Annotated in this window: 47 protein-coding genes and 1 pseudogene (1 of these 48 running past the window's edge); 23 read left to right on the top strand and 25 right to left on the bottom strand. The window is 71.2% G+C overall.

What is annotated here, in order from left to right; translation table 11 throughout:
* Nucleotides 1-140 precede the first annotated feature (140 nt).
* Both AB0M02_RS39910 and AB0M02_RS39905 read right to left on the bottom strand, forming a co-directional pair.
* A complete protein-coding gene (locus AB0M02_RS39910; protein ID WP_364237089.1) occupies nucleotides 141-1,394 on the bottom strand; it encodes a DUF1343 domain-containing protein in 1,254 nt (417 codons plus the stop codon).
* Nucleotides 1,391-3,121: a glycoside hydrolase family 3 N-terminal domain-containing protein gene (locus tag AB0M02_RS39905; protein ID WP_364237087.1), complete on the bottom strand. Its 1,731-nt coding sequence runs from the start codon at nucleotides 3,119-3,121 to the stop codon at nucleotides 1,391-1,393. The genes AB0M02_RS39910 and AB0M02_RS39905 overlap by 4 nt, the downstream gene beginning before the upstream one ends.
* Nucleotides 3,122-3,230: 109 nt before the next feature.
* On the opposite strand from AB0M02_RS39905, the gene AB0M02_RS39900 reads away from it, so the two are divergent.
* The 6 genes from AB0M02_RS39900 (at nucleotide 3,231) to AB0M02_RS39875 (ending at nucleotide 8,942) form a co-directional block, all read left to right on the top strand.
* Nucleotides 3,231-4,982: a serine hydrolase gene (locus AB0M02_RS39900; RefSeq protein WP_364237085.1), complete on the top strand. Its 1,752-nt coding sequence runs from the start codon at nucleotides 3,231-3,233 to the stop codon at nucleotides 4,980-4,982.
* 24 nt (nucleotides 4,983-5,006) lie between these two features.
* Complete coding sequence (gene ngcE, locus AB0M02_RS39895; protein ID WP_364237082.1) at nucleotides 5,007-6,395, top strand: N-acetylglucosamine/diacetylchitobiose ABC transporter substrate-binding protein; 1,389 nt, start codon at nucleotides 5,007-5,009, stop codon at nucleotides 6,393-6,395.
* 1 nt (nucleotide 6,396) lies between these two features.
* On the top strand, nucleotides 6,397-7,305 hold the full coding sequence (locus AB0M02_RS39890; RefSeq protein WP_364237079.1) for a sugar ABC transporter permease: 909 nt from the start codon (nucleotides 6,397-6,399) through the stop codon (nucleotides 7,303-7,305).
* On the top strand, nucleotides 7,305-8,192 hold the full coding sequence (locus AB0M02_RS39885) for a carbohydrate ABC transporter permease (protein ID WP_364237076.1): 888 nt from the start codon (nucleotides 7,305-7,307) through the stop codon (nucleotides 8,190-8,192). Before AB0M02_RS39890 ends, AB0M02_RS39885 begins: the two co-directional genes overlap by 1 nt.
* Nucleotides 8,193-8,239: 47 nt before the next feature.
* Nucleotides 8,240-8,527, top strand: a complete 288-nt coding sequence (locus AB0M02_RS39880) for a hypothetical protein (RefSeq protein ID WP_364237074.1) — start codon at nucleotides 8,240-8,242, stop codon at nucleotides 8,525-8,527.
* Between the two features lie 244 nt (nucleotides 8,528-8,771).
* On the top strand, nucleotides 8,772-8,942 hold the full coding sequence (locus AB0M02_RS39875) for a hypothetical protein (RefSeq protein ID WP_364237073.1): 171 nt from the start codon (nucleotides 8,772-8,774) through the stop codon (nucleotides 8,940-8,942).
* Between the two features lie 303 nt (nucleotides 8,943-9,245).
* Here the strand turns inward: AB0M02_RS39875 and AB0M02_RS39870 are convergent, their stop codons facing one another.
* Nucleotides 9,246-10,037, bottom strand: a complete 792-nt coding sequence (locus AB0M02_RS39870) for an SDR family oxidoreductase (RefSeq protein WP_364237070.1) — start codon at nucleotides 10,035-10,037, stop codon at nucleotides 9,246-9,248.
* A 123-nt stretch (nucleotides 10,038-10,160) separates the two neighbouring features.
* Here AB0M02_RS39870 and AB0M02_RS39865 point away from each other — a divergent pair, with 123 nt between their 5' ends.
* The 6 genes from AB0M02_RS39865 to AB0M02_RS39840 all read left to right on the top strand — a co-directional run bounded on the left by AB0M02_RS39865 (nucleotide 10,161) and on the right by AB0M02_RS39840 (nucleotide 16,128).
* On the top strand, nucleotides 10,161-11,009 hold the full coding sequence (locus AB0M02_RS39865; protein WP_364237068.1) for a helix-turn-helix transcriptional regulator: 849 nt from the start codon (nucleotides 10,161-10,163) through the stop codon (nucleotides 11,007-11,009).
* 272 nt (nucleotides 11,010-11,281) lie between these two features.
* On the top strand, nucleotides 11,282-12,451 hold the full coding sequence (locus tag AB0M02_RS39860) for an aldose epimerase family protein (RefSeq protein WP_364237066.1): 1,170 nt from the start codon (nucleotides 11,282-11,284) through the stop codon (nucleotides 12,449-12,451).
* Entirely contained in the window at nucleotides 12,452-13,582 is a 1,131-nt protein-coding gene (locus tag AB0M02_RS39855) for a sugar ABC transporter substrate-binding protein (RefSeq protein WP_364237064.1), read from the top strand.
* Nucleotides 13,575-14,573: an ABC transporter permease gene (locus AB0M02_RS39850; RefSeq protein WP_364237061.1), complete on the top strand. Its 999-nt coding sequence runs from the start codon at nucleotides 13,575-13,577 to the stop codon at nucleotides 14,571-14,573. The genes AB0M02_RS39855 and AB0M02_RS39850 overlap by 8 nt, the downstream gene beginning before the upstream one ends.
* Nucleotides 14,573-15,313: an ATP-binding cassette domain-containing protein gene (locus AB0M02_RS39845; RefSeq protein WP_364237060.1), complete on the top strand. Its 741-nt coding sequence runs from the start codon at nucleotides 14,573-14,575 to the stop codon at nucleotides 15,311-15,313. The genes AB0M02_RS39850 and AB0M02_RS39845 overlap by 1 nt, the downstream gene beginning before the upstream one ends.
* Before the next feature lie 170 nt (nucleotides 15,314-15,483).
* Complete coding sequence (locus AB0M02_RS39840; RefSeq protein ID WP_364237057.1) at nucleotides 15,484-16,128, top strand: hypothetical protein; 645 nt, start codon at nucleotides 15,484-15,486, stop codon at nucleotides 16,126-16,128.
* A 557-nt stretch (nucleotides 16,129-16,685) separates the two neighbouring features.
* On the opposite strand, the pseudogene AB0M02_RS39835 reads toward AB0M02_RS39840, so the two are convergent.
* The 5 genes and pseudogenes from AB0M02_RS39835 to AB0M02_RS39815 all read right to left on the bottom strand — a co-directional run.
* A pseudogene (locus tag AB0M02_RS39835) lies at nucleotides 16,686-16,972 on the bottom strand (carbohydrate ABC transporter permease); the annotation flags it as partial.
* Nucleotides 16,973-17,145: 173 nt separating this feature from the next.
* Nucleotides 17,146-17,823 (bottom strand): hypothetical protein, encoded by a 678-nt coding sequence (locus AB0M02_RS39830; protein WP_364237054.1) that lies wholly within the window; start codon nucleotides 17,821-17,823, stop codon nucleotides 17,146-17,148.
* Nucleotides 17,824-17,894: 71 nt separating this feature from the next.
* Nucleotides 17,895-18,584, bottom strand: a complete 690-nt coding sequence (locus AB0M02_RS39825; protein ID WP_364237052.1) for a LuxR C-terminal-related transcriptional regulator — start codon at nucleotides 18,582-18,584, stop codon at nucleotides 17,895-17,897.
* 35 nt (nucleotides 18,585-18,619) lie between these two features.
* Entirely contained in the window at nucleotides 18,620-19,147 is a 528-nt protein-coding gene (locus AB0M02_RS39820; protein WP_364237049.1) for a putative immunity protein, read from the bottom strand.
* Between the two features lie 71 nt (nucleotides 19,148-19,218).
* Nucleotides 19,219-19,866, bottom strand: a complete 648-nt coding sequence (locus AB0M02_RS39815; RefSeq protein WP_364237046.1) for a helix-turn-helix domain-containing protein — start codon at nucleotides 19,864-19,866, stop codon at nucleotides 19,219-19,221.
* Nucleotides 19,867-20,021: 155 nt separating this feature from the next.
* Here AB0M02_RS39815 and AB0M02_RS39810 point away from each other — a divergent pair, with 155 nt between their 5' ends.
* Nucleotides 20,022-21,191, top strand: coding sequence for an oxygenase MpaB family protein (locus AB0M02_RS39810; protein WP_364237044.1), 1,170 nt, complete (start codon nucleotides 20,022-20,024; stop codon nucleotides 21,189-21,191).
* A gap of 48 nt (nucleotides 21,192-21,239) precedes the next feature.
* Nucleotides 21,240-21,545: a hypothetical protein gene (locus AB0M02_RS39805; protein WP_364237043.1), complete on the top strand. Its 306-nt coding sequence runs from the start codon at nucleotides 21,240-21,242 to the stop codon at nucleotides 21,543-21,545.
* On the opposite strand, the gene AB0M02_RS39800 is transcribed toward AB0M02_RS39805, so the two are convergent.
* The 4 genes from AB0M02_RS39800 to AB0M02_RS39785 are packed head-to-tail and all read right to left on the bottom strand — an operon-like array spanning nucleotide 21,526 to nucleotide 28,008.
* Complete coding sequence (locus AB0M02_RS39800; RefSeq protein ID WP_364237041.1) at nucleotides 21,526-22,572, bottom strand: FAD-dependent oxidoreductase; 1,047 nt, start codon at nucleotides 22,570-22,572, stop codon at nucleotides 21,526-21,528. The two genes, AB0M02_RS39805 and AB0M02_RS39800, sit on opposite strands and share 20 nt — an antisense overlap.
* 50 nt (nucleotides 22,573-22,622) lie before the next feature.
* On the bottom strand, nucleotides 22,623-23,924 hold the full coding sequence (locus AB0M02_RS39795) for a hypothetical protein (protein WP_364237039.1): 1,302 nt from the start codon (nucleotides 23,922-23,924) through the stop codon (nucleotides 22,623-22,625).
* 40 nt (nucleotides 23,925-23,964) lie between these two features.
* Nucleotides 23,965-27,198: a hypothetical protein gene (locus AB0M02_RS39790; protein ID WP_364237037.1), complete on the bottom strand. Its 3,234-nt coding sequence runs from the start codon at nucleotides 27,196-27,198 to the stop codon at nucleotides 23,965-23,967.
* 24 nt (nucleotides 27,199-27,222) lie between these two features.
* Nucleotides 27,223-28,008, bottom strand: coding sequence for an AfsR/SARP family transcriptional regulator (locus tag AB0M02_RS39785; protein WP_364237035.1), 786 nt, complete (start codon nucleotides 28,006-28,008; stop codon nucleotides 27,223-27,225).
* Nucleotides 28,009-28,278: 270 nt separating this feature from the next.
* On the opposite strand from AB0M02_RS39785, the gene AB0M02_RS39780 reads away from it, so the two are divergent.
* The 5 genes from AB0M02_RS39780 to AB0M02_RS39760 are packed head-to-tail and all read left to right on the top strand — an operon-like array spanning nucleotide 28,279 to nucleotide 32,901.
* Entirely contained in the window at nucleotides 28,279-28,731 is a 453-nt protein-coding gene (locus tag AB0M02_RS39780; RefSeq protein WP_364237034.1) for a hypothetical protein, read from the top strand.
* Between the two features lie 56 nt (nucleotides 28,732-28,787).
* Complete coding sequence (locus AB0M02_RS39775; protein WP_364237032.1) at nucleotides 28,788-29,723, top strand: hypothetical protein; 936 nt, start codon at nucleotides 28,788-28,790, stop codon at nucleotides 29,721-29,723.
* On the top strand, nucleotides 29,723-31,015 hold the full coding sequence (locus AB0M02_RS39770) for a hypothetical protein (RefSeq protein ID WP_364237030.1): 1,293 nt from the start codon (nucleotides 29,723-29,725) through the stop codon (nucleotides 31,013-31,015). Before AB0M02_RS39775 ends, AB0M02_RS39770 begins: the two co-directional genes overlap by 1 nt.
* A gap of 4 nt (nucleotides 31,016-31,019) precedes the next feature.
* Nucleotides 31,020-31,694, top strand: a complete 675-nt coding sequence (locus AB0M02_RS39765) for an ATP-binding cassette domain-containing protein (RefSeq protein WP_364237028.1) — start codon at nucleotides 31,020-31,022, stop codon at nucleotides 31,692-31,694.
* Nucleotides 31,678-32,901, top strand: a complete 1,224-nt coding sequence (locus AB0M02_RS39760) for an ABC transporter permease (protein ID WP_364237026.1) — start codon at nucleotides 31,678-31,680, stop codon at nucleotides 32,899-32,901. The genes AB0M02_RS39765 and AB0M02_RS39760 overlap by 17 nt, the downstream gene beginning before the upstream one ends.
* Nucleotides 32,902-32,924: 23 nt before the next feature.
* Here the strand turns inward: AB0M02_RS39760 and AB0M02_RS39755 are convergent, their stop codons facing one another.
* From AB0M02_RS39755 to AB0M02_RS39725, 7 genes are all read right to left on the bottom strand, one after another.
* Nucleotides 32,925-35,033: an ATP-binding protein gene (locus AB0M02_RS39755; protein WP_364237023.1), complete on the bottom strand. Its 2,109-nt coding sequence runs from the start codon at nucleotides 35,031-35,033 to the stop codon at nucleotides 32,925-32,927.
* A gap of 144 nt (nucleotides 35,034-35,177) precedes the next feature.
* The gene (locus tag AB0M02_RS39750; RefSeq protein WP_364237021.1) at nucleotides 35,178-35,633 is read right to left on the bottom strand and encodes a DoxX family protein; all 456 of its coding nucleotides are present in this window, start codon (nucleotides 35,631-35,633) and stop codon (nucleotides 35,178-35,180) included.
* A gap of 91 nt (nucleotides 35,634-35,724) precedes the next feature.
* Nucleotides 35,725-39,525 (bottom strand): PAS domain S-box protein, encoded by a 3,801-nt coding sequence (locus AB0M02_RS39745; protein WP_364237019.1) that lies wholly within the window; start codon nucleotides 39,523-39,525, stop codon nucleotides 35,725-35,727.
* Nucleotides 39,526-39,619: 94 nt separating this feature from the next.
* Nucleotides 39,620-40,468 (bottom strand): universal stress protein, encoded by an 849-nt coding sequence (locus AB0M02_RS39740; protein WP_364237018.1) that lies wholly within the window; start codon nucleotides 40,466-40,468, stop codon nucleotides 39,620-39,622.
* Between the two features lie 169 nt (nucleotides 40,469-40,637).
* Nucleotides 40,638-40,961 (bottom strand): hypothetical protein, encoded by a 324-nt coding sequence (locus AB0M02_RS39735; RefSeq protein ID WP_364237017.1) that lies wholly within the window; start codon nucleotides 40,959-40,961, stop codon nucleotides 40,638-40,640.
* Between the two features lie 9 nt (nucleotides 40,962-40,970).
* Complete coding sequence (gene ppdK / locus AB0M02_RS39730) at nucleotides 40,971-43,487, bottom strand: pyruvate, phosphate dikinase (protein ID WP_364237015.1); 2,517 nt, start codon at nucleotides 43,485-43,487, stop codon at nucleotides 40,971-40,973.
* Nucleotides 43,488-43,507: 20 nt separating this feature from the next.
* On the bottom strand, nucleotides 43,508-44,299 hold the full coding sequence (locus tag AB0M02_RS39725) for a universal stress protein (protein WP_364237014.1): 792 nt from the start codon (nucleotides 44,297-44,299) through the stop codon (nucleotides 43,508-43,510).
* Nucleotides 44,300-44,431: 132 nt separating this feature from the next.
* Between AB0M02_RS39725 and AB0M02_RS39720 the strand changes: the two genes are divergently transcribed.
* Together AB0M02_RS39720 and AB0M02_RS39715 are read left to right on the top strand one after the other, a co-directional pair.
* A complete protein-coding gene (locus tag AB0M02_RS39720) occupies nucleotides 44,432-45,274 on the top strand; it encodes a universal stress protein (protein ID WP_364237011.1) in 843 nt (280 codons plus the stop codon).
* Nucleotides 45,261-45,617: a hypothetical protein gene (locus AB0M02_RS39715; RefSeq protein ID WP_364237008.1), complete on the top strand. Its 357-nt coding sequence runs from the start codon at nucleotides 45,261-45,263 to the stop codon at nucleotides 45,615-45,617. The genes AB0M02_RS39720 and AB0M02_RS39715 overlap by 14 nt, the downstream gene beginning before the upstream one ends.
* On the opposite strand, the gene AB0M02_RS39710 is transcribed toward AB0M02_RS39715, so the two are convergent.
* From AB0M02_RS39710 to AB0M02_RS39700, 3 genes are all read right to left on the bottom strand, one after another.
* Nucleotides 45,600-46,301 carry a hypothetical protein gene (locus AB0M02_RS39710; RefSeq protein WP_364237005.1) on the bottom strand — a complete coding sequence of 234 codons (702 nt, stop codon included), beginning with the start codon at nucleotides 46,299-46,301 and terminating at the stop codon, nucleotides 45,600-45,602. The genes AB0M02_RS39715 and AB0M02_RS39710 overlap by 18 nt on opposite strands.
* A gap of 8 nt (nucleotides 46,302-46,309) precedes the next feature.
* Nucleotides 46,310-47,482, bottom strand: a complete 1,173-nt coding sequence (locus AB0M02_RS39705) for a hypothetical protein (protein ID WP_364237003.1) — start codon at nucleotides 47,480-47,482, stop codon at nucleotides 46,310-46,312.
* A 62-nt stretch (nucleotides 47,483-47,544) separates the two neighbouring features.
* The gene (locus AB0M02_RS39700) at nucleotides 47,545-47,934 is read right to left on the bottom strand and encodes a MerR family transcriptional regulator (RefSeq protein WP_364237001.1); all 390 of its coding nucleotides are present in this window, start codon (nucleotides 47,932-47,934) and stop codon (nucleotides 47,545-47,547) included.
* A gap of 92 nt (nucleotides 47,935-48,026) precedes the next feature.
* Here AB0M02_RS39700 and AB0M02_RS39695 point away from each other — a divergent pair, with 92 nt between their 5' ends.
* A complete protein-coding gene (locus AB0M02_RS39695; protein WP_364236998.1) occupies nucleotides 48,027-48,491 on the top strand; it encodes a hypothetical protein in 465 nt (154 codons plus the stop codon).
* Between the two features lie 7 nt (nucleotides 48,492-48,498).
* Here AB0M02_RS39695 and glgX read toward each other — a convergent pair whose 3' ends face one another.
* The 3 genes from glgX to AB0M02_RS39680 are packed head-to-tail and all read right to left on the bottom strand — an operon-like array spanning nucleotide 48,499 to nucleotide 52,112.
* Nucleotides 48,499-50,607, bottom strand: coding sequence for a glycogen debranching protein GlgX (gene glgX / locus AB0M02_RS39690; RefSeq protein WP_364236995.1), 2,109 nt, complete (start codon nucleotides 50,605-50,607; stop codon nucleotides 48,499-48,501).
* Nucleotides 50,608-50,667: 60 nt separating this feature from the next.
* Nucleotides 50,668-51,618, bottom strand: a complete 951-nt coding sequence (locus AB0M02_RS39685; RefSeq protein WP_364236993.1) for a hypothetical protein — start codon at nucleotides 51,616-51,618, stop codon at nucleotides 50,668-50,670.
* Nucleotides 51,615-52,112, bottom strand: coding sequence for a SigE family RNA polymerase sigma factor (locus AB0M02_RS39680; RefSeq protein ID WP_364236990.1), 498 nt, complete (start codon nucleotides 52,110-52,112; stop codon nucleotides 51,615-51,617). The genes AB0M02_RS39685 and AB0M02_RS39680 overlap by 4 nt, the downstream gene beginning before the upstream one ends.
* 80 nt (nucleotides 52,113-52,192) lie before the next feature.
* On the opposite strand from AB0M02_RS39680, the gene AB0M02_RS39675 reads away from it, so the two are divergent.
* Nucleotides 52,193-52,644, top strand: the 5' portion of a protein-coding gene (locus tag AB0M02_RS39675; protein ID WP_364236988.1) for an MFS transporter. It continues 961 nt past the right edge of the window; 452 of the gene's 1,413 nt are visible here — the first part of the coding sequence; the start codon lies at nucleotides 52,193-52,195; its stop codon lies beyond the right edge, outside the window.

Genomic DNA, 52,644 nt, shown 5'->3' with positions numbered 1-52,644 from the left:
CGCGCCGGTCTCCCGGCGCGCACCGCCGTACCTCCCCGGCAGGCGCTCGATGGCGCCGCCGGGGCCGCCGCCCTGGCTGTCGGGCGGCTCACCGGCGCCCCCGTGCCGCCGGTGGTGCACACCCGGCTCACCAGCGCCCATCAGGCGCCGAGCCGGGAATAGAGGAGGTAGGGCTTGCGGCGGGCGTCGAACGCGGCCAGCTCGCCGGCCCACGCCCCGGTGACCTCGTCCGTCTTCGCGCCCGCGTCGATCATCGTGCGCAGTCGCGTGGAACCGGTCAGCAGGTCGATCCAGTAACGGGCGGAGTCCAGCCGCCAGGTGAACGCCGCCTCCTTGCGGGCCTCCACCAGCATCCCGGCGGCCGTGCGGATCGGGTCGAAGGCGGCCTGGTCGGTCACCTTCACCTCGACGCCCGCGCAGAGCTGCCCGCTGAACTTGTTGAACGTGGGTGTGAAGTAGGCCTCCCGGAACTCCACGCCGGGCAGGTTCAGCGCGATCACCCGGTCGCACCAGCGGTAGTCGAAACCGGGCCCGCCGATCAGCTCGAACGGCCGGGTGGTGCCGCGCCCCTCGGACAGCGACGACACCCCCTCGAACATGCCGGTGCCGGGGTAGACGACAGCGGTGTCCGGGGTGGGCATGTTCGGGCTGGGCAGCACCCACGGCAGGTCGGTGTCGGAGGCCCGCAGGCGCCCGGTCCAGCCCTTGCAGGTGATCACCTCGAGGTCGACCGCGCCGTCGAGGAACTCGCCGTTGTAGAAGCGGGCCAGCTCGCCGACGGTCATCCCGTGCTGCTGGACGATCTTCAGGCGGCCGACGCCGGAGGTGAAGCCGTCGGTCATCATCGGGCCGTAGGCGCGGCCGCCGATCGGGTTGGGCCGGTCCAGGACCACGTACCGCAGGCCCAGGCGGGCGGCGGCGGCCATCGAGTCGTAGAGCGTGTAGATGTAGGTGTAGAAGCGGGCGCCGACGTCCTGGATGTCGAAGACGATCGCGCGCACGTCCGCCGCGGTGAACATCTGCACCCACCGGTCCAGCGTGGCCAGGTAGGCGTCGTAGACGGTCAGCCCGGTGCGCGCGTCGGTGCCGGTGCCCTCGCTGCCGCCCGCCTGTGCCGACCCGCGGAAGCCGTGCTCCGGCCCGAAGACGCCGCCGATGGTCACCCCGTCGGCGTGCATCCGGTCGACCAGGTGGCGGTATTCGCGGTCGACCCCGGTCGGGTTGGAGACCACGCCGATCCGCTCGCCCTTGACCGCCTTCCAGCCGTCGGCGGCCAGCCGGTCCATGCCGGTCCGCACCGGGACACGGGGGAGCAGGCCGGGTTTCGCCGCCGCCGGCCCGGCGACGGCCAGGCCGCCGAGGACACCCGCGGTGAGGAGACCACGGCGTCTCACGTCACGCTCCAGGTCAGACCATGACCGTACGGGTAGAGCCCGGGGATCTCCACGGGGAGCTTTCCTCGCGGCGGCACGGCACCGGTCAGCACCTTCGCGAGCGACTCCATGGCGACTCCGGTGTAACTGTAGGTGGCCAGGTACGTGGTGACGCCCGGCAGGACCGCGATGTCGTACGGGTTGCGCACCGCCACCACCACGACCGGCCGCCCGGTGTCGACCAGGGCCTTGACCAGCGCCTGTTGCCGGGTGTCAGTCGCATTGTTGGTCAGCACCACGGTCAGATCCCGCGATTGCGCCGCGTTCACGACTTCGGTGATCTTCGCGGCGTCCGGCTGATTCGCGACCAGCGGTGTGCCGCCCAGCGCACCGGCCAGCGCCGCGACGTTGTTGTAGGTGCCGGAGTTCCACCCGGTGACCAGCACCTTCTCGCCGGCACCGGACCAGGGGAGCAGCCTCGCGTCGTTGCGGATCGCCGTGACGGTCCGGTCGGTGACCTTCGTCGCGGCGCGCTGGTGCGCGGGTGTACCGATCGAGCGCTCGGCCACCGCCGGGTCGACCGGCTTGACGGTCGTGAGCAGGCCGCGCTTCTGCTTGAGGGTCAGGATCCGGCGCACCGACTCGTCGATGCGGGCCTCGGTGAGCTCACCCGAGGCGACCGCACCCAGCACGGCGTCGTACGCGACCTGCATGTTCGGCGGCATCAGCAGCATGTCGACGCCGGCCTTCAGCGCGAGCACCGGTACGCGCTCGTCGCCGTACTTCTGCCGGACCCCGGCCATCTCGAGCGAGTCGGTGACGATGACGCCGCGGTAGCCGAGCTCGCCGCGCAGCAGCCCCGTGATGATCGGCTGGGACAGGGTGGCCGGGTCCTCGGCCGGGTCCAGGGCCGGCACCACGATGTGGGCGCTCATGATGGCGTCGGCGCCGGCCGCGATCGCGGCGCGGAACGGCGGCGCGTCGATCCGCTGCCACTCCTCACGGGTATGGGTGATCACCGGCAGGCCGGTGTGGCTGTCGGTGGCGGTGTCGCCGTGCCCGGGGAAGTGCTTGGCGGCGGCCGAGGTGTTCGCGCCGCGCTGCAGGCCGAGGATCTGGCTCGCGGTCATCGTGGCGGCCAGGGCCGGCTCGCTGCTGAACGAGCGCACCCCGATGACCGGGTTGGCCGGGTTCACGTTGACGTCGGCGACCGGTGCCCAGGCCTGGGTGATGCCGACCGCGCGCAGCTCGGCGCCGGTGACCTGCCCGGCGCGGTACGCCCCGGCCGGGTCGCGCCCGGCACCGAGCGCCATGCCACCGGGGAGCTGGGTGGCCGGTGCCGGCATGCGCGTGACCACGCCGTGCTCCTGGTCGGTGGAGATCGCCAGGGGTACGCCGGTGGCCGCGGCCTGCAGCCCGTTGCTGAGCGTCGCGATCTGCCGAGGGTTCTGCAGGCTGTTCGTCCAGGCGAAGTAGATGACGCCGCCCAGGTGGTACTTCGCGACGACCTCGGCGGGGGTGCTTACGCCGTAGAGACGCTGGTTGAGGGCGGCGTCCGCAGCCGACGGGGTGGCCGCGTCGTTGCCGTAGACGTACGTCGTGAACAGCTGCCCGACCTTCTCCGGAAGCGTCATCCGCGCCAGAACTCCGTCGACGGGTGAGCGTGCCGGGTTCCCGGCGGCCGGGGCGGCGGCCGCCGGGATGCTCAGGGCGACGAGTGCGAGGAAAGCGACGGGACGCATTCGCATGGTGCCAGAAGGTAGCCGGGCCGGCGTGCTATGGCAATAACCTTCATGACTCTTGCGAGTTGTGAAGGAAACATTCATTCTCGACGGATCGACGTATGGAGAGGCGTTGATGATTCGACTCGGGTTCCTGCCCCCGCTCTGCGTGCTGGCCTGCCTGGCCGCCGGTTCACCGGCCGCCGCGGTACCCGCCGGGCCCGCCACGGCACCGTCGGTCACCCCGGACGACATCCGGTTCCGGCACGACGTGCTGCGGCCGGGCACCGCGCGCCAGGCCGGGCTGCTGCCGGAGGAGATCGCCGCGCTCCGGGGCGCCGCCGCCTCCTACCTGGAGGAGACGCCCGACCATCTCGGCCGGCCCACATACGCGGGCGCCACGGTGCTCGCCGCGCACCACGGCATCGTGGTCGCGCACTTCGCGGTCGGCGACGCGGTCCGCTACACCGCCGGCGCCACCGGGATCGAGGAACTCCCGGACTCCCAGCGCGTCCCGGCCCGCCTCGACACGCTGTGGGACCTCGCCTCGATCTCCAAGCTGTTCACCACGATCGTCGTGCTCCAGCAGGTGGAGGCCGGCCGGGTGGACCTCGACGCGCCGGTCGCGGACTCGGTCCCGGAGTTCGCGGCCGGCGGCAAGCAGGCGGTCACGGTCCGCCACCTGCTCACCCACACGTCCGGGCTGCCGGCGTTCGCCCCGTTCTACTCCCGGTACCCGACACCGCAGGAGCGCCTGGCCGCGGCCCTCGCCACGCCGGTCACCGCCGGCACCGTGCCGGGCCGCCAGTACGTGTACTCCGACATCGGGCTGATCGCGCTCGGCGTGCTGGTCGAGCGCGTCACCGGCAAGGCGCTCGACGCCGCGGTCCGCGACGGGGTCACCGGCCCGCTCGGCATGCGCGACACCGGATACCGGCCGCGGGCTGTCGAGCGCACGGCCGCCACCGAGTACCAGCCCTACGTCGGCCGCGGGATCGTCCGTGGTGAGGTCCACGACGAGAACGCCTGGTCGCTCGGCGGCATCGCGGGTCACGCCGGGGTCTTCTCCACCGCCGCTGACCTGGCCGTGCTGTGCCAGAGCCTGCTCAACGGCGGCGTCTACCGGGGCAAGCGGATCCTCTCGGCGGCGATGGTCCGGCAGGCGCTGGTCAACTACAACGCCGGCATCGTGCCCGCCTCGCCGGACACCGCGCGCGGCCTGGGCTTCGAGCTCGCCAAGCACACCTACATGGACGGCATGGCGTCGCCGATCACTTTCGGGCACACCGGCTTCACCGGGACGTCGGTGGTGATCGATCCGCTCGACCAGTCGTTCCTCATTCTGCTGAGCAACCGCGTGCATCCGGACCGGGCGTGGGGAACCAACACCGTGGCTCGGCGTGCTCTTGCCCGTACCCTTGCCAATGCCCACCCGGTCCACGCCCCCGCCGGCGGCGAAAGGCCCTGGCGCACCGATCAGCGGGACAGCGCCGCGATGAGCTTGACCGCGACGCTGCGGCGCGAGGCAGGCGAGCGGGCGCGGGCTCAATTCTTCTTCTGGTACGACACTGAGCCCACCTTTGACACGGCGTCCGTCGAGTCGTCCGCGGACGGTGTGACCTGGACGCCGGTGCCGATGACCCTGCATGCCGGCCGCACGTGGTTCGGGAGCGACGGAACCGTGACCGGATTCGGTCTGCGCCGCTGGTGGCGCGCGACCGCCGGCCTGCCCGCGGGCACCACCCGGCTGCGCTTCGTCTACCGCACCGACGCCGCCTCGCAGGGGCGTGGCGTCCTCATCGACCGGCTCCGCGTCACCGAGCCCGGAGCCACCCTCGTCGACGGCCGCACCGTTCTCGCCGCCGACGGCTGGAAACCAACTGACTGATCGGGAGCCGATATGGGATACCGGATGAGCCGGCGCGGCCTTCTCCAGGGCGCGGCCGGCACCGTCGCCGCGGGTGCTCTGGCCGGATGCGCCATGGGCGGGGACGAGTCCACCGACGACGCCAAGGGCGAGACCAGCGCGGAGAACCCGCTCGGCGTGAAGGAGGACGCGCCGCTCGAGGTGGTGATCTTCAACGGCGGCTTCGGCGAGGAGTACGCCAAGGCGCACGAGGCGATGTACTCCGAGCGCTACCCGAAGGCGGAGATCAAGCACTCGGCCACCCAGCAGATCGCCGAGACCCTGCAGCCGCGCTTCGTGGCCGGCGACCCGCCCGACGTGGTGAACAACTCCGGCGGCAGCCAGATCGACTTCAACGGCCTGGTCTCGCAGGGCGCCCTGACCGATCTCGGTCAACTGCTCGACGCGCCCAGCCTCGACGACCCGGCCCGGAAGGTTCGCGACACCCTGCTGCCGGGCATCGTCGACGTCGGTTCCTACGACGGGAGGTTCCTGTCGCTGAACTACGCGTACTCGGCCTACGGCATCTGGTACTCGCGGAAGCTGTTCGACTCGAAAGGGTGGGCGTACCCGAAGACCTGGGACGACATGATCGCCCTCTGTAAGACGATCAAGGCGGCGGGCATCGCGCCGTGGACCTATCCGGGCAAGCACGCCCGGTACATGAGCTGGCCGATCCTCGCCGCGGCCGGAAAGGCGGGCGGCATCGAGGTGATCAAGGCGATCGACAACCTGGAGCCGAACGCCTGGAAGCACGAGTCGGTCCGGGCGGCGGCCGAGGCCTACTACCAGCTCGCGGTGGACGGCTTCCTGCAGCCGGGCGCCGAGGGCATGGACCACGTCCAGTCGCAGACCGAGTGGTGCCGTGGCAAGGCGGCGTTCGTCTCGTGCGGGTCGTGGCTGGAGAACGAGCAGAAGGCGGTCATACCGCCGGACTTCCAGATGGTCGTGGCGCCCACTCCTCGCCTGTCGAACTCGGACACCATGCCGTTCGAGGCGTTCCGCGGTACGGGCAGCGAGCCGTTCATCGTCCCGGCCAAGGGCAAGAACGTCCGGGGCGGCCTCGAGTACCTGCGGGTCATGCTGTCCCAGAAGGGTGCGTCGGACTTCACCCGCAAGGTCAGCAGCCTCACCTGTGTCCAGGGATCCAGCGACGGCATCACACTCGGGCCGGGCCTGACCTCGGTCACCGAACTGATCAAGGCATCGTCCGGCACGGCGTTCACCTGGCTCTACTCGTCGTACTACCGCAAGCTGGAACGCGAGCGGGTGGACGCGGCGACGGCATCGCTGCTCGCGAAGCGGATCAACGCGGCGCAGTGGTGCGACGAGGTGCAGAAGTCCGCTGACGAGTTCGCCAAGGATCCGGCGGTCAAGAAGTACGAGCGGCCCTGACGTGCTCCGTGGCAAGCGGCTGTTCATCGCCGTCTTCCTGCTCCCGCCCCTGCTGCTCTACGTCGTCTTCGTCGTCTCGCCCTACCTCCAGGCGTTCCAGATCGCCGGGACGAACTGGAGCGGGCTGTCGCCGTCGTACGAGTTCGTCGGGCTGGACAACTTCCGGCGGCTGCTCGGCGACGGGTACTTCTGGAACGCGATACGGCACAACGCGCTCCTGCTCCTGCTGCTGCCGGTCGTGACGATCCTGCTCGGCCTCTTCTTCGCCTCGATGATCAGCGTGGGCGGCCGGGCCGACCGGGTGGGCGTGCACGGCGTACGCGGCGCGGGCTTCTACCGGGTCGTCTACTTCTTCCCGCAGGTGCTCTCGGTGGCGATCATCGGGGTGCTGTGGAAGGAGGTGTACGCCCCGCACACCGGCATGATCAACGGACTGTTGCGGGGGATCGGGCTGGACTCGCTGGCGGTGGCGTGGCTGGGTGATCCACGGTTCTCGTTCTGGTGCGTGATGACCGTTCTCGTCTGGATGAACGTCGGCTTCTACGTGGTCCTGTTCAGCGCGGCCATGCAGTCGATCCCGCGCGACCTGTACGAGGCGGCGCTGCTGGACGGCGCGAACCGCTTGACGACGCTCGTGCGGATCACGGTGCCGCTGGTCTGGGACACGATCCAGGTGGCCTGGGTCTATCTGGCGATCATCGCGATCGACGGGTTCGCGATCGTGCAGATCATCACGGACGGCGGGCCGTCGTTCTCGTCGGACGTGGTGGGGCTCCGGCTGTACAAGACGGCGTTCGCGGACGGGCAGTTCGGGTACGCCTCGGCCATCGGGGTGGCGATGCTCTTCCTGACGCTGACCGTGGCCGTCATGTTCCTGCGGGTCACCCGCCGCGATCGGGTGGAGCACTGATGGCCGTCCTGACGCGAACCCGGCCCGCACCGCCGGTCGCCCCGGTTGAACCGTCGTCACCGCGCCCTGCGTTTCTGTCCCATTTGTTCCTGGGCCTCTGGGCGCTCGCCACGACGGTGCCGCTGGTGTGGGCGGTGCTGAGCTCCTTCAAGAGCGACACCGAGATCCTGACGTCACCGTGGAGCCTGCCGTCGGAGCTGCGCTGGTCGAACTGGGCGCGAGCATGGAACGAAGCCCACATAGGCCGATATTTCCTGAACAGTGCGGTCGTCGTGACCGGCGCGCTCGTCATCACCATGCTCTTCGGGGCGATGGCCGCCTACGTCCTGGCCCGCTACCGTTTCCGCGGCAGCCGCATCGTGTACTTCGCCTTCGTCGGCGGCATGATGTTCCCCGTCTTCCTGGCCCTGGTCCCGCTCTTCTTCGTCGTCCGCAACCTGGGCCTGCTCGGCACCCTGCCCGGCCTAACCCTGGTGTACGCCGCCTACTCCCTGCCCTTCACGGTCTTCTTCCTCACCGCGTTCTTCCGCACCCTGCCCACCTCCGTGGCCGAGGCCGCCATGGTCGACGGCTGCGGCCACTTCGGCCTGTTCTTCCGGGTGATGCTCCCGATGGCCCGGCCCGGCCTGGTCAGCGTGGGCATCTTCAACTTCCTCTTCCAGTGGAACCAGTACGTGCTGCCGATCGTGCTGATGCAGGGTGAGGGGGCGGAGAGCCGGTGGGTGCTGGCGCAGGGGTTGACGGCGCTCGCGGTGAACGAGGGCTACCGGGGCGACTTCAGCGGCCTGTTCGCGGGGATGACGATCGCGATGCTGCCGGTGTTGCTCGGCTACGTGGTCTTCCACCGCCAGGTCCAGAGCGGTCTGGCGGCCGGCCAACTCCGCTGAGTGCCAGACTTTTGGTTGTCAGCCGAATGCGGGTCTAGCCTGATTCCATGCGCGACTGGTCCGAGAAGCCCTCCCAGCGGTCTTGCCGGGAGTTTGCGACCCGCGATGTCGACCGGTTGTGGCTGACTTTGATCCTTCATGCCCGGCAGTTGCAGAAGATGATCGCCGCCCTTGCCGCGGCCATCTTTTGCTGTGCCTGTTTTCTTGACCTGTTCACGGTCCGCCGGCGGCCGACCCACCGTTCCCTCTTCGTCACGGTCGACACCCCGACCCGTTCCGCTCGCCAGGTTCGTGGCCCTGGCCTGCCCTCCGGCGTGATCGTCGGGGTGCGCTGAGCGATCTCCTTCGCACCTCCGACGCCTGCATCGCGCCGGAGGATGATCTGTTTCCGCCCTCCGGCAGGCACGTGTTGGTTTCGGCCCGCGTGCTCGCTGGAACGGCGGGCCCAGCCCCGCACTCCGGCCTCACCACCCGGCTGTGCCGCAGGGTGCTCATCCACGCACCCGCGCCCAGCCGGTCTTGACGGAGGTTCGCAGGGGATCAGCGATGCCCCTGTGAAACGTGAAGGGGCGTCACGTCTTGGACATCCACATCCTGATCCTGGTCGGCGTCGACGGCGGCGGGCGGGGCGGCACCAAGAATCTGATCCAGGCCTGGAGCAACCGGGCGTCCGAGGGGGTCGGCACCGGCCCGGGTGGGGGCAGCGCGAGCCAGGGGGCCGGGGGCGGCGGCACCGGCGGGGGCCGGTGATGGGCCGCCGGCGGCAGTGCTCGCTCGAGACCGTGGAGCTGGTCGCCCGGCTGTGGCAGGTGGAAAATCTGTCGCTCCGGCAGATCGGCACCTTCATGGAGCGTGCCGGGATCCCCACGTCGGAAGGGCACGCCACCTGGTGGGCGGAGACGGTGCGCAAGCTGCTCATGGGGAAGGCGGGTGAAGAGATCCGGGTCCGCCTCGCGGCGGACGCCGGCGTCCCCGTCAGGTGCGTCGGAGGCCGTCGACCAGCAGGTATGCACCGAACGGGACGACGCCGACGAGGGCCGCGCTGATCGGGACCTAGCTCGGCGCCGTGCGGTTGAGTTCGTCCAGGCGGGACTGGAGGGAGGTACGGATGCCGGTGACGGCGTCCGCGCCCACGGCGAGACGCAGCGGCGGTTCGGCCATGGTGACCGCCTCCAGGACCGCGTCGGCCACCCGGTTCGGGTCGCCGAACGCGCTCGGCGGGAGCTGCGAGAAGTCGTGGAGGAATCGGCCGACTGTCGGCGCGTACACGTCGTCGGGCAGAACCACGTTCAGGGAGGCGGCGAACTCGGTTGCGAAGACGCCGGGTTCGACGATCGTCACGCGTACCCCTGTGGGTTGAAGCTCCTGGGCCAACGCCTCGCTGAACAGTTCGACGGCGGCCTTGGACGCCGAATAGAGGCCGGAGGAGGCCCAGGCGAACTGGCCGTTGAGCGACGACATCTGCACGATGCGGCCCTTCGCGGCGCGCAGGGCCGGCAGTGCGGCACGCAGCACCGCGAGATTGGCCAGCACGTTCGTGTCGAACAGGGCGCGGGCGTCGGCGTCGCTGATCTGCTCCACCGAGCCGAACAGTCCGTAGCCGGCGTTGTTGACCAGCACATCGAGCCGGCCGGCGGCGTCGATGGCGGTGCGCAGCACGGACTGCGCGTCCGGCGCGGTGATGTCCAGGGCGATCGGGGTGACTCGTGCGCCGGATGCGAGCTCGGCGAGGCGGTCGGCGCGGCGGCCGACCGCGAGGACGTGGGCGCCGCGGGCCAGCGCGCGCTCGGCCACCAGCCGGCCGAATCCGGAGGTGGCACCGGTGATCAGCCAGGTCTCGGACATGGTGTTGCTCCCTTGTTCGTCGTTGCCACGTCAATGAACCCACGCGGTGAGGCCCGATGGAGGCGCGAAGCTGGCCCTCTCAGGGCCACCCGGGGCGAGGTCCGGGAGGGGGACGATGAACGGGTGGCGCACAACGACGAACTGAGCACATTCCTTCGGGTACGCCGCGCGGCGCTCAGCCCGGAGGAGGCGGGCGTGTCGTCGCCGGGTGGGCGGCGGGTGCCGGGGCTCCGCCGCGAGGAGCTGGCCTCGCTGGCCGGGGTCAGCGTCGACTACTACACGCGGTTGGAGCAGGGCCGGCCGATCACGCCGTCCGAGGCAGTGCTGGACTCGATCGCCACGGCGCTGCACCTCGATCCGGCCGAGCGGGACTACCTGCACACGGTGGCCCGGCGAGCACCGCCCTCGCGGCGCCCGGGAACCAGGGCGCAGTCGGTGCGGCCCGGCCTGCTCGCGCTGATCGAGCAGCTGGGCGACACCCCGGCCCTGGTCCTGGGACGCCGCACGGACGTGCTGGTCGCGAACCGTAACGCCCGGCTGCTGCTCGCCGATTTCACCACGATGCCGGCTCGCGATCGCAACGCGACCCGCTGGCTGGTCCTCGACGAGGGCGCCCGCTCCCTGTTCGGCGACGGGTGGGAGCAGGTCGCCTCGGACATGGTCGGCACGCTGCGCATGGACGCCGCCCGCCACCCGGACGACCCGAGGACGGCCGCGCTGGTCGGTGAGCTCGCCATGAAGAGCCGGGAGTTCCGCGGGTGGTGGGCGCAGCGCAAGGTCGTCCGATTCAGCAGCGGGGCGAAGACGCTGCGTCACCCGCTGGTCGGCGATCTCACTCTGGACACCGAGGCGATGACCTTCCCCGGCGACCCCGACCAGCTGCTGATCGCCTTCCTCGCCGCGCCGTCGTCGCCGTCCCGGCACGCTCTGGAACTGCTCGGCTCGGGAGCCTGGCGACAGCAGCGAGGGTGACACCCGCCGGCGACCGGGGACGGCCATGCGAAGTGGCCCCTGAACTGGGAGCGTTCCTCCGCTTGACCCCATCGGGCCGCCGGATCATCCGATTACCCCACCGCATACGTATGCGGTAGCTTCCGGAACAGCACTCGTTACTGGACCGGCTAGCGCTCCGAGCCGGTCGGCCCCGGCGCCGGTTCATCGACCTCCGTCGAGGCCCGCATCCCGAGATCCGTCCGCCACGCCGGCGGCGGCGTGGCTACATGCCCAAGGGAACGAGGCACGACATGACGGCAACCGATCACTTACGCAAGGGCCGCGGGCCACTGACCGCGGCGATCGTCGTGCTCATGACGATCACCATCGGGCTCCTGGGCGCACCGTCGTCACAGGCCAAGGGAAAGCCCACCATCACGAAAGAGGCGTTCGGCAGCGTCGGCGGCGAGGCCGTCGAGCGGTACACGCTGACCAACGGCGACTTCCGGGTCAGGATCCTGACGTACGGCGGAATCCTGCAGACCGTCGAGACGCCCGACCGGCACGGCCGGCTCGCCAACGTGACACTCGGATTCAGCACTCTCCAGGGATACCTGGACAGCAACAACGCGCCGTACTTCGGCGCCATCATCGGCCGGTACGGCAACCGCATCGACGAGGGCCGGTTCACGCTCGACGGTGTCACGTACCAGCTGGCCACCAACAACGGGCCCAACCACCTGCACGGTGGCAACGTCGGCTTCGACAAGGTGGTGTGGGACGCCACGCCGGTCACCGGCAAGGACAGCGTCGGGCTGCGGCTCAGCTACACGAGCGAGGACGGCGAGGAGGGCTACCCGGGCACGCTGCGGACCACGGTCACCTACACCGTCACCGCGCAGCACGAGATCCGGATGGACTACTACGCCACCACCGACAAGCCGACGATCGTCAACCTGACCAACCACGCGTACTGGAACCTCGGCGGCGAGGGCACCGGCACCATCGAGGACCACAAGCTGCAGATCAACGCCGACCGGTACACCCCGGTCGACGCCACGCTGATCCCGACCGGCGCCATCGACCGGGTGGCCGGCACGCCGATGGACTTCACCCGGGCCACGCCGATCGGCGCGCGCAACCGCGGTGACTTCCAGCAGCTGGTGTTCGGGCGCGGATACGACCACAACTGGGTGCTAAACCGCAACGCGTACGGGTTCGCCGCCCAGGCGACCGACCCGTCCAGCGGACGCCGGATCAGCATCTACACCACGGAGCCGGGCCTGCAGTTCTACGCCGGCAACTTCCTCGACGGCACCCTGTACGGCACCAGCGGCCGAGCGTACCGCCAGGGTGACGGGTTCGCGCTCGAGACCCAGCACTACCCGGACTCGCCGAACCACGCGAACTTCCCGTCGACCGTGCTCCGCCCCGACCGGCCCTATCGGACGACGACCACTTACCGATTCGGAGCAGGATAAATGCGCAAAATCCACCCTAAGGTCGAGGAGGCCGTATCCACCCTGGACCTCAATCCCGTCACACGGCGGAGGCTGCTGTCCGGGACCGGCCTGTTCAGCGCGTCCCTCGCCGCCGGAGCCCTGCTGAGCGCCTGCACTCAGCAGGAGGAACAGCCCGAGGGCAGCACCGGGAACTTCCCGGCCACCCCGAAGTGGAAGTTCACCTTCGTCAACCACGTGACGACCAACCCGTTCTTCACGCCGACCCAGTACGGGATGGAGGACGCCGCCACCCTGCTCGGCATCGAGAAGCCGCAGTGGACGGGCTCGCAGAACTCGATCGTCGCCGAGATGGTGAACGCGATGAACACCGCGGTCAGCGCCAAGGTGGACGGCATCGCGGTCTGCGTGGTCGACCAGAACGCGTTCCGCGGGCCGGTCGACCAGGCACTCGACGCGGGGATCCCGGTGGTCTCCTACAACGCCGACGGCGCGCGCACCGACACCGGCTCGAACCGGCTCGCGTACATCGGCCAGGGCCTGTACGACTCGGGCTACGCACTCGGCCAGCGGGCACTGCAGGTGCTGGAGTCAGGAGAGGTGGCCGGGTTCATCGCCACACCCGGTGCCCTCAACATCCAGCCCCGCATCGACGGCGCCCAGCAGGCGATAAAGGATTCCGGCAAGCCGATCACGTTCACGCCGGTCGCCACGAACGCCGACGTGACACGCGGGTTGTCGATCATCGACGCGTACGCGCAGGGCCACCAGAACCTGGCCGGCATGCTCGCCGTGGACGCCGGCTCGACGTCGTCGGTCGGGCAGACCGTCAAGAAGTACGACATGCGCGCCAAGGGCCTGAAGGTCGCGGGCGGCTTCGACCTGATCCCGGAGACCCTCACCGGCATTCAGGAGGGCAGCCTCGACTACACCATCGACCAGCAGCCCTACCTGCAGGGATTCCTGCCGGTGGTCGCGCTCTACCTCTACAAGCTGTCCGGCGGGCTGCTGTCACCGAGCGAGACGAACACCGGACTGCTCTTCGTCACCAAGGAGAACGTCGGCCCGTACCAGGACACCAAGACCCGGTATCAGGGTTCGGCCACCGACCAGGTCCTCGTAGAGCGCAGCGGGCCGATCCCGCATGGCTGAGACGACCACCCGGACCAGGGCTGGCCTCCGGTTTCGCGACGGCTTCCTGCGCCGCCGCGAGGCGAGCGTGCTGCTCGTCGCGATCGGACTGATGATCTACTTCCGGGTGGCCAGCCCGGTCTTCCTCAGCAAGAACAACCTGATCAACATCGCGCAGGCCACGGCGCCGGTCGCGATCGTCGCCGTGGGCATCGTCCTGCTCCTGGTCAGCGGCGAGATCGACCTGTCCGTCGGCATCGTGGCCGCGCTCGCCCCGTTCCTGTTCCACTTCGCCGTCGACCTGTACGCCGTGCCGGTCCTGCCCGCGCTGCTCGTGGCCCTGGTCATCTCGGCGGGCATCGGCCTGTTCAACGGACTGATCGTCACCCAGTTGAAAGTGCCGTCGTTCGTCACCACCCTGGGCACGTTCTTCGCGGTCCAGGGCATCCTGCTGATCACCTCGCACGCGTACCCGGTGCCGATCCCGGATCCCGCCAAGGGCACCTTCCAGACCTGGCTCGGCGCCGGGCCGTGGGCGAGCATCACCTGGGCGCTGCTGATCGTCGCGGTCTTCCACGTGATCCTCACCCGGACCCGGTGGGGCCTGCACACCATCTCGGTCGGCGGCAACCCGGTCGGCGCCACCGAGGCGGGCATCCGCGCCTCCCGGATCAAGATCGGCAACTTCATGATCACCAGCACCCTCGGCGGCCTGGTCGGGATCATGGAGGCTTTCCGGATCAACACGATCGACCCGAACATCGGCGGCGGCACGACGCTGACCTTCTACGCCATCTCGGCCGCGGTCATCGGCGGCACCGCCCTGGCCGGCGGCTCCGGCACCATCGTCGGCGCGTTCCTCGGCGCCCTCGTGCTCGCCGAACTGCAGAACGGCTTCAACCTGATCGGCTACAGCGCCAACACGATCTACCTGATCCTGGGCCTGGCCATCCTGATCTCGATGATCGCCAACCAGTACCTCTCAAGACTGCGGCGAGCGGGGAGGACCTGATGACCGACGACGCCCTGCGCGTGGTGAACGTGGCGAAACGCTTCGGCGCGCTCACCGCCCTGCGCGACGTGAACCTGCGGGTCGCCAAGGGCGAGGTACTCGGCCTGATCGGCGACAACGGCGCCGGCAAATCCACCCTGATGAAGATCATCTGCGGCTTCCATCGCCCCGACGCCGGCCACATCGTCGTAGACGGCACCGAGGTGGTGCTGCGCAGCGTCGACCACGCCCGCTCACTCGGCATCGACACCGTCTATCAGGACCTGGCCCTGGTCAACGAACTCTCCGTCTACCACAACATGTTCCTCAACCGCGAACTCGTCCGCTGGCCCCTGTTGAACAATCGCGCCATGCGCCGCCGGGCCGAGGAACACCTGAAGGACATGGGCGTCAACCTACCCGACGTCACCGTCGAGGTCGCCAAACTCTCCGGCGGCCAGCGCCAGGCCATCGCGGTGGCCCGCTCGGTCTACTCCGACGCCCGCATCCTGCTCCTCGACGAGCCCCTGGCCGCGATGGGCGCGAAGGAGGGCGCCCTGATCCTCGATCTGATCCGCGACCTCAAGCAGCGGGGCAACGTCTCCATCATCATCATCGCCCACAACTACGCCCAGGTCCTCGACGTCTGCGACCGCGTCAACCTCCTCCGCCACGGCGAAATAACCTTCGACAAACCCGCCGCCGAAACCAGCCTGGAGGAACTCACCGAACTGGTCGTCTCCGAATACCGCCGCCGCTGAAGATCAAAACCAAGCAAGCGTACGCGCGACCGCGTCCTCACCCCAGCAAGCTCGGACCGCCCAGCCCTCCGCCCGAGCCGTCGCCACCACCGGCCCATGAGATCCCGCGCGCCCACGCACAATTCCGGAGATCGCGGACACGTGAGTACGTCCCGGACTAACGTGTCCTGATGCCGCGCCCGCTCGCCGGAACCCTGATCGCCGCCGGCCTGGTTGCCGCGTCCGGCGCGCTGTTCGCAGCACCCATGCTGTTCGCAGCGGGCTACGTGGTGGCCTTCGCTGTGCTGGCCCTGCACCCGGTCCTGACCGGCAGCGCCCAGCCGAAGGCGATCCGCCTGCTGGTCCGGGCCGGGCTACTCGGCTCCACGGTCGCGGCGCTGCTGCAGGCATGGACGCTGGCGACCTCGCTCGCCGCGCTCCGCTCGGGCGTCTTCACCTTCGACAGCGATCCCCAACGGCTGCGGGCGGAGGCGCTGGGAGCCGTCGCCGCTGCCTCGGCGCAACTGCTGGCCTGCACAGCCTTCGCCGCGTCGCTCGTGCTGTTGCCACCGCCACGGCCACGCGCCGCCCTCACGGGCCTCGCGATACTCGTCCCGTTCACGGTCATCGGCGCCGCATCCGCTGCCGAAGCCTGGTCAAGCCTGGCGGATCCGCTGCCGCCGTCCAGCCTCCCACCGGAGTCGACCTCGAACCTACCTGCCAACGTCGCGGTGACGACATCGGTCACCATGGCCGTCGACCCGATCGGCGCCGCCCTCATCGGCCTCGTCCTGTTCGGCACATATCTCCTGGTGGACGGCCTGCGCCGCACCTAGACCCATCGCACTTCACGCCGCCGACACCCACTACAACCCGCGCGGCGATCCCGGGGTTCGCCGAAGGCGATGGCCCAGTCGAGGGCTGCCTCTGCCGCCGGCCCGCCCGCGCAGACCCTCGTGCTCACGCCCCTCGGCCCGAACCCGTCACCCAAATAACCCCTACACCACGTGAACGCGGAAACTCACGGTCGCCAGCTCAGCAGCGATGTTCCGCGTTGCGGCGAACAGCCGAACCACCACCAACCACCTCGCGGAAACCCGAGCCACGGGCAGGAGCGGCACCCCCGGGTGCAGGCCTCGAGGACGTCACGGACCTGGCCTGAACGGGGTCGCCGCCCGGGGCGGAGCACGCCGCGCGGCGCTGGGCCGTCACGGCCGGGCGGCGCTGGGCCGTCACGGCCGGGCGGCGCTGGGCCGTCACGGCCGGGCGGCGCTGGGCCGTCACGACCGCGCGGCGCGTTGGTTTTGCTCGGCGCTGAGCGTGGGTGCGCGGCGCCGGCCGCGCGTCACTCAGGACGCCGCCGTCCGCCGGCGGGACCGGCGGCACCGTTAGCTCAGCGGAGTTGGCCGGCCGCCAAGCCGCTCTGGACCTGGCGGTGGAAGACCACGTAGCCGAGCAGCACCGCAGCATCGCGATCGTCGTGCCCGCGAACAGGCCGCTGAAGTCGCCCCGGTAGCCCTCGTTCACCGCGAGCGCCGTCAACCCCTGCGCCAGCACCCACCGGCTCTCCGTTCCCTCGCCCTGCATCAGCACGTACTGGTTCCACTGGAAGAGGAAGTTGAAGATGCCCACGCTGACCAGGCCGGGCCGGGTCATCGGGAGCATCACCCGGAAGAACAGGCCCGCCTCGCGGAAACCCGAGCCGCGGGGCAGGAGGCAACCCCGGGTGCGGACCCCGAAAACGTCACGGGCCTGGTCTGGACGGGGCGCCGGCACCCGCACCCCCCTCTGTCCCACCTTGACGAACTGGTCCGCCCGGCAGGCTGGACAGGTCGGCTGACACAAACCGCGGCTCACGCGGCGGCGGACCTGTTGGTATGCCGCATTCGGGGCATGAACGCCGCAGCCAGGAAGACCGCGAAGACAAATAGGTTGAGGATCCACCGGGGGTCGTCGACGTGCAGGGCCGCGGCGAACTCGTCCTTCTGCGCCGCGGTCAACGGCGTGGTGGAGCGTTCTGCCGCGGCGAAGTCCAGGCGGTCAGGAGCGAAGACGAGATACGTCCAGATCCGGTGGATGAAGTAGAGCGCGGCGGCGGTGAGGAAGAGGAGCCGGCGGGTGCCCGGCCGCCATCCGAGGACCAGCAGGAGCGGGATCATCACCAGTTCGGTGGGGAGGTTCGCGGCGATCGCGATGGGGATGCTTGGCAGGAACATCGTCACCATGGACTCGCCGGTGATCGAGGAGCTGTCCAGGGCGGTGCCCAGCATCAGCAGGCCGATGGCGCCGCCGAATGCGAGCAGTGCCATGGTGACGCAGCCCAGCGCGACGAGGCCGTCCTCCGCCCGGGCGCTCCATGTGGGTCTGCGGGTGGTCCAGTGCGCGATGAGACCGATGAGGACGGCCCATCCGGCTCCGGCCAGGAGGGCGAGCGGCAGGGGGAGGAACTCCATCAGGGACAAGCCCTGCACTACGACCGTGAATATCGTGACAAGGGCGTACGGTGCGATCTTGTCAATGCGCTGCTTCATGCGCCGGAGGCTAGGAGGAGCCGGCGGGGCTCAGCATCTGCCGAATGGCCTACCGGGGGGTTGAACGGGGTTTATTCGAGCAGGCCGGCCTCGTGGGCGTGGGTGACGGCCTGCAGGCGGCTCGCCGCTTCGAGTTTGCGGAAGATGTGGTTGAGGTGCGCTTTCACCGTGCCGGGCGCGATGAAGAGGACCTTGGCGATCTCCGCGTTCGTGCGGCCGGCGGCGAGGTGCCGGAGGACCTCCAGTTCACGCGAGCTCAGCGGCTCGGCGGGCTTGCGCCGCACTCCGGCTCGCGCCGGACCGGGAGCGGCCACGGGTGCGGGCAGATCCGTCCGCGCGGCGCCGGCCCTGGAGGCCGGCGCGGCGCTGGACCCGGAGGTGGGCGCGGCGCTGGGCCCGGGGGTGGGTGTGGCGCTGGGCGCGGGGGTGGGTGTGGCGTTGGGCGCGGGGGTGGGTGTGGCGTTGGGCGCGGGGGTGGGTGTGGCGCTGGGCGCGGGGGTGGGTGTGGCGTTGGGCGCGGGGGTGGGTGTGGCGCTGGGCCCGGAGGCGGGCGCTTGGATCCAGCGGACGGCCAGCACCGCGACTGCCAGCACGAACGCGCCGAAGAGTGGAATGGCCCACCACTGGCCGCTGCCTCGCTCGACCATCGCGAACGACAGCCCGACGATGATCATTGACCAGACGAAGCAACCGGCCAGGACGGCGGCGACGAGCACGGGCCGGCGGGCGGACGAGGATCCCGGCCGGGCGGTGACGCGCATCGGCAACTCCCCGAAGTCAGGAACGCGGGTCGAGCCTAGCCGGGAGCTGTTCTGAGCGCCGCGTCCAGGGTTCGCACCAGCTCGCCGGTTCGGCCGCGGCCGGGAGGAGCCTGCGGGTATCGGCTCAGGACGTTGACCACGGTGGGGCCGGCCAGTGCGCGCGCCTTCTCCAGGTGGGCGGCTCCCGCCGTACCGTCGCTGGTGTGAAGCTCGAGGGCGCGCGCAGCGTGACCGGCCGCTCCTAGGATGTGGAGCACCTGGGTCGCGTTCGCCAGGGGGTGCAGATAGGCCGCGCTCGCCGCCGCGACCGCGGCCCGCGCCGCCTCGGCCGCCGCCTCCTCGCCGGCGTCGCGGCACTCCTGATAGGCCTTCTGCGCTGCCCAGGCGGCATCCCGGATCGCCCTGGTGCGCCGGCCGCCCGCAGCGAACGTCCGCGCCACCTCGATCGCGTCCCGCGGCCGACGGTCGTCCGGGCGGACCTGTTCGAAGACCGTCAGGGCCGGCTCCGCGCAGGCGGCAGCGTAGGCCGCCACGTCGCGGAGCTCGTCGGTGCTGAGCTCCATGCCTCGACGCTATCGTTGAGGCGCCGGTTGAGGCTTTTCCGGCTCTGTCGCAGGTGGCGGTGGAGGAAGCCTCAATCGAGGGGGCGCAGCATCGGCGCCAGGAACTGCTGGGCCACCCGCCGCAGCTCGTCGGCGTTGTCGAGGTCGATGACGAAGCTCGGTGTGACCAGGAACGAGCAGCAGAGCCGTGTCATCAGTTCGGCCACCACCTCGACGTCGACCTGTGCGGAGATGTTGCCCGCGTGCTGCTCCTGGCGCAGCTGGCCGGCGACGAACCGCTGGACCGTGCCCATGATCAGGCCGCCGTCGCCGATCATGGACGGGATCAGGACGTCCGGTTCGGTGATCATCAGGCCGCCGATCAGCGGGTTGTGGCGGATGGCCCGCAGCGAGCTGACGAAACCGAGCACGACCCGGTCCTCGGCGGTGGGGGCCTGCTGGATCTCGACCAGGAACTGGTTGAAGTAGCGGCGGAACTCGCGCCGGATCACGTGCTTGACCAGCGCGTCCTTGGTGGCGAACCGGCGGTAGGCGGTGACCCGGGAGACGCCGGCGCGGCGGGCCACGTCCTCCATGGTGGAGCGCCGGATCCCGATGCGGCAGAACTGGAAGTGTGCGGCGTCCAGCAGGCGCGTGGTCACCTCGTCGTCGCCTCGATCGTCGTCCAGGTCGAAACCCTCGAAGGCTTCGGCGATCGCCCGTCCCAGCATCGAGTCCATGCGTCCTCCCGCTGGAGACGTCAAGCGCAGACGTGTATCAGCGTATCAATCGATGCTCATCACATTGACTCTTGTGATCGTGGTGACGCGCGTGGTCCCATGCTGATACACGAGGACGGAAAGTGTATCAGTGTCTCAGGGGAGGGTGATCGGCCATGGAACGGCGCAACCTTCTGAAAGCGGTCGGCGCGATGGGCGTCGCGTGGACCTGGTCTCCCGCGGGGTCGGTGGCGGGCACCGGCGCCGGTCTCGATCCCCGCTGGGTCTGGGACGACGAGGCCGATCCGCTGGTCGCCTCCCTGATCGAGCGCGGCGACGTGCCGATGGTCAACCAGCTGCTGCGGACCTGGACCAGGAACGGCCAGCCGCTGCCGGACGGGCTCCCGGCCGACCTGCGCGACTTCATGGAGAGCGCGCGCCGCCTGCCCTCCTGGGCCGACACCGGCAAACTCGCCACCGCCGTCGAGTTCAACGAGAAGCGCGGGCTCTATCTGGGCGTCCTCTACGGGCTGGCCAGCGGCATGATGAGCACCGTCATCCCGAAGGAGGCACGCGCCGTCTACTACTCACAGGGCGGCGCGGACATGAAGGACCGCATTTCCAAAACGGCAAAGCTGGGGTACGACATCGGCTCGGTCAACGCGTACCTGCCGAGCGGCGAGATGATCGTGACCGCGGTCAAGACCCGCCTGGTCCACGCGGCCGTACGGCATCTGCTTCCGCAGTCGCCGCACTGGACCGGGGCCGCCGACGAGGACATCCCGATCAGCCAGCGCGACATGATGGTCACCTGGCACAGCCTGCCCACCACGGTCATGCAGAAGCTGACCGCCTGGAAGGTGCCGATCCCCGACTCCGAGTCCGACGCCTTCCTGCACTCGTGGCAGGTCGGCGCGCACCTGCTCGGCATCCGCGACGAGTACATCCCGGCCACCTGGTCCGAGGCGAACTCGCAGGCGCGCCAGGTCCTCGACCCGGTCCTCGCGGCCACCCCCGAGGGCGTCAAGCTGGCCGACATCCTGCTCGACCTGGGTACCCCGGTCGACGCCGGCATTCTGAGCCGGCCGATCCTGGGTGCGTTCACCCGGTTCCTGCTCGGCGACCAGATCGCCTCGTGGCTGCGGATACCGCGGGAGCCGGTGTGGGACCCGCTGTTGCGTACCGCGTGGGGGCCGTTCATCGCCGTACGCGAAGGTCTTCTGCCCTTCCCCCTCGCGCCCCAGGCCTACTGGCTGTTCGACGAGTTCCTCCGCAAGGCCGCGCTGCTGTTCCTGTCGGAGGCGCGCCCGATCCGCATCGAGATCCCGGTGACCAACCGGCCCTGAACAGGGATCCGCGTCACCGGCTAGCATTCCCGGGTCGAGAGGGAGTGGATGACGAACGCGATCGGGCCGCTGCGGTGGTATGCCGGATTGGCCGTGGTGTTCTTCGGCATCGTGCCGGCGGTGATGGTCTCGCTGCTCGTCGCGCGCGGGAACACGCCGTCCGAGGTCGGTTTCACGCTCATCGGCGGCATTCCGCTGGTGCTGGCGGCGCTCTACTTCGCGGTGCGGGGGATGACCGGTTCCGATGATCCGGAGCTGGCCGCCCGCCGCCTGAACCTGAGCATGATGCTGGTCGCCGGCGCGGACGTGCTGATGCTCGGTGGCAACGCCCTGATCAGGATGTCCGCCGGCTGAGATAGCGCGCGATCGCGTTCACGGCGTCGCGGCCCGCCCGGTTGGCGCCGACCGTGGACTGGGACGGCCCGAAACCGACCAGGTGCACCCGAGGGTCGGCGGCCACCGCGGTCCCGGTCATCCGGATGCCGCCCCGCTCGTTGCGCAGACCCAGCGGGTCGAGGTGGGCGAGCGACGCCTTGAACCCGGTGGCCCACAGGATGACGTCGACCGAGGTGAACGAGCCGTCGGCCTCCCGTACCCCGTAGGGCTCGATCGCCGTGAACATCGGCCGCCGTTCCAGGGCGCCGCGCTCCCTGGCCGCCACCGCGTAGGGAGTCCAGATCAGGCCGGTGTACGAGACGACGCTCCCGGTCGGCCGGCCCGCCTCCACGTCGGCCGTCACCCTCGCGATGACCTCGCGGCCGGTGACCTCCGGCTGGAACTCGCCGTCGCGGAAGACGGGTTCGCGGCGGGTGTACCAGAAGGTCCTCGCCACCCGGGAGATCTCCTCCAGCAGCTGGAGCGCGGAGATCCCGCCGCCGACCACGGCGACCCGCTTGCCGGCGAGCTGATCCGCGGAGACGTAGTCGCGGGTGTGCAGCTGGAGGCCGGTGAACGTGTCCTGCCCGGGGTAGCCGGGCCGCACCGGGTTGTCCCAGGTCCCGGTCGCGTTGATGACCGCCTCGGTGGCCCAGGACCCACTGCCGGACTCGACGAGCAGGCCGCCGTCGTGTTCCCGCACCGAGGTCACCCGGACCGGCCGCAGGATCGGCAGCGCGGCGTCCTCCTCGAAGGCGGCGAAGTAGCGCGGCACGGCGGTGCGGCTCGGCTCGGCCGGGTCGAGGGGCGGCTTCGGGAAGCCGGGGAGGTCGAAGATGCCGTTCACGGTGGCCATCCGCAGGGACTCCCACCGCTCGCGCCAGGCGCCGCCGGGTGCGGGGGCGGCGTCGAGGATCACGAAGTCCAGGCCGCGCCTCTTCAAGTGGTACCCGGCTGACAGCCCGGACTGGCCGGCCCCGATGACCACCACGGTTGCCGTGTTCACGCCCCGCGCAACCGCGTGACCGGCGCCGCTATTTCGGCGCGGGGCGAGGATCACACATCCAGCAGGCCGTCCACCGCTCCGGCGGCCGGGGGCAGGCTGCCGGTGTCGATGTCCTCCATCAGGTGGATGTCGGCGAACTCGGGCGGTGTCGGGCGGCCCAGCTCGTCGAAGAGGCGTACCCGGCGGCGCAGGCGCAGGCCCGGGTAGCGCTGGTGCTCGAACGAGAGCACGAGTTGCGTGTCCGGCCACGAGCCGGCCAGGTCGGACTCCCAGCGGCTGGTGTGCCCGGCGAGTGGCGTGCTGGTCCCGGTCGTCAGGTCGTGCCAGGCGTTGTCCAGGTCGGTGAAGCAGTCGCGCTGGTAGCGGGCGTACGACTCGGCGTCGGCGGGTGGCGAGGACATCGGCCAGCAGTGGTCGCCGATGTCGACCTTCGCGAGGGCTGTCCCGATCGCGCCGGTGCCGGGGTCGAGGCGCACCACCTCCACGGTTCCGTCCGGGCGCCGCATGGAGATCCAGACGCCGGTGCCGGTGCCCACCATCGCCAGAGCCTGTCCCGGACCGGCGTCGGCGCGGGCCGGCGGGTCACCGTCGTCGGCGTGCCCGAAGACGACGAACCGGTCGTCGCCGGGCCGGGACGAGGCAACCCATCTGCGGTCGCCGGCGCGTACGCCGTACCCCTCTGGCTCTTCGGCATGAATCCAATGCTCACCGAGAACGGTGGCGTGCGGCAGCGACGGCTTGCCCACCTCGGCGTCGGCGAGGCGCAGGCTCTCCGGCAGCGGCCCCGGCGGCACCCGCATCCAGGCCCGCCGCCACGTCAGCTCCCAGGTCGACCCGCCGAGCGGCTTCACCGCGTGGGGCTCGTCGTCGACGACCAGATGGACCGCCTCCCCGCCCGCCCGCACGTCCCGGACCGGCCGATCCACCTCGATCCGCCGGACGCTCCCGTCCCCGGTCACGACGATCACCTGGTCACCGGGCAGCGGCCCCGGCTCCTCCTCCGGGTCCGAGACCAGCACCTGGTCGTTCTGGCTGTCCACGCACCAGGCGCCCCGCGCGTCGGCCGCGACCAGGCGGCGGCCCGCGCTGTAGCCCGCGTGCACCCCACCCTCCGGATCGACCCGCGCGACCGGCCCGCCCGGACCCGGCTGCACCCACAGATCGTCCCCGGCGGCGAGCACACGCCAGCTCTCCCCGGCCGGGGGCGGCGGAAGACCGGTCCAGGAGACCAGCCGCGTCACCGCGCCGTCCCGGGGATCCAGCAGGGCCGCGACCGGCTGCAGTTCATCGACGGCCCAGAGGGGCCCGGTGTCGCGGGCCAGCACGACCGGACGCAGGAGCCTGCCCGCCATCGTCCCCGCCCTCCACCGGCCGTCACCCCAACCGGTGATGCTATTCGTGCCGGGGATCGCCGGACGTCACAACGCGGATATCCGCGGTGGCCCGGAGGATCGCCCGGGGGTGCCGCTCCGCGAGCAGCGGCAGCGCGAGCTGCCATGCGGCCGTGCTCAGCACCTCGCCCAGGAGCCGGTCGCCCGACGGCGGCCCGCTCGCACGCGCGACCTCCAGGAGAGCGCGCACCTGCTGGTCGGGATCGGTGACGGTGCGGGCGATCCGCTCACCGTCGGCGACGTCGCCGGCCGCGGCCACGACGGTGACCAGGTCGGCCAGGGCCCGGGCCCGCCGGGCGGAGTCGTCGATCTCCTGTGCCAGCTGTTCGGCGCGGGCGACGTCACCGGCCCCGGCAGTCGCGGTCACCAGCAGGCTGAGGGCTTCGGTACGCCAGTGCCGCGAGGTGATCTGGCGAGCGATCCTCTCCAGCTCCCGCAGATCGCCGAACCCGGACTGCCTCCTGATCAGGCCGACCAGGGCCTCCTGACGGCGGGCCCGGTCGCTGATCTCCGAGACGATCTCCTTGGCCGCCACGAGTTCGCCGGCCTCGGCGGCCGCCCAGCTCAGGTCGGTCAGGGCCCGGTCCCGGTCGTTCGGATCCGCGATCGCGTCCGCGACCTCGGCGGCCTCGTCCACCAATGCCGCGCCGCGTTCCGGATCGCTCGCCGGCGCCGCCTCGGCCGGCGCGGGCCGGGGTGGGCCAGGCCCTGTGGCGGAAGCGGGCGACGGGTCGGATGCGCGGGCCGCGGCTGAGGAGAGTGCCTCCAGGATCTGTGCCTCGCGGGCCTGGTCCACGATGCCTCGGGCGGTCTGTTCCGCCTCTGCGGCGAGTGCCCCCGCCCGTTCGGCGCCGGCCACGCGGGCCACCGGCGGGGCGAGTTCGGCCAGGGTCTGAGCCCGCCGCTCCGGGTCGGTGATCTCCCGGGCGATGTCCTCGGCCCGGCCGGTCTCGCCGGCCGCGGCGATCGCCGGTGCCAGGCGGGCCAGCGCGCGCGTCCGGCGTTCGCGGTTCGGAATGCCGCGCGCGATCGATTCAGCGCGTGCGACGTCGCCCGCAGTCGCCACCGCGGGTGCGAGCTCGACCAGGGCGTTCTCCTGCCAGTACGGGTCGAGGATCGACCGGGCCATGCTCTCGGCGCGGTCGATGTCACCGGTCCTGGCCGCCGCGATCGCTATGTCGATCAGTGCCTGGGTCCGGCGGTTCCAGTCCATCGCGCGGCGCGTGAGCTGCTCGGCGTCGTCCAGCAACTCCCGCACCCGGGACGGGCCCTTGATCGCGGCCGCCGCCGGCAGCAGGCCGATCAGCGCCTCCACCTGACGCTCCGGCTCGGCGATTCCCCGGGAGATCCGCTCGGCCGCGTCCCACAGGGCCAGCGCGCGGGGCGGATCGCCGTGCGCGAGAGCCCGGGCGAGAGCGGCCTGTGCCCGGGCGCGCACCGGCAGCGAGCTGATCCGTGCGATATACAACTCCGCGTCGTCCGCCCACCGCGAAGCCTGCTCCGAGTCACCGGCGTAGGCGACCAATGTCGCCGTCGCCAATGCTTGCCAATAGTAACTATGGATATTAGCTGATATGTCGTATGCACGCTCCTGCGCGGGCGTGCCTGCCAGGACACCGATCAGGTTGTGCAGAGCCTCGTCATGCACCAGCCAGACGGAGATGTTCCAGGCGATCTGCTCCGCCCGCCGGGTGTCGCCCGCGGCGGCCAGCGCGCCGGAGACGCCGGCCAGTGCGCGTGCTTGCTGGTACGGGTCCATGATGCTCCGTGCCAGCGCCTCGGCACGGGTCGGCTGCCCGGCGGCCGCCCACGCGGCGGGCAGCGCGGTGGGGATGTTCCTGATCCGGGTCTCGAGGTGCTCGCGGTGGTAGGAGAGCAGCAGCAGGCGGTAGAGGCCGGACTCGCTCATGGCGGGACGGCTGAGGAGCAGGTTCTGCGAGTTGCGGATCTCGGTGAGCGCCGCCGCGTCGCCACCGGTGGCGACGAGCATCCGTTCGTGCCGGGCCCGGTCGGTCGCCAGCACGGCCAGCCGATCGGTGTCGCCGCAGTCGGTGAGCATGCGGGCGTAACCACGGAGCAGGTACTGCGGGATGTCGGGCGGCCACGTTCCCCGGTACCGCTCGGCCCACTCGTGCAAGCGGTCGCGGAACACCCCGAGCTGCGTTCCGAGCTCGTCGATCGCTGTCTCGCGCAGCGTCTCGTGGGTGAACAGGTACACGCGGCCGGGGCTGTCCGCGGCACCGGTGTCGCGGCCGGCGACCGTCCGGCCGAAGACACCGCCCAGCAGGTCCCTGAGCCGGAACGGCGCGGCACCGGTCAGCTCCTCCAGCTCGGCGAGGGTCAGGCCGCCGCCGCTCGCCGTGATCAGCCCGACCACCTCCTGATGCAGGTGGTCGCCGTGCAGCAGCTGCCGCAGCTCCCGCTCCGCGCGAACGGCGACCTCGGTGGCATAGCGCGAGACCGTGAGCCGGCGTGCCGTGCACCGGCGCAGCGGGTGATCGGCGGGCACGTCGCCCGGCAGATCGGGATCCGGCCGGCTGGACACCACGACCCGCAGTCCGTCGCCGCAGATCTTGGGCAGCAGCGAGGCGACGCTGGGCAGCCCCGAGCCCGCACGGCCGCTGCGGTCCTCGTCGAGGCCGTCGACCACGAGGACCAGCCGGCGGCCCTCGCCACGGAGCTTCTCGACGGCGGCCCGCAGCAGCCCGCGCCGGTGCGCGTCCCGGGCGGCCGGCGTGAGCGAGCTGGGAACGCTCTCGCCGACGATCGCCGAGAGCTGGTCGATCAGCATGTCGGTGAAGGCGGTGCTGTCCGACTGCGCGGCGAGCCGGGCGGTGATGAAGAACGAGACCACCTCGACCTGCGGCGGCGGGTTGAGCACGAACGTGGACAGCAGGCCGGACTTGCCGGCCCAGGGCCCGGCCTTCCACCACAGGTATTCCGAGTCGCCCAGGCAGAAGGCGGCGATCTCGGCCAGCTCGGCCCGGCGGCCGACGAGCCCGCCGGGCCGCCCGCCGTCCGGCGCGATGTCCCGGACCTGCTCGATGTACCCGGACCGGGTCCACCAGGGCGGCATCCGCCCGCCGAGGTGCAGGTGCATGCGGTTGTGGTCGCCGACCTGAACCGCGGCCGACTCCCGCACCTCGACCGGCGCGCGCTGGGCCGGCCCACCCTGTGCCGGCCCACCCCGTGCCGGTTCCTCGTCCATCGCCGCCTCGCCCGAGCCGGAGACCATCTTCCGTTCAGACTACTGAGGACATCAACCGGCGCCGGCCGTCACCACGGGCACCCCGTATCCGGCGATGGCCTCCTCGTCGTGGTTGAGGATGGCCAGGTGGAGGCGGTGGAGTTCGGGTGAGGCGTCCAGGCCGTACGAGTCGGACAGGGTGGTGGTGGCCCGCTGGAACGCGGCGAGGGCGCTGACCTGGTCGCCGCTGAGGTAGGACACCTGCATCAGGCGGCCCCAGGTGCGTTCGTGGTGGGAGAAGAGCGCGGCGTTGCGGCGCAGCTCGGGCAGCAGGCCCTCGGTGTCGTGCAGCAGCAGGCGTGCCACGTGGAGGTCGTCGCGGGCCTGCATCATCACGTCGTGCCGCTGCTCGAACTCGGAGATCATCCAGCTGCTGCTCGGCAGGGTGGCGTACGACGGTTCGCGCCAGACCCGCAGAGCCTCGCGCAGGCGGGCCGCCGCGCCGGTCAGGTCACCGCGCTGAAGGTGACGGTGTCCGTTACAGGCCAGCGATGCGAAAACCGTGGCGTCGCAGTCGGCCGGGTCGACATCGAGACGGTAACCCGCGGTGACATGTTGTAACGACTGTGCGAACGTGGTGCCGGCCAGTTGCTTGCGTAGTTCGGCAGCGTGCGAACGCAGGTTCGCCATGGCCGATTTTGGTGGGGAATCCCAGAGCATCTCCGTCAGCCGGTCGCCGCTGACCGCCGTGTTCGCGTTGAAGGCGAGCGCCACGAGCAGGCCCCGGACCATCCGGCGGTTGACACGCACCTGGCCCGCGTCGAGGAGTACCTCGCCGAGAATATGTAAGCGAAACATCACGCCCCCGTGATCATGTTCTCACTCTTTGTGGTGGCCGATCATATACGATCCTCGATACCACAGGCTGCACTCATTGGTGTTAATCAATAAGTTGACAGCCGTGGAAACGACGCACATCAATGTGCGCCCCGTGTGCAGAGGCTCTGCCAGAGTGGACCCGCCACTGAGGAGTGGTGGTGCGGCGACCCTCAGGCCGCCGCACATCCGTGTGGCGTCGGTAGTGGTGCGACCCGCGAGCCGACGCCCGTCACGCCAGGGAGCATACACATGCGGATGCGAACCATCCTGAAGAGCGCGATCGTGGCCGGCTTCGCCGCCGGCGCGCTCGCCGTACCAGGTGCGGCGCTCGCCGACGACAACGGTGACGGCAACGAGCCCTGCAACTACACCGAGATCTGCTTCCAGTACATCTTCGGCAACAACCAGTACGGCAAGCAGTTCTGGAACGGCGCGAACCACTACGCCAACGGCGCGCACGGCGCCTACCGCTGGTGGGACTCGGTCAACGACGTCCGGCTCGGCATCAACGTCATGGACGAGGCGCAGGGCTTCCGCAACCGAGACAGCGCCTGCACCGTCTGGCTGTGGGACGTCGACGGCGCCGGCAACTGGTACACGTACCACAGCCAGCCGCGCAACTACGGCAGCTTCACCAACACCAGCGGTGACCGGAACAACGGCCACTCCCGGTGCAACACGAACAGCCCGGCTGGTCTGTGACGACAAGGCCGGGTGAGTCTCGTACGGGCTCACCCGGCCCCACCACGGGAGAGAGAATGAAGCGGACCACTCGCGGCCTGGTCGCGGCATTGCTGGTACTGCCGCTGACCGGCTGCTCGTTCCTCGGCGACGACGAGCCGGCCACGCCCGGGGCGGCACCGGTGGCATCGGCCGCCGCGGAGCCGAAACCGTCCCAGCCCTTCGACATCCTGCAGGGCGAGAAGGTGGGCCTGATCGAGCACGCGCAGGCCAAGCTCCAGTTCCGGTGCATGGCCGACAGCGGGTATCCGCAGAACCAGGAGATCGGGGTCCCGGCGCCGGTCAACCCGTTCGAGGGCCTGGTCATCGGCGCCGGCTCGCTCGGCCCGATGACCGAGGCCGAGGCCCGCCGGCAGGGCTTCGGGCACGACATGGACGCCGAGCGGCCCGCCCTGGTGAGCAACGACGTGAACTTCGACAAGGCCGGCGAGCGCTGTGACGAGAAGGCGTGGGACGACCTGGGAGCCGGCGCACGCGAGACCGTCTGGGCCTATTACGAGCTGACCAACCAGCTCGGCCCGTACCGTAAGGAACTGGACCGCAAGCTCCCCGGTGACCTTGCCGGGAAGATGCTCGAATGCATCACCGGTGCCGGATACCGGCCGGCCGACCGGGAGCAGTTCCTGAAGACGCCGAACCCCGACCAGCTCGGTGTCACCTTCGGCGACCTGGAGCCGACCACCGCCCGCGACTGGGAGCCCCGGCGCAGGTCCGGGACGATCGATGTGGGCCCGGCAATCCCGGCCCGGCGCTACGTCCCGACGCCGGAGGAGGCCGACCTGGCGGTGGACTGGTACCGGTGCCGCCAGGAGACCGACATGCTGGGCGCGTACCTGGCCGCCGCGCGGCCCGTGCAGCAGACCTACGTGGACCGCTACGAATCACAGATCACCGAGCTGAACGCGAAGGTGGAGGAGCTGTCCCGCGCCGCCGCGACGCTGGCGGCGAACTGATGGCCGCCCGCCGCCGCTGGGTCACCGGGCTGGCAGGCGCGGCCCTCGCCGCCCTGCTGGTGACCGGCGGGGTGGTCGCCGGCCGGCAGTTCCGCTCGCCGCAGCAGGCCGCCGCCGACGCCGAGCCGCCGGCGCCCTCATTGATCAGCGTGGCGGCCGAGCAGCGCGTGCTCGCCGAGCCCGTCGTGCTGCGCGGCCAGGTCAAACCCGGCCCGAAGGTGGTGCTCGCGCTGCCGGCCGCCGCGGCCGGCGCGGACAGCGTGGTGACCAGCGTCGCCGTGCGGGCCGGTGACCGCCTGCACGAGGGCATGCTGGTCCTCGACGTCTCCGGCGAGCCGATGTTCACGCTGGACCTGCCCTTCCCGCTGTATCGCGACGTCGTCGGCGGCATGAAGGGCCCGGACGTCGCGGAGATCCAGCGCGCGCTGCGGCGTCTCGGCTTCTACGTGCCGCGCTCGTCCACGCTGGACGAGCCGACGCAGCAGGCGCTCACCCGGCTCTACCGGCGGCTCGGGTACGACCCGATCGGCGGCGACCGCGCCGCCGCCAAGCAGGTGAGCTCCGCGGAGCAGGCCCTGCAGGAGGCCCAGGCCGCCCTGGCCGCCGCACCCGACGCGGCGGCCCGCAGCGCCGCGCAGGCCGCCGCCGACGCCGCGCGCCGGTCGCTGGCCGGGGCGCGCCTGGCCGCCGGCGCCGGTGTGCCGCGTTCCCGGGTGCTGCTGCTCGACCGGGCCGGCCGCAAGGTCACCAAGGTCGGCGTCAAGGTCGGCACCGTGCTGACCGACCCGGCAGAACCCGTTCTCGAACTCGACGGGCAGGCCGGCTACATCACCGCCTCGGCGACCGCGCGCCAGGCCAAGCTGATCGCGCCGAAGCAGCGGGTGACCATCACCGACGAGGGCAGCGACACCGGGGCCGAGGGCACCATCCTGTCGGTGGCCGACGAGGTCGCGGCCGGATCCGCCGAGGACGAGGACAAGCAGCCCGGATACCAGGTCCGGATCAGGGCCGACGGCGACACATTCGACAAGGCCGCCGGCCGCTCGCTGCGCATCGACGTCGCGGTGAGCGGCTCCGACGCCGAGGTCCTGGCCGTGCCGGTCACCGCGATCTGGTCCCGGCCGGACGGCAGCACGTTCGCCTCGATCGCCCGCCCCGACGGCACCACCGGCGAGGTCACCGTCGAGACCGGCAAGACTGCCGGCGGCTGGGTCGAGATCCGCCCCGACACCGAGGGCGAACTGGTCGAGGGCACACCCGTCGTGGTCGGCAGCGACGGGAACCCGGAGTAGTCCGATGCTCGAACTGCGGTCCGCCACCAAGACGTACGACGACGGGCACCCGGTGCACGCCCTGCGGGAGACCGACCTGTTCATCGGCGAGGGCGACTATCTCACCGTCACCGGCGCGTCCGGGTCGGGCAAGTCCACGCTGCTGAACCTGCTCGGCCTGCTCGACGTGCCGACCACCGGGTCGTACCACGTGCTCGGCACCCCGGTGAACGAGCTGGGGGAGACGCATCGTGGTGCCGTACGCGGCCAGGTCTTCGGCTTCATCTTCCAGAACTTCCACCTGCTCGCCGGCCGCAGCGCCCTGGAGAACGTGGAGATGGGCATGCTCTACGGCCCGTACGGCCGGCGCGAGCGCCGTCGTCTCGCCCGGGAGACCGTGGAGCGGCTTGGCCTCGGCCACCGGGCACACGCCGACCCCCGGATGATGTCCGGCGGCGAGCGCCAGCGGGTCGCGGTCGCGCGGGCGGTGGCCGGCCGTCCGCGCGTGCTCTTCTGCGACGAACCGACCGGCAACCTCGACTCGGCGAACACCGACAACGTCCTCGAGGCGCTCCGCGGCCTCAATGCCGAGGGCCTCACCCTGGTCGTGGTCACGCACGACCGGGCCGTCGCCGCGGAGGGGCGGCGCCGGATCGCGGTCACCGACGGGAGCGTGGCCGAACATGAGCCGGCTGCCTGAGGCGCTGTCCGGGGCGGGCGTCTCCCGGCCCCGGTTCCGGCCGGCCGACTTCTTCCACGAGTCGCTGCTCGCGGTGATCCGCCACCCGGGCCGGTCGCTGCTGACGGCGGTCGGCACCGTGCTCAGCGCGGCCGCGTTCGTCTGCACGCTGGGCCTGAGCTCGACGCTCAACCATCAGGTCACGTCCTCGTTCGACGTGCGCCGCGCCACCGAGGTCGTGGTCCGCCCGGAGCACGTCACCATGGATCCGTCGTGGCAGGATCCGGCGGCGCTGGACCGGCTCACCGGTCTGCGCGGTGTCGTCGCGGCGGGCAGCCGGATCTCGCTCGACGGCGAGTGGGAGGTGCACCGCTCGGCGCGGGCGGACGAGAGCGACGTGCGGACCCGGATCGTCGGCGCCGACCGCGGCGCGATCCAGGTCATGGCACCGGCGCTGACCGCCGGCCGCTACTACGACGCGTTCATCGAGGCCGCCGCCCAGCGCGTCGTCATGCTTCCCGAGGGGCTGGCGGGGCAACTGGGCATCACGCGTACGCAGGTCGCGGTCTTCATCGAGGACGAGCCGTACACGGTCATCGGCATCTATCGCGACGTGGCCCGCCGTCCGGAGGTGCTGCAGTCCGTGGTGATGCCGCTGGCCACCGCGGAGCGCCTGATCAAGCCCGGCACCGACAACGAGCGTGACGTGGTCATCGAGACCGCGCCCGGAGCCGCCCAGGTCATCGGCGGGCAGGCCGCCCTCGCCCTGCACCCGGGGGAACCGCAGGGCCTGCGCGTCATCGCACCGCCCGACCCGAGGCAGCTGCGGCAGGAGATCGAGGGGAACGTGGCCCGCTCCAGCCTGATGATCAGCATCATCGCGTTGGCCATCGGCGCGGTCTCGATCGCCAACGCCGCCACCGCCGGCATCGCCGCCCGTACCCAGGAGATCGGCCTGCGCCGGGCGATCGGGGCCCGCCGCCGCCACATCTTCCTGCAACTGCTCGGCGAGACGACCACTCTGGGCGCGCTCGGCGGCATGCTCGGCGCGTTCCTCGGCATCTGCCTCACGCTCGGGATATCCCTGCTCAACCGGTGGGTGCCGATCATCGACCTGCGTACCGCCCTGGTCGCCTCGGCGATCTGCGCCGCGGCCGGTCTGCTGGCCGGGTTCTTCCCCGCGGTCCGTGCCCTGCGCATCCAGCCGGTGGCCGCTCTGCAGCGCTGATCGGGTCCCGGTCAGCGGCCGGATCAGACCGGGGCCAGCTGCGGGCTCGGCCGGTCGGCGGTCTCCGTGGGCAGCGTGAACGTGAAGCGGGAGCCGCCGGCCGGGTTGTCGCCGGCCGTGATGGTGCCGCCGTGGCGCTGCACGATGCGCTGGCAGATGCTCAGGCCGAGGCCGGTGCCCGCGTAGGCGGAGCCCGCGTGCGCGCGGTGGAAGTTGCCGAAGATCGCCTCGTGCTGACCGGCCGGGATGCCGATCCCGTTGTCGTCGATCGTGACGGTGACGTAGCCGCCCGCTGAGCCGGCGGCCGTCACGCTGATGGCCGGGACGACGCCGGGAGCGGTGTACTTGATGCTGTTGCCGATCAGGTTGTCCAGCAGCTGGCGGATCAGCGGCGGATCCGCGTGGACACGGGGGAGCGGGCCGATCGCGAAGCACGGCACCGGGTTGTCCCCCACGACGGCCGAGTCGGCACGTGCGGTGGCGATGTCGCCGACGATCTCCTCGAGCTCCACCGGCACCGGCCGGATGGTGGCGTCGCGGGCGGTGGTGTACGCGAGCAGATCATCAATCAGGTTGCGCATCCGGTCGGCGGCGCGCTCGGCCCGCAGCAGCTTGCTCTCCACCACCGCGATCAGCGGGTGCGCGGGCATCGACTGGAGCACCTCGCCGGCCGCCTCGGTCCAGCCGCGTACGGCGGTCAGCGGGTTCTGCAGGTCGTGCGCGACGACACCGGCGAACGCCGCCAGCTCCTCCCGGTGGCGGCGCTCGCCGGTGATGTCGTGCACCAGCACGACCGCGAGCGGCCTGCCACGTTCGTCCTCCAGCCGGGTGCCGGTGACCGCCACGACGCGGCCCTCGGGCATGTCCGGGTTGCGCACGATCATCTCGTGGTGCGCGTCCCGCTCGCCGGCCATGACGCGGGCGTACGCGGTCTCGTCGTCGCCCATCGGCCGCCCGTCGGTGTGGAACAGCCCGTAGTAGCCGGCCTCGGTGATCTGGTCGCCGGGGCTGGTACGGCCGCCGAGCAGCCGGGCCGTGGCGGCGTTGCGCAGCAGCACATGCCCGTGGGCGTCGATGACGGTGAGCCCGTCGGTCATCGAGTCGATGATCGCGGTCAGCAGCCGCCCGTGGTGCTGGGCCTGCTCCTTCTGCACCGCCAGGCCGGCCTTGTCGGCGGCCAGCTGGGTGAGCAGCGTCTGACGCTCGTCGCGGCCCAGCGCGAGGGCCAGGCCGATCACCGCGACCATGCCGACGAACAGCTGGGCGACCAGGGCGCGCGTCGGGTGGCTGCCGATGCTCGCGAACGGCCCGGAGCCGGCGAGGGTGAACAGCACCGCGACCGTGCCCACGAACAGGTCGTGGCAGACGACGAAACTGGTCGGCATCCGCAGGGCGGCCCAGACCGTCACCGCGATCAGCGTGAACGCCACCGGCAGCCCGTGCACGACGCCGAACGTGAACCAGTACAGCAGCGCGGAGGAGCCGACCAGGGCGGTGTACTCGGCGGCGCGCCACACCGAGGTGGCCCGCCACGCCGTCCGGGCCCACGGCCACACGTGGCGCCACGTCCACCCGGCGGGGCGAGTGTGCCAGAGGTAGCCGAGCCGCAGCCCGACGGCGCCGATGAGCAGCACACTCGTGGTGTTGCGGGCCAGCCACACGGTGGCCGACGGCCAGGAGAAGAATCCGCTGATCAGCCACATGCCGGTGGTCCCGATCGTGGCGCCGAGCGCGGTGCTCGCGGCAGCCGCGCCGAGCAGCACCCAGAGGTCACGCAGACGGGCCAGTCCCTGTTCGCCGCCGGCGCCCCACAGCGACGGCTGCCAGCGCCGGAACAGCCAGATGAAGAGGCCGGCCTGGCTCAGGTTCGCCAGTGCGAACACCACCACGAGCCGGCTGTTGGCGCCGGTCGCGAGGTTGACCAGGACGGTGATCAGGACCAGGGCGGTGACATCAGCCCATCGGGTACGGGAGTGGCGCTGCGCGCAGAACCAGAGTGCCAGGACCCCGGCGGCGGGCCACACCATGCTCAGGTTGGTGCCGTCCATGACCGTCATCCGGCCGGCGAACGTGGCCAGCGTGTAGACGAGGCTCCACAGAGCGGTACGCGCCAACGACCCGCGAACCGTCATCGGGCACCTCTCTCCGCAGCCGTTCGGCTCCCTTCAAGCAGCCCATCGGCACCGGCCGCGCCGGACTGAATCCGAGTGCGCCTCCGATCCCCGAATGCAACCGGGCGCGTGGGGCGGCGCTGACCCACGGGCCGCGGCTCGCGGTCAGTGCACCGGGTCGTTCGTCCTCACCAGGTCCGCCACCTCGGCGGGTGCGGTGCCGCGGCGGGCGGCGATGAGCGCGTCGGCGGACCACTGGCCGGCGCCGAGTGCCGCGATGAGCAGGAACGACCAGGCGTAGAGGGCGGGTGTGACGCCGCCGTTCTGGATGGGCATTAGGCCCTCGCTCTGATGGACCACGAAGTAGGCGTAGGCCATCGAGCCGGAGGCCAGGATCGCGGCCGGGCGGGTGAAGAGGCCGAACAGCACCAGCAGGCCGCAGGCGAGCTGGATCAGTGCGGCGTACCAGTTCGGCCAGGTGCCGACCGGGATCGGCTCACCGGTGCCGCGATGGCCACCGAGCAGGCCGAACAGCCCGGCGAGGCCGTGGCAGGTGAACAGCAGACCGATCACGATGCGGAACAGCGGCCAGACGATCTGGGGGATGCGAGGGGAAGACAATACGCGCTCCTCTGTCTGAACGTGGGCTAACCTGACAATCCACGTTAGAGGTTCGCTGTTTTGTCATAAGATTGACGATCATAAATTTCCTCTAAGAATGAGCGCTGCTCAGGGCGGTGGCGACGGTTTCCGCCGCGTCGAGCGTGCGCTGGGCGACCGGCCGCAGCCCGGTGACCGCGGCCACCGCGGCGTCCATGTCGGCGGCGCGCGCCGCCTTCTCCACGCGGTCGGCCACGTCGGCCAGCGACTGCGCGCCGATGTTGCCGGCGGCACCCTTGAGCTGGTGGGCCGCGCCGGCGAGCGCCTCGGCGTGGTCGAGCGCGAGCGCGTGATAGATGTCGTCGACCAGCGCCGGCACCTGCTCGGTCAGCCGGCGCAGCAGGCCGCTCAGGGCGTCCCCGTCGAGCGTCGGCGCCGCCGAGCGCAGGAGTTCGAGGCGCTGCTCGATCTCCCGGCGCACGTCACCGGCCGGCTCGGGCGGCGGCTGTCCGGCCCGCGCGCGGTCGAGCGCGCCGGCGATGTCCTGCGGCATCACCGGTTTGGCGATGTGATCGTCCATTCCCGCCTCCAGGCACCGGGCGCGATCCTCGGCCATCGCCCCGGCGGTCATCGCAATGATGGGTACGTGAACTCCGGCGGCCTCGCCGCGGCGGATCTCCGCCGTCGCCGTGTAGCCGTCCATCTCGGGCATCAGGCAGTCCATGAAGATCGCCTGGTAGTCGCCGGCGGCGGCCATGGCGACCGCGGCCCGTCCGTCGGCGGCGACGTCGGCGGTCCAGCCCAGGCCGGCGAGGATGCCGAGGGCGACCGTCTGGTTGATCTCATTGTCCTCGACCAGCAGGACGTGACCCTGCCCCGATGCACGCCCGGTGGTGACGGCCGGAGCCGGCGCGGGCGCGACGACGTCGGCGGTCGCCGGCCAGAGCGGGACGGTGAAGGAGAACGTGCTGCCCTGACCGGGCCGGCTGGTCAGGTCGATCTTGCCGCCCATCACCGCCACGAGCTCGTGGCAGATCGCCAGCCCGAGGCCGGTGCCGCCGAAGCGGCGGGTGGTTCCGGCGTCGGCCTGGGTGAACGGCTCGAACAGCAGGCCGTGCTTGTCCTCCTCGATCCCGATGCCGGTGTCGGTCACCGCGAACCGCACCGGCAGGGGCACGCCGGACCCGCTGTCGCCCACCGGCGTGGCGGTCACCGCCACCTGCCCCCGCTCGGTGAACTTGATCGCGTTGCCGACCAGATTGAGCAGCACCTGGCGAAGCTTGCCGGCGTCACCGCAGATCGGGTGGGCGATCCGGGGATCGCAGTGCGCGAACACCGTGAGGCTCTTGTCGCCGGTGCAGTCCGTCAGCAGCGCCACCACCTCGTCGAGCAGCCTCGGCACCTCGAAGTCGACCCGGTCGGGGAGCACCTTGCCGGCCTCCAGCTTGGAGAAGTCCAGAACGTCGTTGATCACCGAGAGCAGGCCGAGGCCGGCGTTGCGGATGCCCTCGGCGAACTGGCGCTGTTTCGGGTCCAGCGCCGTCTCCAGCAGCAGGCCGCTCAGCCCGATCACCCCGTTCATCGGGGTACGGATCTCGTGGCTCATCGAGGCGAGGAACTGCGACTTGAGCCGGGCCATCTCGATCGCCTGGTCGCGGGCCTGACCGAGGGCGAGCTGGGTCTGCCGGCGCGCCGTGATGTCACGGGCGAAAGCGTGAAAGGTGGGCGTGCCGTTGCGCCGGGTACGCCACAGCGTCAGCTCGATCGGCAGCTCGGTGCCGTCGCGGCGCAGCGCGTACATCTCGGTCGGACGGTCGAGCAGCCAGTCCCAGCGCCCGTCGAGGACCCGATCCAGCGCGCCGGCGTAGCGGCCCGGGACGATGTTGCCGACCACCTCCACGCCGAGCACCTCGTCGCGCCGGCGGCCGAAGACGCGCTCGGCCTGGCCGTTGAACTCGGTGATCCGGCCGTGCTCGTCCATGCTGACGAACGGGTCACTGGCCGCTGCCATGATCATTTCGAGCTGCTCGCGCTCGCTGCGCAGCCGCTGCTCCGCCTCGACGTCGGCGGTGATGTCGTGCGCGATCGTCGACGCGCCGACGATGGTGCCCGCCGGGTCGCGTACCGGTCCCATGCTGAGCGAGACGTAGATGGCGTGGCCGTCGTGGCGCACCCGCCGGGTCTCGTGGTGCTTGATGATCTCGCCGTCGCGCACGCGGGCGAGCAGCTCACGCTCTTCGCCGGGCCGGTCGGCGGGAAGCAGCACGGACACGTTGCGCCCGATCATCCGGGCGGCGGTCCAGCCGTACAGCCGTTCGGCGCCGGGGTTCCAGGTCAGCACGTTGCCGTCGAGGTCCTTGCTGATGATGGCCTCGCTGGACGTCTCAACGATCGCGGCGAGCTGGGCGTCGGTCTGCGCCTGGACGAGGCGTTCGGTGATGTCCTGCACGGCGGCGAAGACGACCGGCCCGCTGTCGCCGTCGACCGTGGCGAGGCTGATCTCGACGGGGAACTCGGTGCCGTCGCTGCGTACCCCCGTGAGGCGCATGCCCTCGCCCATCGGGCGCGGCACCGGGTTGGCCAGGTAGTCGCGGCGGTGGGCGATGTGCCGGGCCCGGCGTGCCTCCGGGACCAGCGACTCGACCGAGGCGCCGACCAGCTCCGCCCGCTCGTACCGGAACACCTGCAGCGCGCGGGCGTTGGCCAGCACGATCCGGCCCTCGGCGTTCACGCAGATCATCGCCTCCGGTGACGCGTCGAGCAGGCTCTTGAAGCGGCCCTCGGCCACCCGCAGCTCGGTGATCTCGGTCATCCCGCTGCAGATCGCCTCCGGCCGGCCGTTCTCGTCGCAGAGCGGGAACAGGGTCGTGACGAAAGTCCGCGTCCCGTGCTCCTCGTCCCACGTCTCGTCCTCGAAGATCATCGGCTGGCCGGACCCGAGAACAGTGCGGTCCCGGCGGACCACCTCGGTGAGCTGCTCCGGGGTGTGCAGGTCGTGGTCGGCGAGCCCGATCGCGCCGCCCGGTGCGAGGTGGTACAGCTCCTCGAACGCCCGCGAGGCCATCTGATAGCGGCCGTCGAGTCCGCGTACGGCGAAAGCGGTCGGCGTCGTGCTCATGATGAGGCCGATCTGGTTCTGCTGCCGCAGCTCCGCCCGGGTCGCCGCGCCGGCCGCCTCCATCCGTGCGGACCGGGCGCCGGTCACCAGCCCGACCAGGAGCACGAGGATCACGTTGGCGGCCACCATCATGGCGAACCGGACGTGAATCCCGTACCAGCCCGCGTTCTGCCCGGCGATCAGGAGCAGCCCGACGAGCGGCAGGACGACCAGTGCGGCGGCCAGCAGCCGGCGGGTGAACACGGCGCTCACACCGCTGTCGAACAGCACCCGGGCGACACCGGTCGGCGGACCCGCGGCCAGCACCGCCAACGACAGCGCGAACGAGGCGACGGCCACGGTCATCGACGCGCCCCACATGTCCGGGATGATCAGCAACGCGGGCGCGCGGAAGAGCACGCCGTAGCAGTCGAGCACGCTGATGCCGCACGCCAGGCAGGCGCAGATCTGGCCGGCGGGTGCGGCCAGCGTCCGGGCAGCGACCGGGAGGAGTGCCGCCTGGGCCGCCGCGATCAGGCCGAACGTGACCGCGGCGGCCGGCGCGGTGATCGGGACGGCCAGGACACCCACGACGGCGAGCAGCGGGAAGATCAGGCAGAGGAGCTGGGTGGCGGGGCGTGTGGCGTACGCGACCGCCAGCGAACCGGCACCCAGCGCGACCAGGCACCAGCCGGAGGCCTGCAGACCGTCGGCGTGCGTGCCGCCGCTGCCCTCCGGCCCGGTCTCCAGCACGCGCCAGCCCAGCGCCGCGAAGCCGAGTACCAGTGCGAGCGCTCCCGCTGCGATCTGTGGCATCGCAGGCGGTCGCGGTTCTGCGGCCGGAGGCATCTTTCTGAGTTTCCACCCCCGGCGCGGGTTTGAGGGCGGAGATGCTGGATAAGGGCCGGACTCACCGCACGATCAGGACCGGGCAGTCGGCGTGGTGCAGCAGTTGCAGGCCGGTGGAGCCGAGCAGCGTACCGGCGATCACGCCGTGGCCACGGGTGCCCACCACCACGAGTTGCGTTCCGTGCGAGACGCCCACCAGCAGGGCCGCCGCGCTGTCGTGGGAGAGCAGGAGCTCCACGGGTACGTCCGGGAACTTCTCCCGCCACGGTGCCAGCTGCGCGGTCAGCCGGGCCCGTTCGGTCTCGTCCTGTTCGGGGGTGTGGACCTGGGCCGGCGGCAGGTGACCCCAGTAGGCGGGCACGGCCGGCAGGTAGGACCGGATCACCGAGAGGGTCGTACCGCGGGCACGGGCGGCGGTGAACGCGGCCTCCAGCACCCCGGCGGCCGAGTCGTCGTCGGCGACGCCCACCGCGACGGGTCCCTCGACGGGCAGGTCGCGGCCGCGGACCACCACGACCGGGCACTTGGCGTGCATGGCGACCCGCTGGCTGACCGAGCCGAGATGCAGGCCCGCGAACCCGCCGCGGCCACGGCTGCCGAGCACCAGCAGGTCCGCGCCCTCGGAGGCGATGATCAGCTGAGCCGCGGCGTCACCGATGGCCACACCGGTCTCGACCCCTTCTGGCGGCGCTTCCTGTGCCGCGCGTGCGACGACGCCCTCCGCGAACCTGCGGGCGGCCTCGAACTGGTGGCCGCCGAAGGCGTACCGTTCGGCCGCCCAGTCCCAGTCCATGACGTGGGTCAGCAGCAGCGGCCGGTGGGAGAGCTCCGCCTCCCGTGCGGCCCACCGGACGGCCGCGCGGCTGTGCTCGGTGCCGTCGACTGCGACGACGATCGCCGGGATGCGCATGATTCCTCCTTCGCCGTTTCCTGCTTTCAGCGTGATCCCCGTCGATGCCGCCGGGCAGGGCACCAGGTCCCGCCACCCCAGGCCCCCCGACCCACCGTGTGGATTTGCGCCCCGCTCCGCACCCGAAGTTCACACACGGTGGGTTTGCGCCCCGCTCCGCGCCCGAAGTTCACACACGGTGGGCTTGTAGGGCGTGGGCCCACCACGGGCGGCGGGTGGTGGAGGTCGGGCGGAGTGCTGGTGCGGCGCTGTTGCGCAGGCTCAGCCAGCCGCCGGGGCCCATGGTCACCGTGCCGATCGTGGGCCGCCGGCGCACGGCGGTGCCGGCGGACACCACGGCCGCGATCGCGGTCGCGGCGGTCAGGGCGGCCACCACGATCACGGTCACGTCGACAGCGGGGACGAAGGTGACACCGTCCGGCGCTGTGACGTATGCCCCGATCTCTCGCTGTCCGTAGCGCACCGGACGGACGGGTTCGTGCTGGGTGGTCATGGTGGGCTCCTAGCGGCTGTCGGAGGACGAGGTGCCTACGGCCGCGCGGCCTGCTTCGAGGCGGGCCACCGGGACGCGGAAGGGTGAGCAGGACACGTAGTCGAGGCCGGCGTCGTGGAAGAAGCGCACCGAGGCGGGGTCGCCGCCGTGTTCGCCGCAGACGCCGGTGGGCAGGCCGGGGCGGGCCGCGCGGCCGCGGTCGACGGCGGTGCGGACGAGTTCACCGACGCCGGGCACGTCCAGGGTCTCGAACGGGGACGCGCCGAAGATGCCGAGGTCGAGGTAGCGGCCGAAGAACGCGCCCTCCACGTCGTCGCGCGAGAAACCCCACGTCATCTGGGTGAGGTCGTTGGTGCCGAAGGAGAAGAAGTCGGCCGCTTCCGCGATCTCGCCGGCGGTCAGCGCGGCCCGCGGCACCTCGATCATGGTGCCGATCGGGATCGGCGGGGCGCCATCCACGCTCGAGAGGGTTCGGAGTGCTTCCTCGCGTACGATCAAAAGCTCTTTGACCGAACCGACCAGCGGAACCATGATCTCCGGCCTCGGGTTGCCGCCCGCGGCGACCCGGGCCGCCGCGGCCTGAGCGACCGCGCGGACCTGCATCGCGAAAAGGCCGGGAATGATCAGACCGAGACGTACGCCGCGCAGCCCCAGCATCGGATTCTGCTCGTGCATCCGGCGCACCGCGGTGAACAGCCTGCCGTCGTCACCCGGATCCTGACCGAGCGCCTCGGCGCGGGCGACGCGCGCGGCCAGCTCGTCCAGCGGGGGCAGGAACTCGTGCAGCGGCGGATCGATCAGCCGGATCGTGACGGGCAGGCCGTCCATCGCGGCGAACAGCTCGGCGAAGTCGTCAACCTGCAGCGGGAGCAGTTCGTCCAGGGCCTCCCGGCTGTCGTCCGCGAGGATGAGCTTCTCGATCAGCGCGCGGCGAGGTCCGAGGAACATGTGCTCGGTGCGGCAGAGACCGATTCCGGTCGCGCCGAACCGGCGGGCCCGCTGAGCGTCCGCGGCGGTGTCGGCGTTGGCGTGCACCGTCATCCGCGCCACCCGGTCGGCGTGCGCGAGCAGCTTGCGCACCGCCCGGGGCAGCGGGTCGTCGATCGCCTCGCCCTCGAGAGCGCGGACCACGGGTGAGGGGCGAACCGGGACGGCACCCGGGTAGACGTGCCCGGTCGCACCGTCCAGCGAGATCACGTCGCCGGCCTGGAGGGAGCTGAGGTCTCCGGCGCCGCAGACGCACGGTTTGCCCATGCCGCGGGCCACGACGGCGGCGTGTGACGTCTTGCCGCCCCGGCTGGTCAGGATGCCGCGGGCGGCGATCATGCCGGGCAGGTCGTCGGGGGTGGTCTCGGGCCGGACGAGGATCTTGCCGGCGGCGGCGTCCGCCGCAGTCTTGGCGGTGGCGTCCGCCGCGTCGAACACGACCTCGCCCACGGCGGCGCCGGGTGACGCCGGAATGCCGGTGAACAGCGGTTCCGGTGCGGCGTCCAGGTCGAACGCGGGGAACATCAGGTGGGTCAGCTGTTCACCGGAGACGCGGCGCAGGGCCTCGTCGAGCGTGATGACGCCCTCCTCGGCGAGCTGGGCGGCGATCACGAACGCGGCGGCCGGGGTGCGCTTGCCGACCCGGGTCTGCAGCATCCACAGCTTGCCGTCCTCGATGGTGAACTCGATGTCGCACAGGTCGCGGTAGTGGTGCTCCAGCCTGTCCATGATCGACAGCAGCGCGGTGTGCGAGGCGGGGTCGATCCGGGCCAGGTCGTCCAGGCTCAGCGTGTTGCGGATCCCCGCCACGACATCCTCGCCCTGCGCGTCCGGGAGGTAGTCGCCGTACGCGCCGCGCAGCCCGGTGGCCGGGTCACGGGTGAACGCGACACCGCTGCCCGACCGCGGTCCGCGGTTGCCGAAGACCATGGCCATCACGTTCACCGCGGTGCCCAGGTCGTCCGGGATGTGCTCCTGCCGGCGGTAGAGCCGGGCCCGCTCGCTGTTCCACGACTCGAACACCGCCGTGATCGCGGCGTAGAGCTGCTCGTGCGGCGACTGCGGGAAGTCGCGGCCGGTGTGCTCCCGGAAGACCTTCTTGCATTCGTCGACGTCGTCGGAGTCGAAGGCGGGGATGCCGTGCACCGTACGGCCGAACATCTGGATCAGCCGGCGGTAGGAGTCCGGGTCGTGGCCGATGTGGTCGTTCAGGCCGATGTCCAGGATGGTCTCCATCATCCCGGGCATGGAGAACTTGGCGCCGGACCGCACCGACAGCAGCAGCGGGTCGTCGGCGTCGCCGAACCGCCTGCCGAGCCGCGCCTCGATCAGCCGCAGGTGCACCTCGACCTCGGCGAACAGGCCGGCGGGCGGCGCGCCGGTGCGCAGGAACTCGCGGCAGGCCTCGGTCGTGATGGTGAAACCGGGCGGCACGGGCAGGCCCATCCTGGTCATCTCGGCCAGGTTGGCGCCCTTGCCGCCGAGCAGGTCCTTCTGGTCCTTGTCGCCCTCGAAGAAGTCGTGAACATAGCGGGACATCGTCGTACCTCGCCTTCGGCTCAGCGGGTGCGGTGCACCACGGCGACGGTGCACTCGGAGTGGCGCAGCAGGTGCTGGCTGACCGAGCCGAGCAGCAGCCCCGCGAGTGCCCCGTGCCCCCGGCTGCCCACCACCAGCAGCTGTGCCCCGGCGCTCGCCCGCACGAGCGCGCCCGCCGGGTGCGCCACCGTCGCCTCCGCCTCGACCGTCAGGTCCGGGAACGTGTCGCGGACCTCGGTCACCATGGCGTCGAAGGGCTCCCGCTCGTGAGCGGTGACGGTGTAGGTCGCCATCGCCGTCTCCTCCCACAGCCCGGTCACCGGCGGCCACGCGCGGACGACCCGCAGCGTGGCCTTGCGGGCGGCCGCGTGTTCGGCGGCGAAGGTGAGCACGGACGACGCCAGGGCCGAGCCGTCCACCCCGGCGACCACCGTGGCGTGCGAGGCGGGCTCGCCGCGCGCGACCACCACCGGGCACCGCGCGTGCGCGCTGACCGCCGTGCTGACCGAGCCGAGGAGCCCGCCGACCGCGCTGTGCCCCCGCGCACCGACCACGATCAGGCCGGCCTCCAGGGACAGGTCCACGAGTGCCCGCGCGGCGGGCGCGCGCTCGATCCGGGCCGTGACGTCGATCAGGGGCTGGATCGTCTTGACGCGGGCGACGGCGCGGTCGAGCGTGCCTGCGGCGTCATTGACCGGCGACTCGTCCGCGTAGACCAGTTGCAGGGGCGCTCCGGTGCGGCCGGCCTCGTCGGCTGCCCAGGTCAGGGCGGCCTCGGACCAGGGCGAGCTGTCGTATCCAACGATGATCATGGGATGGACCTCCTGTTCGGTTCTCCCTCCATGGCATGCCTGTCGATGTCCGGTCGTCAGGGCCGGAGGTCCCGTCCGCTCGGGGCTGCCGGTCGTGCCGGGTGCGGCGCCGGGGTGCCTAGCGTGCGTGCCATGAGCGGTGTCGTTGCGGACCGGGAGAGGCTGCCCGTCGTGGTCGGCGTCGGCGACGTGCCGGACGGGCTGCGGGTGATCGACGTCGCGGCCGCCGAGGCCTCGTACCGGGACGTGCCCCTGGAGATCGTGCACGCGAGCCCGGACGCGGTCGCGGGCCGCAGGCTGCTGGAGGTTGCGGCCGGGAACGCCCGCCGGGCCCGGCCGGAACTGAGGGTGTGGACCGAACTGGCCGGGAGGAGCGCGTCCGTCGAGCTGGTCGAGCGGTCGGGGCGCGCGTGCCTGGTGGTGGTCGGCGACCACGGACGGGACACGACCGCGGCGTACCTCGCCCAGCACTGCCGGTGCCCGCTGCTCGTGCATCGCGGGCCGCACGCATGGCACGGGCCGGTGGTCGTGGGCGTTTCCGGGCGGCACAGTGCCACGGTCGGTACGGCCTACGAGGCGGCGTCCCGAGCCGGATCCTTGCTGGTGGCGGTGCACGTGGCGGCACCGGGGGAGTCCGGGGCCGGCCGGCTGGCGGTGTCGCTCGCAGGCTGGACGACCCGGTGGCCCGGCGTCACGACCGAGCGGTTGCTGATCAGCGAGCCCGATGTGGCGTACACCGTCGAGCGCGCCGGCCGCCGCGGCCGCCTGCTGGTGGCCGGGAGAGGGGAGGTGGGGTGGACCGCCGAGCTGATCCACAGCATCTCCGCCGGTAGCCGCGGGATGTGCCCGGTGCTGCTGGTGCCCCCGGGATGGGGTGTCACCCGACCGGGTGGGAACTTTCCCGACCTAGATCACGACTGGAGGGGAAACGCCAGTACACCCGAGCCGAACAGGAACAACGTTGTCCCTTCCTGACCTCACGACATACGCCCCGCACCGGTCGGCAACCGACTGCGGGTTCGAGGGCGTCGCCGTACCCGGGCTGCGCGCCGACTTCTACCGCCGCACCGACGGTGACCGGATCGCCTCGGTCGGCCGCTACTCCTACGACGGCCGCGAGGTGCTGATGGCCTGGGGCTTCACCGACGAGGAGCACTGCCGCCGGCACTCGGTCCACGACCCGGCCGCCGGCTGGCAGCCGGTCGTCGAGGGCTGCCCCGACGTGCGGTTCGTCCGCGACGGCGACGCTCCGGACGCGCCGGTGGTGGGCCTGGAGGTCCGCACGCCCACCGGCGGATGGTTAAGGGCCCAGGGGTGACGGGACGCGGCGCGGGCGGTACGCCGCGCGGAAGAAGCCGCGGACCCGGTTCCCGCCGATGCCCAGGTTGTGGCCGAACGTGGTCGCCCGCGCCGGGGCGCCCGTGTCGAACGCGATGAACGTGTCGTCGCGCCGGCCGCGGTTGGGGTCGTACACCCGCAGCGTGACCCGGTTGCCGATCCGGTTGTAGCCCACCGCCAGCACCTGATGGTTGAGGGCCAGGTCCCGCGGATCCTTGGAGTCGATGGTGACCACGCCGAGCGGTACCGGCACGCCGCTGTCCAGGTCCTTGGAGATCTGCGCCCACTGCACCCGGATCGTGCGCCACGACACGCCGCGCTCGATCAGCACGCGGCGGCCGAGCGCGGTGAAGCTGCTGTCGCCGTCGGGCAGGTTCATCCACTGGTAGTACTGCACGACGCCGGCGGGCAGGTGCCAGGAGTCGATCAGGCGGTCCACCAGGAAGGTGTAGAGCGGGTCGTCCTTCGCCGGGCGCTCGGCGGGCGTGGCCGTACCGGCGTGCCAGAAGTCCAGCGCCGCGAAGACCATGCCGCCGCACAGGCCGCCCTCGGCGTTGCCCACGCCGATGTCGCCGAACGGCGTCGGCAGGGTCACGGCCGGCTGGCGTGGCCACGAGTTGACGAACGCGAACCCGTCGCGGGACGGCAGGAAGGTGCGGGGCATGAGGCTCCTCAGGTGGTGGCCGGGGTGGGCCGGATGTCGTTCGCGGAGCGGACGCTGTTGAGGACGGTCTGGCCCTGCTGGTCGACCAGACGGGTGAACAGCTGCTGGGCGTAGCCGAAGACGAGCGCCCAGGCCAGGATCTGCGCGCTGGTGTCGAGGGCGCTGAGGCCGGGCACGAACTGCCCGCGCATCAGCAGCAGCCCGAGGAACGCGGTGATCGCGCCGGTGGGGAGTTTGAGCACGGCGAGGGCGACCGGCAGCCCGTACCTCTCGGAGGATCCTTTGATGCGGCGGATCGCGGCGGCGGTGGCGACGGCGGCGGCGGTGAGGCCGACGAGTTCGACGATGATCAGGTCCTGGCGGGTGGCGGTGTCGGCGACCACCTCGTCGATGTCGCGTTCCGGGACGCCACCGGGCGGGGTTCCGTCGCTGCCCATCGGCCAGAACGGGTCGGACTGGGCGGTGGGGCACACGGTCGTCGCGACGCCGGCGTCCTCGGGGGTGAAGCAGAGCGGGATGAGGGTCGGCCGGATCAGGCCGAGGAACGCCACGCCGATGGCCAGCAGTCCCATGAGCGCCGCGGTGACCACGACGACGTTGCGGAAGCTGCGCAGCCGTACGTGCTCGCGCAGCGCCGCCGACCCGGCGGACCGGACCGTGGTGACGATCTTGCCGCGCTCGTCGTCGACGCGTTTGAGGTGGTCGCCCTGATCCGCCGGTGCGCCGGCCGGCCGGTCCGGGTCGCCGACGCCGACGCCGCGCGCGATCCGCTCGAACTCCACCCGTGCCGGATCACCGACCGGCAGGTGGCGCTGCACGTGCCGCAGCAGGCAGGGCATCTGCCCGAGGACGTAGTCGGCGGGCGCGATGTTGAGCAGGTGCGCCTCGGCCGCGTCCAGGTTGCTCGACGCGCGTTCCATGAGCGGCCCGTTGCGCAGCAGCCGCATCCTCCGGCGCGGGCTCAGCTTGTCTACGCGGGCGGCCTGGCGGGCCGCTTCGAGATGGCAGCGGATGGCTTCCTGCAGGATCTCGTTGTCCTGGTCCGGGTGGCGGACGCGGACCCAGGCCGCCAGCGCCTCGAGTTCCTTGGCGCGGGTCAGGGTGCCCTCGCGCCAGGCCACCGACACGGGGCCGCCGACCGGCTGGATGTCCGGCGTCGCGGCCGGTGGGGCAGTGTCCATAACCCGAGGGTCGCCGGGCGCGGCGGCGCCGCAATCATGTGACCGACAGTGCCGCCAAACAGTCAGTGCGGGAGGCTGTCGTCGGCCTGAGCCGTGAAGCGGCATTGTCCGGTGCGGCATTCCTGCAGCCTGTCGGTGATCAGCCGACGGGTGCGCCGCAGCTCGCCGATCCTCGTGTCGATGCGGTCGAGGGCGCCTTCGAGCCGCCAGCGTTCGCTGTCGCAGGTGGCGGTGCCGTCGTCATGGGCGTGCAGCATTTCGATGATCTCGTCGAGGGTGAAGCCGAGGTTCTGGAGCATGCGGGCCATGCGGATCCGCTCCACGGTCGAGGCCGGATAGTCCCGGAAGCCCGAGGGCCGGCGGGCCGGCACCGGCACGACACCGCGGCGTTCGTAGAACCGGACGGTGTCGATGGTCACCTCGGCTTCGGACGCCACCTGCCCGATTTTCATGCCCGTCTCCTCTTGACTCTGGACCTGAGTCCAGATTTTAAGCTCGTGGTCGAACCCGGCGCCATCCGAAGACCGAGCAAAGGAGAAACGAGATGCCGAGTGAACCGATCGTGTGCGACCTGACCGGCGCGCGGGACACCGCCGAGGAGCGGATGGCCGAGTACGAGCGGCTGTTCGCGCAGTCGCTGACCGGCCGGGAGCGAACCGAGCAGCAGGTCCGGCTACTGTTCCGCGCCGACGACGGCGTCGAGGCGTGGGTCCGTGACCTGGCCGCCAGGGAGAAGGCCTGCTGCCCGTTCTACGACTTCCGGATCAGCGCTGCCGCCGGTGAGGTCCGGTGGGAGATCGGCCTGGTCGAGGGTGTCGCCGCCGGCGACGAAGACATGGCCCGCACGATGCTGGACGAGTTCTACGATGCGCCGGACAACGTCGCGGGCGGTGTGGCCGGCATGAAGCAGCGGCTCTCTCAGGGCGGGATCGCGGTCACCACGAGCGAGTCCGGGACGGTCATGCGGTTCGACCGCGCGGGCACCGGCGGCGGCGTTCCCGAGGCCTGATCATCGGTCAGTAGCGGCACCTCAGGACCGCGAGGCTGTGCCGCACCAGCGACACCTGGCTGCCCGCCCGGGCCGTCTTGCGCCGTCCCGCCAGCAGCGGGTCCGCGGTGCTGGACACCAGTTCCCAGGTGCGGCCGTACTCCCGGGTCGGCAGGGTGAACGCCACGTCCTCGTCGAGCGGGTTGAACAGCAGCAGGAACGAGTCGTCGCGGATCTCCTCGCCGAGGGCGTCGCGTTCCGGGATGCCGTGGCCGTTGAGGAAGACCGTCATGGTCATGCCGCTGCGGGTGTTCCAGTCCGGCTCGGTCATCGGCTCGCCGTCGCGGCGCAGCCAGGCGATGTCGGGCAGCTTCGAGTCGCCGGCCGGATCGCCGGTGAAGAAGCGCCGGCGCCGGAAGATCGGGTGCTCGGCGCGCAGCTGGAGCAGGCGGCGGACGAAGCCGGTGAGCACGTCGTACTGGCGGGCGTCCTGCCAGTCCATCCAGCTGAGCTCGTTGTCCTGGCAGTACACGTTGTTGTTGCCCTGCTGGGTGCGGCCCAGCTCGTCGCCGTGGGCGATCATCGGCACGCCCTGGCTGAGCAGCAGGGTGGCCAGGTAGTTGCGTTTCTGCCGCTCCCGCAGGGTGACGATCTCGGCGTCGTCGGTCGGGCCCTCGACACCGCAGTTCCACGACCGGTTGTGGCTCTCGCCGTCGCGGTTGCCCTCGCCGTTGGCGTCGTTGTGCTTCTCGTTGTACGACACCAGGTCGTGCAGGGTGAACCCGTCGTGCGCGGTCACGAAGTTGATCGACGCCATGGGGCGCCGGCCGTCGTCCTGATAGAGGTCGGAGCTGCCGGTGAACCGGGAGGCGAACTCGCCGAGGCTGGACGGCTCGCCGCGCCAGAAGTCGCGCACCGAGTCGCGGTACTTGCCGTTCCACTCGGTCCAGTTCGGCGGGAATCCGCCCACCTGGTAACCGCCGTCGCCGACGTCCCACGGTTCGGCGATGAGTTTGACCTGTGACACCACCGGGTCCTGGTTGACCAGGTCGAAGAACGCGGCGAGCCGGTCCACCTCGTGGAACTCGCGGGCCAGGGCGGCGGCCAGGTCGAACCGGAAGCCGTCGACGTGCATCTCGGTGACCCAGTACCGCAGCGAGTCCATGATCAGCCGCAGGGACTCGTGGTGGCGGACGTTGAGGCTGTTCCCGGTTCCGGTGGTGTCGTAGTAGTACTGCTTGTCCTCGTCGACGAGGCGGTAGAAGGCCGGGTTGTCGATGCCTCGGAACGACAGGGTCGGCCCGAGGTGGTTGCCCTCTGCCGTGTGGTTGTAGACGACGTCCAGGATCACCTCGATACCGGCCTGGTGCAGCGCCTTGACCATGGCCTTGAACTCCTGGACCTGCCCGCCGCCCCCGGCGAACGACGCGTACCCGTGGTGCGGGGCGAAGAAGCCGATCGTGTTGTAGCCCCAGTAGTTGCTCAGGCCCCGCTCGTGCAGTGCGCTGTCGTGGACGAACTGGTGCACCGGCATGAGCTCCACCGCCGTGACACCCAGCGACTTCAAGTACTTGATCATGACGGGGTGGGCCAGGCCGGAGTAGGTTCCGCGTACGTCCTCGGGTATGTCCTTGTGGCGGATCGTCATGCCCTTGACGTGCGCTTCGTAGATCACCGTCTCCCACATCGGCACCTTCAGCGGGCGGTCGTTGCCCCAGTCGAAGTACGGGTTGATCACCACGGACTTCGGGGCGAACGGTGCCGAGTCGGCGTCGTTGTACGACTGCGGGTCCCCGAACTCGTAGGAGAACAGCGCCGGATCCCAGCGGTAGTCGCCGTCGATCGCCTTCGCGTACGGGTCCAGCAGCAGCTTGCTCGGATTGCAGCGCAGCCCCCGCGACGGGTCGTAGGGTCCGTGCACGCGGTAGCCGTAGCGCTGGCCCGGCAGCACCCTCGGCAGGTACCCGTGCCAGACCAGCGCCTCGCGCTCCGGCAGGTCGACCCTGGTCTCCGTGCCGTCCTCGTCGAACAGGCACAGTTCGACACGCTCGGCGGCCTCGGAGAAGATCGCGAAGTTGGTACCCCCACCGTCATAGGTGGAACCCAGCGGGTACGGGTTTCCCGGCCAGATATGCATGCGCCCACGATGCCCAATCCGTGCCCGGCTGAAAACGCCCACCCGCTGTGATGCTCGCCCTCAGTTCGCGATCGTGACCCCTTCGAGGATCCGGATCGCCTCCTGTCTCGTCAGCGGCAGGGCCTCCGGGTCCCAGGACATGTCGAGGATCCGCCCGCCGCCGAGGTCCACCTCCAGCCGCGCGCCCTCCGCCAGGTACGTCGCCGGCCGCCCGCCCACGGTCACCTTCTCCGCTGACGGCGGGAACTCGAACGGCTCACCGCCGACGCCGATGCACAGGCCGTAGGGCTGCCGGTTCGCCGCGACGTCGGCGGGCGGCGCCATGCACAGCGAACCCTCGCTGTGGTGCTGCAGCACCATGCCCGGCGGAACGAGACCGGCCACCACCGAGGCCCGCCCGGCCACCGTGCCCGGCCCCAGCCCCCGGGCGAAGCGCAGCACATCGTCCTCGGTGCGTGTCCCGAGGCTCACCACCTGCGCCCAGTCCCCGCCGGCGGCCCGCCACCGCACCCCGACGAAGCGGTCACCGGGCCGCGCGCCGTCGTAGTCGTCCGCGGTCCGAACGGTCGCCGGGCGCCCGCCGACGTCCACGGCGTGCTCCTCGGTGGTCTCGACCTCCCAGTCCGGGGCGATCGGCCCGGTCTCCGCCTGCAGGACCTCCACGTCCCGTTCGTACTTCAGCACCGTGTTGGGGCCCAACACCACCACCTCAGGCGAACCCAGGTCGCCCGGCGCCCAGGACGGCCGCATCGGAAAACCGGGAACGGACCACGGGGGCGGAACGAGGCCGGCCGCCGGCGCGGGCGCGGCCCGTCTCTCCCGGCCGGACAGCACGGCCGGCGCGGCCGCCGCCACGACCAGGGCCAGCGCCGCCGCCGCACCGGCCAGCAGCGCCCGCCGCCGCCCGTCGCGGCGAACGCCGGTACGCACACTCTCCAGCAGGTCCGGCTGCGGCGCCGGTTCCGCGGCCCGGTCACTCAGCACCACTCGCAGGTCGTCTTCCAGGCTCACGATGACGCTCCCTCGGTCATGGACGGGATCAGGTCGGCGCGCAGGCGCGACAGTCCGCGGGCGGCGTGCACCCGTACCGTGCTCGGCGCGCACCGCAGCACCCCGGCGATCTGCCGGTCGTCGAGATCCTCGTAGTAGCGCAGCACCAGCACCGCCCGCTGCGCGCGGGTGAGCAGACCCAGCCGCGCCCACAGGTCGTCGCGGACGGCCTGCTGATCGGCGAAGTCACCGGCCGCGGCCCGCTCACCGGCGACCGCTCCGGGCCGCTCCCCGCTGGATCTGCGGCGCAGCCACGACACGTGCGAGCGCACCAGAGCCGTACGCAGATACCGGTCCGGCTGGTCCGCCTCGATCCGCGACCACCGCCGGTACGCCTTGACCAGCACCTCCTGCACCAGGTCCTCGCCCAGGTGCCGGTCACCGCAGAGCAGGTACGCGAAGCGCCGCAGGGCGTCGCCCCGGGCCCTCACATACTCCTCGAATCCGCTGTGCACCGCCGCTCCCCCCGGTTGGCCACTGTCGATATAGAGGACGCCGCGAGGCTGGGATTCCGCTTACCGGGTAGAACGATGGGGTGCCACGCCGCTACCTCGTCCTCGCGATCTGCTGCATGAGCCTGCTGCTCATCAGTGTGGACGCCACCATCGTGAACATCGCGCTCCCGGCCATCCGCGAGGACCTGGGCACGTCGGTCTCCGGGCTCCAGTGGACGCTTGACGCGTACACCCTGGTCCTGGCCAGCCTGCTGGTCCTCTCCGGCTCGGTGGCCGACCGCGTCGGCCGCCGCCGCGTCTTCCAGATCGGCCTGACCGTCTTCACGGCGGGCTCGCTGCTGTGCAGCGTCGCACCCAGCCTGGGCTGGCTGATCGCCTTCCGCGCGGTGCAGGCCGTCGGCGGCTCGATGCTCAACCCGGTCGCCATGTCGATCATCACGAACACGTTCACCGACGACCGGGAACGCGCCCGCGCCATCGGCGTCTGGGGCGCCGTCAACGGCTTCGGCCTGGCGATCGGCCCGGTGGCCGG

The sequence above is a fragment of the Actinoplanes sp. NPDC051861 genome (genome assembly GCF_040681145.1).
Classification (GTDB): Bacteria; Actinomycetota; Actinomycetes; order Mycobacteriales; family Micromonosporaceae; genus Actinoplanes.
This window is presented reverse-complemented; position numbering and strand designations above follow the sequence as displayed.

Bases quoted from the DNA above. Each gene is read 5' to 3' on its own strand.
- AB0M02_RS39855 (WP_364237064.1), top strand. From the start codon at position 12,452: ATGCGCAAAATCCACCCTAAGGTCGAGGAGGCCGTATCCACCCTGGAC.
- AB0M02_RS39825 (WP_364237052.1), bottom strand. From the start codon at position 18,584: ATGCGCGTCACCGCCCGGCCGGGATCCTCGTCCGCCCGCCGGCCCGTG.
- AB0M02_RS39830 (WP_364237054.1), bottom strand. From the start codon at position 17,823: ATGAAGCAGCGCATTGACAAGATCGCACCGTACGCCCTTGTCACGATA.
- AB0M02_RS39760 (WP_364237026.1), top strand. From the start codon at position 31,678: ATGAGCCGGCTGCCTGAGGCGCTGTCCGGGGCGGGCGTCTCCCGGCCC.
- AB0M02_RS39900 (WP_364237085.1), top strand. From the start codon at position 3,231: ATGATTCGACTCGGGTTCCTGCCCCCGCTCTGCGTGCTGGCCTGCCTG.
- AB0M02_RS39770 (WP_364237030.1), top strand. From the start codon at position 29,723: ATGGCCGCCCGCCGCCGCTGGGTCACCGGGCTGGCAGGCGCGGCCCTC.
- AB0M02_RS39840 (WP_364237057.1), top strand. From the start codon at position 15,484: ATGCCGCGCCCGCTCGCCGGAACCCTGATCGCCGCCGGCCTGGTTGCC.
- AB0M02_RS39815 (WP_364237046.1), bottom strand. From the start codon at position 19,866: ATGGACTCGATGCTGGGACGGGCGATCGCCGAAGCCTTCGAGGGTTTC.
- AB0M02_RS39780 (WP_364237034.1), top strand. From the start codon at position 28,279: ATGCGGATGCGAACCATCCTGAAGAGCGCGATCGTGGCCGGCTTCGCC.
- AB0M02_RS39860 (WP_364237066.1), top strand. From the start codon at position 11,282: ATGACGGCAACCGATCACTTACGCAAGGGCCGCGGGCCACTGACCGCG.
- AB0M02_RS39705 (WP_364237003.1), bottom strand. From the start codon at position 47,482: ATGGACACTGCCCCACCGGCCGCGACGCCGGACATCCAGCCGGTCGGC.
- glgX (WP_364236995.1), bottom strand. From the start codon at position 50,607: ATGCATATCTGGCCGGGAAACCCGTACCCGCTGGGTTCCACCTATGAC.
- AB0M02_RS39725 (WP_364237014.1), bottom strand. From the start codon at position 44,299: ATGATCATCGTTGGATACGACAGCTCGCCCTGGTCCGAGGCCGCCCTG.
- AB0M02_RS39795 (WP_364237039.1), bottom strand. From the start codon at position 23,924: ATGGCGGGCAGGCTCCTGCGTCCGGTCGTGCTGGCCCGCGACACCGGG.
- AB0M02_RS39695 (WP_364236998.1), top strand. From the start codon at position 48,027: ATGCCGAGTGAACCGATCGTGTGCGACCTGACCGGCGCGCGGGACACC.
- AB0M02_RS39905 (WP_364237087.1), bottom strand. From the start codon at position 3,121: ATGCGAATGCGTCCCGTCGCTTTCCTCGCACTCGTCGCCCTGAGCATC.
- AB0M02_RS39850 (WP_364237061.1), top strand. From the start codon at position 13,575: ATGGCTGAGACGACCACCCGGACCAGGGCTGGCCTCCGGTTTCGCGAC.
- AB0M02_RS39700 (WP_364237001.1), bottom strand. From the start codon at position 47,934: ATGAAAATCGGGCAGGTGGCGTCCGAAGCCGAGGTGACCATCGACACC.
- AB0M02_RS39820 (WP_364237049.1), bottom strand. From the start codon at position 19,147: ATGGAGCTCAGCACCGACGAGCTCCGCGACGTGGCGGCCTACGCTGCC.
- AB0M02_RS39775 (WP_364237032.1), top strand. From the start codon at position 28,788: ATGAAGCGGACCACTCGCGGCCTGGTCGCGGCATTGCTGGTACTGCCG.
- AB0M02_RS39845 (WP_364237060.1), top strand. From the start codon at position 14,573: ATGACCGACGACGCCCTGCGCGTGGTGAACGTGGCGAAACGCTTCGGC.
- AB0M02_RS39785 (WP_364237035.1), bottom strand. From the start codon at position 28,008: ATGTTTCGCTTACATATTCTCGGCGAGGTACTCCTCGACGCGGGCCAG.
- AB0M02_RS39870 (WP_364237070.1), bottom strand. From the start codon at position 10,037: ATGTCCGAGACCTGGCTGATCACCGGTGCCACCTCCGGATTCGGCCGG.
- AB0M02_RS39765 (WP_364237028.1), top strand. From the start codon at position 31,020: ATGCTCGAACTGCGGTCCGCCACCAAGACGTACGACGACGGGCACCCG.
- AB0M02_RS39745 (WP_364237019.1), bottom strand. From the start codon at position 39,525: ATGCCACAGATCGCAGCGGGAGCGCTCGCACTGGTACTCGGCTTCGCG.
- AB0M02_RS39790 (WP_364237037.1), bottom strand. From the start codon at position 27,198: ATGGTCTCCGGCTCGGGCGAGGCGGCGATGGACGAGGAACCGGCACGG.
- AB0M02_RS39755 (WP_364237023.1), bottom strand. From the start codon at position 35,033: ATGACGGTTCGCGGGTCGTTGGCGCGTACCGCTCTGTGGAGCCTCGTC.
- AB0M02_RS39740 (WP_364237018.1), bottom strand. From the start codon at position 40,468: ATGCGCATCCCGGCGATCGTCGTCGCAGTCGACGGCACCGAGCACAGC.
- ppdK (WP_364237015.1), bottom strand. From the start codon at position 43,487: ATGTCCCGCTATGTTCACGACTTCTTCGAGGGCGACAAGGACCAGAAG.
- AB0M02_RS39735 (WP_364237017.1), bottom strand. From the start codon at position 40,961: ATGACCACCCAGCACGAACCCGTCCGTCCGGTGCGCTACGGACAGCGA.
- AB0M02_RS39810 (WP_364237044.1), top strand. From the start codon at position 20,022: ATGGAACGGCGCAACCTTCTGAAAGCGGTCGGCGCGATGGGCGTCGCG.
- AB0M02_RS39880 (WP_364237074.1), top strand. From the start codon at position 8,240: ATGCGCGACTGGTCCGAGAAGCCCTCCCAGCGGTCTTGCCGGGAGTTT.
- AB0M02_RS39710 (WP_364237005.1), bottom strand. From the start codon at position 46,301: ATGCCCCGCACCTTCCTGCCGTCCCGCGACGGGTTCGCGTTCGTCAAC.
- AB0M02_RS39720 (WP_364237011.1), top strand. From the start codon at position 44,432: ATGAGCGGTGTCGTTGCGGACCGGGAGAGGCTGCCCGTCGTGGTCGGC.
- AB0M02_RS39805 (WP_364237043.1), top strand. From the start codon at position 21,240: ATGACGAACGCGATCGGGCCGCTGCGGTGGTATGCCGGATTGGCCGTG.
- ngcE (WP_364237082.1), top strand. From the start codon at position 5,007: ATGAGCCGGCGCGGCCTTCTCCAGGGCGCGGCCGGCACCGTCGCCGCG.
- AB0M02_RS39885 (WP_364237076.1), top strand. From the start codon at position 7,305: ATGGCCGTCCTGACGCGAACCCGGCCCGCACCGCCGGTCGCCCCGGTT.